Here is a 57,671-nt window from a genome sequence, read left to right as displayed (position 1 = left end):
AAATGGGGTCGCAGCAGCTTTCAGCGCATATTGAAGAGCAAGAAGCTGCAATCCTTCGATCAAAAGGCAGAGCAAAGAGGCTTCATGGTCATTTTGTATATGCGTTTAATGCCCTTTTTTCCTTTTGATGGCATTAGCTACGGGGCGGGACTTTCCAAGATTCGTTTCTGGGACTACACATGGGGTACGCTGATCGGCATTATTCCGGGCGCTGTGGTGTATAATGTGTTTGGCGCATCGTTTCAAGAGATTGGCTCATGGAAGTTTTATGCAGCAATAGCGATGTATGTCCTGTTTGCAGGCGTGCCGCTAATTTTTAAAAAGAGACAGGCTTTTAAAGCACGGGACGGCGCTTAATAAAAATGCTGTCATAAAGTGTGTCTCAAGCCATACACTTTTAGTAAGTATTAAGATCGATGCCATGGATTTTTACGATAAGGGACAATGCCTGTAAGGGTTTGTCCTTTTTCTTTTGTTGGCTGGCCGTTGTATAATCAAGATCAGCAGATGATTCAGAAAGAAGGTATAAATGTGCTGAAGCTAAGTATCCTTGATCAATCACCGGTTTCCTCCGGATTTACACATAGCGATGCCCTGCAACAAACGCTTGCTTTGGCGCAGACGGCGGATCGTCTCGGTTACACACGCTTCTGGGTGTCGGAGCATCACAATTCCAGAGGGCTTGCAGGCTCCTCGCCAGAGGTGCTTATTTCTACGCTCGCTGCACGCACAAGCCGCATTCGGCTTGGCTCCGGCGGTGTGCTGCTGCCCCATTACAGCGCCTACAAGGTCGCTGAGAACTTCCGTATGCTTGAGGCGCTGTATCCGGGCCGCATCGACCTTGGCATCGGGCGTGCGCCCGGAGGCACGCCGCATACAGCCAAAGCGCTGCGCGGCGTCAGCGCGGATCTGTTCGAAGGACTGGAGCGATTCCCGGCGCAAGTCACGGATCTACTCGGGTTCCTCACCGACACGGTGGAGCCCGGTCATGTATTTGAGGGCATTCGCGCCACACCTTTGGTGAGCGGGGTGCCCCAGGTATGGCTGCTCGGCTCCACCGGACAGAGCGGGGTGTACGCCTCGCAGGCAGGCGCAGCGTTCTGCTTCGCGCACTTCATCAACGGAGCGGGAGGGCAGCAAGCGGTGCGCAGCTACCGCAGCTCGTTCCGACCGTCCGCGCTTAATGTCGTGCCTCAGGCGACGGTGTGCATATACGTGCTGTGCGCAGAGACGCAGGCCGAGGCAGAAGGGCTTGCCGCTTCTGTGGATCTGCGCATTCTGCAGATGGAAAAAGGCGAATTCACCGGAGTGAAGTCGCCTGAAGAAGCCGCGCAATATAGTTATTCGGATTGGGATCAAACCAGACTCAAAGATAACCGATCCCGTATGATTGTTGGCGATCCGCAGCAGGTGAGGAAGCAACTGCTGAGCTTAGCTGAAAGCTACCAAGTGGACGAAGTCATGGTCGTTGCCGGCGGTTACACGTGGGAGACGAGAGTGCGGACGATTGAATTATTGGCTGAAGCTTTCAAGCTTCGCTAAGCTTTAGTACCGTTTGTCTCGGGGACGTTTCTCAATTTCCTGTGTGACGATGAAAGCAAGCTCTTCATTGCCGAATAGGGACAAAACGCCAAGCAATGTGTCATCTGGTACTTCGCCGGCTTCCTCTTTGGAGACGGTAAGGGCCAAGGCTTGCTGCAAAGCCTCATTATTAGGCTGGTCGGGATAGGCGCTGTGATAAAGCGCAGCCGGATCCAGATTATGATTAATGCACCACTGGGCAAACACGAGGATCATCATATGTTCCTCACGCTTGTAATTTTCAATCATTTGCTCTTCTAATTGTTTATTATTCATCTAGCAGACAACTCCTTAACAACCTCTTCGTAGGGATGGGTTCATTATAGCGAAAGATTAGGTGTATTCACAATGATTAAAAATGAGAAAATCAAAGCCTCCGAAGTCCACGTCACAGGACTGAACGGAGAGGACCTGGGCATCCTGTCAACGAAGGAAGCATTGACTTTGGCCAAACAGCTGAAGGTGGACTTGATTTGCACGTCTTTGATGAGCAGCCCGCCGCCCTGCAGGCTGATCGGCTCCGGTCAAGCGAAGCAAGAGGCCTTGCAGGAAAAGCAGCAAACCCGCAAACGGGAGCAAGCTCCTAAGATAAAGGAGCTTCGGCTGACGCCTCAGATCGAAGATCATGACCTGGAGACGAAGCGCCAGCAAGCGCAGCGTATCCTGCAAGCAGGGGATGCCGTGCTGCTCGTTGTGAAGATTTCAGGCAAAGAAGGCGCTAAAGCCAAAGAGCTTTTGGAAGATTTGCTCAAGGAGTTGAGCCCTTATGGGCGCAAGCAAACAGGCATTCAGCTTAGCGGAAAGCAGGCTGCCGTACAAGTAAATCCCGTATGAACAAAGCATGGACGAGCTCAGGCTAGCTGAGGGCGTTCATGCTTTTTTTGTGGTAAAGGTAAAGGAACTAGGATACGTTATTTCGTTGAAAATAGATGGAATTCTGGTTAAGGGGGAACTATGGTACGCTTCACCCCTAATTGTTCACTATAATTGCTTGCGAGCCCATCAGTTCCCAAGCGCTTTTGAAATCTGCGATGCCATAGGATTCTCGCTTTCCTGTCATAGGATCGTTCAGATAGGCAGCATCCTCATCCCAGCTGGTTAAAAGCAAAGCATGCTCCGGCTGATACCATTTTACCAGCTGATCATCTTCATCCTGCCACTCCAAGTCGAGATATGGCGTGTCCATATGCTCAGTTGCCCAGACCATTGCGGGCCTGCCACTAGAAATGACAGCCAGCAGCTCCTCAAAGGAAGCTCCTGAGATGTCCTTCACTCGTCCGGGCAGCCATTGCTCCATCATATGGGCTATCGGCTTATGATAGATTCCATAGCCGATGCCAAACGGATCACCGACAAACACGTCCTGCGGGTTGCCTCCTACAAAGGCGCCATCTTCGTTCTCATACGGCATGGGACCTCTGGGAAGGGCAGCAGCGACTTCTTCTTTGGTAACAGGCACTCCAGCCCAATTTAGCAGCATGGTGGCAGCGACAGCTTCACAGCCATTGGGCAATTCAGGGAGTTGAGAGATAGCAGGGACCGACTGCAAGGTAGCCTGCTGATTTTCATTGGATGGTATAGAGGAGGCAAGCGGCGTTAATGTGTTTAAGGCTGAAATAGCTGCTGGTGTTGGTGTTGAAGTTGGTGTTAATGTTGGTATTGAAGTTGGTGAGGATGCAGGCGCGGCTTCAGCCGCTGCGTTAACCGCAGCCTTACTTGCAGACTGCTCGAGAGCAGGCGAACTCTCATTAGCAAAGGCGAAGCCCAAGAATGTGAAAACGACGAGAAAGCTCAAACCTATTTTTTTCATATCCGACTCACTTCCAATTTGAACTGTTTTTTCATTACAACATGGTCATCTTGGAAAAGCAATGCCATCCCTTAAGTTGACGGCAAATCAGTTCCCATGATATAAAATAAATAGGAATAAAGTCCCAGATCAAAATAAGCGAATAATCCGTAAAAGAGATAAAGGCAAACTTGATGAAAGTCAAGGACGCAAAGCTAGAGGGGCTACTCGATCATGTCGAATGCCAGCCAGTTTCCGCTTTTAGGTGATAAGGAAACCTTGAAGCAAGGTTTCTTTTTGTTTATTAAGAGGTACTCAGGATGAGGAGCGGCTCTATGTTAACTTCGTTTATTTCGTTATGGCTGTATGTCATACCGATCGCAGCCTTGATAAGCATGGCCCTGGAAGTGTTCAGGCGGAATCGGTACAGCTCACTCAACCAAATAGCGGCCGTCTGTTTTTTTGTAACGGTCATTCCTTATATGGGGAACTTTATACTCAGCTTTGCACCAGCATCTTATTCAAGGCTAATTGTGCTTTGGATTATGTATTTTCCCTCTTTTATTTTAATGTCTTTGATGCTTCATTTTTGTCTGCGATTAACAGGGAGATTTCGAAAAATGTCGAAATTTTCTATCTTTTTATTGTGTTATGGGCCTTTAGTACCAAGTGTGATGCTTTTAATGCCCTTTTCCTGGATTTCGGTTCAGCTGATACATGTGGGGCCTTGGAAGATAGACAAATGGAGCAATGGTCTGCAAGCTCTTACTCTGGGAACCAGTGTATATGCCTTGATGATTTGCCTAGTTCTTTTGGTGGCTGGTATTCAACATGTGAAACGGTATGATTTACATTTGAAACGCAAGCAAATCCGCATTATGTTTATGGGATATATAACGACGTATATATGGGGTGTATTTTTTTCGCTAACAGATTTCTCGCACGTGTGGGGTGGTCGAATCAATTTTCCGGACCTTTCGATGCTTTCCATGCTTTGCTTTGGATTTTTCTTGCGCTATGCAATGGTGAAGTACGATTTTCTGCCTTCGATCGATCGGACCTATCATACGCTGTATGAGGTTTCCCCGGTGTCTATTATTATTGTTAATCAAGATGGGATGATTATTGATTTCAATCCGCAAGCGGCTAAGCTGCTGGAATGCCAGACAAATGATTTGATGTTTTGTCATATTGGCAAATTTCTGGTTGAGGATGAGCTGGCAGATGAGTGTTTTTTCAGCCATACGATGACGGGTGAGCGTTCGATTATTACGTTGACAGGAGAAGTAAAGCATGTCATTGCTGAGAGCCAGTATTTGAAATCCCGGGAAGATTTGCTTCATTATATGGTATGGAGGGAAGTGCGGCAAGGCGTGGCGGCTGAGCAGAAAGCCCGTTACCTCGTCCAGCATGATAGTTTGACGGGACTCGCTAATCGTGCATCTTTCCAAGCTGATTTGGAGGAGCGTTTGGCTCATCTCAGCTCTCGAACTTTGGCAGTGATCCTACTGAATATCGATCAATTCAAACAAATTGAGGTCGCGCTAGGCTCAGGAGCGGGAGATTCGCTTCTGAGGCATATGGCGGAGCTGCTAAGAAGGACGATCCCGGCAAGCAACAGGATTGCCCGCTTTGGAGATGATAATTTTGCTTTGATTGTGCCGGAAGTGAGTAATCAGAGTGAAATTGAAAATATCGCTGTGGACATCCTGCTTGCTTGCAATCATTGGTTTGCTTTTGAAGGGAAGGGTATGCCTGTCACGATAAGTATGGGATTATGCCTGTCACCAGACCATGGGACGCACAGCGATGAGCTGATTCATTATGCTGAGATGGCTATCTATGAAGCAAGAAAAAGGGGTCCGGGAGGCTTCATCATCTATGAGCCTGCTCTTCAACGAGCGGAGCAGCATCAGTATTTGCATCATCTTGGCATCCAAAAAGGAATCGAAGAAGACGAGTTCGTGCTGCACTACCAGCCTTTGATCGAAATGGAAACAGGCCATATTATCGGTGTAGAAGCGTTGATTCGCTGGATAAGACCAGGCATTGGCTTCTTCCCGCCGGATGCATTTATGGTTGCCGCTGAGGATGATGACAGTATTATCGGTATTGGATATTGGGTATTGCAAACAGTATGTGAACAACTGCGGCGCTGGGAGCAAGAGGGTCTGTCAACGATGCTCGTATCCATGAATTTATCGAAAAAGCAGTTCTTGGAGCCTAATTTTCTCACAAGACTGAAGGAAACCTTGCAACAAACGGGAGTAAATCCAGCCCAGCTTTGTTTAGAAATAAAAGAGCAAACAGCTTTATACGATAAAAGTAAAGCGCACCAGCTTTTTAAGCAGATTCAAAGCCTAGGGGTGAAATTGTCGATTGATGATTTCGGAACGGGTCAAGCGTCCACTTCGCTATTGCATGAACTGCCCTTCGATGCCGTGAAGATGGAACCAACCTTCATCAAAGAGATGCTGAGCAGCGAGAAGAACCAAACTGCGATACATACTTGGATCACTTTATCGCATAGTTTAGGGAAGCGTGTTATTGCCAAAAGGGTAGAAGATTTTGAACAATGGGAGCTGTTAGCCAAAATGGGCTGTGATGAGATTCAAGGGTATTTCTTGAGCAGACCGCTTGAAGCGCATCATATTATTAAATTTATGAATCAAAAATTGGTAGGAGCATAACCCTGTGACGCATAAGCTTATAGATTAGGGTAAAATGGTAAAAAAGACCCGATTACGAATATGAGGGAAGCTTATGAATAAACGTGAAGATGAGAAGAAGGCGATGGAGCTTCCCGCTGTGGATACGAAGAGGCAAGAAGAATGATGTCGCTGTCTGAGCTGACAAGGCCTGTTCCGAATTGCTGGAAACTTTATTAAGGTCATTAATGACCGAATTCGACGAAGGAGCATAAGTTCAAAGACTATTCCCATGATTACCCACGTATGCTGCTTATACGCAATGTCTCGCTTTTATTTGGTATGTCCGATATCTTGGGGATGAAGAATAAACTGGTGCTCCCAAAAAGCTATTTCACGCAAGTAGGGTTGTTATCCCGAGATTTTACACCGGACTGGCTACTGTTCAATTTATCGACTTTGGGTGATGGAGGCAGGGAATGAAGCGTCTGTATGCGGTACTTATCGCTGTTTTTGGTGTGTATGCTTTGGCCTTGATTGTTTATTTTCTAAAAGGGGATCTATTCCACATACCGCTTGCGCTTGTTGGTTCCAAGGCAGATCCGCATACGTTCATGACGGCCCAAGAAATCGGAAATGCGGAATCCTTATCGCGTATTCGTTCATTGGCTTACTTTCTAAGCTCACCGCTGCAAATGGGGCTGCTGCTCGTACTTCTCGGCGTCGGCGTTAAATTTCGCGTGGCAGCGGAGAAGCTGTTTAAAGCTTCTTTTCTCCAAATCGTTGTTTTTGTGCTGTTGTTTACGCTGCTTATGGACGTGCTCTTCCTGCCGGTGGATTATTTCCTGTATAAAATGGATCAGTCATACGGCATATCGACGGAGACTTTATTCACCTTTTGGAGCGATAAAGGGAAAGATTTTGTCCTTAATCTTCTGGGAACGATTGTGACGGTCATTATTTTCAAATGGGTGCTGAAACGGAGCCCCAATCGTTGGTGGCTGTGGTTCTGGCTTATTTCGATCCCGCTTATTTTATTCCTGACGTTCATTCAGCCTGTGGTGCTCGATCCCTTGTATAATGATTTTCAACCGCTGCAGGATCAAGTGCTGAAGGAGCAGATTCTCCAGCTTGCCGCCCAATCGCATATCCCGGCTGATCAAGTTTACCAAGTGAATATGTCGGAGAGGACTTCGGCGATTAATGCTTATGTGAACGGGATCGGAGGCAACGCTCGCATAGTTCTATGGGATACGATACTGAATAAGCTGCAGCCGGATGAGATATTAACGGTTATGGCTCACGAAATGGGTCATTATGTAGAACGGCACATCTATCTGGGCATTGCCTATGGCATCGCACTTAGTTTTATTGGCTTTTGGCTGGCCTTCCATGCGTATCGTTGGTTTCTACGGCGGTGGGGGGCTCGCTGGGGGATTCGAGGAGAACACGATTTAGCGGCGCTTCCTGTTCTGCTGCTCATTGCAATCGTCATGAGCTTCGCTTCGGCGCCTGCCCAGAATGCCTTCTCAAGGGTGATCGAGCATAGAGCTGATGTGTATTCTATGAAAATGACGGGAGATGGCCGCGCGGCGATTCGCGCTTTTCAGCAAATTGCTAAGGTCAATTTAAGCCCAGTTACCCAGCCGAAGCTCGTTCAATGGTTTCGCGGCTCGCATCCTACGATTATGGAGCGTATTTTGTATTTTGAGCATTATGACCGCTAAACGCATGAATCATGAAAAAGCACGAATGCAGCCCTGAACAATCAGGAGCCCATTCGTGCTTTTCTTGATCCCTATGCTAATCATTTCTGCGCGTCATTTGCTGCCAGACGGAGCCTTCCGCCGCATGGCCGCCTTCGATGCGCTCCAGCGCAATTTTCACCTGCATGCGGACTTCAAACTCAGGATCATCGATGGCGGCATGAAGATCATTCAGCACGCTGTTGTCACCGACTTCGTACAAAAAGCGTGCCGCCCGCCAGCGAACTAATTTGTTGCGGTCTTTCAGCGCTTTGGCCATTGCCGGCATGGCGGCAGGGTCGCCGATATCGGACAGGGTATCCCCGGCAGTCCGGCGCACGGAAGGCGTAGCGTCCTCTAAGGCGCGATACAGGAAGGGCAGCACCTCGGGTTCCTTGATATCCCCGAGGTAGACAGTCGCCAGTCGGCGGATCGACGTGTTCTCGTCCTGCAGCGCATGGACGAGGAGAGGAAGCGTCTCCAGCGACGGCTGAATCTTCTGAAGCGCGGCGTAGCGCAGCTTCCAATCGCTGTGGCGCAGCTGCGCGGCGGCTGCGCCTGCGTCTACGGCCTCTGCGGTTTCCTCCGCAGAGGCATCCGGGGTCTCCTGCATCGCCAAGGAGACCAAGCTTTCGACGCGGGCGTCGTCGTAAGAAGCGTCCAGCTCCTGGACGACTTCGCCCGCGATGTCCTTCAGCTCGCCGTAGCGTACGCCGAGCTCCTCGAGCTTCCGCTCCTTGATCAGGTTCGGCGATGCCGTACCTGCGCGGACTGCGGCTTGCGTGAAGCGCTCCGGCATCGCCACGCGCACTTCTTCGGCGCCAGCGCGCACCCTCACCTGGAGCGGAATGCCACGGAACATTTGCACGAGGACTTGTGCTTCTCCGAACGCAGCCTCAGCCTGTGGCTGCACCGGCGTTTGCCCGCCGTCAGCAGAAGGCTGGGCTTCGCCGAAGATCTCACGGGCTCTGGCTAGAATGAACTGCCAGTCCCCTTTGGACGTGCGGTCAGCTGCGATGAAATCCGCTGCGTGGAACACGCTGATAACACCCTGGACCTCGAGCAGCTGCCGGATGCTATCGGGGGCATCGGCATGATTCGTTTTCGTATAGGTTTTCCGAATTCCGGCCGGAAGCGATTCATCCATATTCAGCTTCATCGAATTCGGGCTTGGCGTAGGTTCGATAGAGATAATTTTCAACGGGAACACTCCTTCGAGAAACGTTTCTGATTACGTGAAAAGACCCGAACGAAGTTGCTCCGTCCAGGCCTGATATAGGCAGTTATGCCGGTTAATCTAAATCAACCAAGTTGCGATTCAAATACAAATCTAACGTTTTGGTCAAATCAAAAACAGTGTGGGCCAAATCGACATTCTCGAAAACATGGTCGCACTCATCACGGAAGCTAAGCTCATCTTCGTAATAAGAGAGATACTTGGCGATAATGTCTTCAGGGTCTCCGCTTTCTCGCATCCGCTGTTCAAGCTTATCGCGATCCGCATAGATGAAAATAAGAACAACGCGATCTCCATACAGCTTTCTGAGGGTTTCAGCGCCGAATCGGTTCAAGATCAGATAGATGCTTCCGCTGAGCTCGAACATGCTTTCGATATCTGCACTTTTGATGCCGTACAAATGATCATTTACCGTGCTAACCTCGATAAATTCATCATTTGCTTGCGCCTGAACGAATTCAGCAGGCGAGATGAAGTGGTAGTCTTGACCATCTTCTTCGGTAGCTTTCGGTGGCCGGGTTGTGTAAGAGATGACTTGCTTCATGCCGAGCGTAGATCCTGACATTTCTGCAACCGTCTTACGACCAGCACCGTGAGGACCTGTGAATACAAAAATCATTTCCTTGTCCTTCAATGCGTACATGGAACATACCTCCTTTATTTATGAAGAGTGGGGGGTAAATCCTACGTGCGTGCAACGGTTTGAAACGATTTTTGACCACATAAGAAAGGAGAAAGTGGGTTTCACGTGAGCTGCTTTCTTATTGGCGATAAAAAGATCGTGTGAACCCTACTTATATTTTACATGTTTCGGCTTATTCGGTAAAGACTTGCTGTGAAAGCGCTAATTTAAATCGTCAGGGAACTATGATCCTCTATTATGCCGAAAATAGCTTATTTCAGGGATGAAGCGGAACTGGAGGGACTTATTTCTTGAAAACAGGTCTCCGCAAGGCGGAAATCTTGAAAATAACGTATCACAGTTCCCTTCGTCGCAGGTAATCTGCTAAATAAGCATAATTAGCGTACCTTAGTTCCTCTAATTACTTCTTAATCGCAATATTTGCGGATTAGCGTTTTCCGCCACGCCCGCTGCCGCCGCCGCGCGGGGAGCCGGATCTGTCGCCACGCGGAGCTCCGCTGCGCGTGCCTGTGCTGTCGCCGCGTCCGCGTGCTTGGCCAGCGCTTTGCCCGCCACGCGGTGCTCCGCCGCGAGCGCCAAAGCTATCGCCACGCGGTGCTCCGCCACGAGTGCCAAAGCTATCGCCACGCGGCGCTGCGCCGCGTGCTCCACGCTCCGCGCCATCCCCGCGGGGGGCGCTGTCGCCACGGCCTTTGCCGCCGCGAATCGTGCGCGACGCGCTTGCCGCGTCGTCACGGCCCGTGCCGGCGTACTTGTTGTATGGCGAGTAAGACTTATCGCCATGTGGCGCGGAGCGGCGTACTCCACCGCGCTCAGCTTCGCCGCGACCTGCCGCACGCGGAGCGCGCTCGGCATCGCTGCCCCAGGACTTGGTGACACGTGCTTTGGCAGCATTCATGTTATCACCGCGTCCAGGTCCAGCCTGCGCTGCTGCCGGCTCTTTGCTGACAGCACGTCCCCATGTATTCGGATTACGCTCCGAATTCACTTTGGCCGGACGTGCACCGGAACGTGCAGCTCCGCCAGTTTCACTGCGTGAACCGAATTTATCGCCTCTGGACGATGCGCTTCTGGCTCCGTACTGAACGTTGGCTCTGTCGCCGCGGCTTGCTTCGCTGCGTCCGCCAGATCTTCCGCGTCCACCGCGTTGTTCTGCTGGAGCGCCGCCTCGTTCATTGCGTCCGCCACGCGAAAGAGCATTGCCGCCGCCTCTGCGTGCGGAACCTCTGCCTTCGCTTTCGAAGTTGTCCTCAGAGCTGGAGCGAACGCGTCTTTGCCCTAGTTCACCGCCGCGCAAGGACATCTTGATGCCTTTTTCGATCAATTCAATCGTATCCATATCCCGCGGAGTTGCGAAAGTAATCGCTACGCCTGTTTCTCCAGCACGACCTGTACGGCCAATACGGTGGATATAGCTTTCGGCATCTTGCGGCACATCATAGTTGAAGATGTGTGTCACACCTTCTACGTCTAAGCCGCGAGCTGCAATATCGGTGGCGACCAGTAGCTCAATGCGGCCATCACGGAATCGCTTCATGACCTGCTCGCGTTTCGCTTGAGATAAATCACCATGCAGTTCGTCGGACATCAGGCCGATTTCTTGCAATACTTCATTCAAAGCGATAGCTCTAGCTTTGGTACGGCAAAATATCATAGCTAAATAAGGCTTATGTTGTTTAATAGCAGCAATCAAGGCATCTTGCTTCTGACGATCGGTTGTCGGAACAACCATTTGTTCGATCTCCGTTAAGGTGACTTGTTTGCTTTGAATTTTAATTTCCTTAGCTTCCTTCATGTAAGCCTTGGATAAGTTCATGACCTGCTCCGGCATCGTCGCCGAGAACAGCATCGTTTGGCGATAAGGCGAGCACTGAGCGATAATATCCTTCACTTCATGCAGGAAGCCCATGTGCAGCATTTGATCAGCTTCATCCAAAACGAGCACTTTCAATTTATAGAAGTTGATGGAACCGCGGCGAAGGTGATCGAGCAGTCTTCCCGGAGTTCCTACTACTATATGTATGTTTCCTTGAAGCTTTCTAAGCTGTTTTTCTACATCCTGACCGCCATAAGCCGCTAAAACCTTTGCTCCTGTTACTGGGACAAGGTTTTTCAGCTCATTGCTGATTTGAATAGCCAGCTCGCGCGTAGGCGTAAGAATTAAAGCTTGTACATCAGAGCTCTCTACATCAATCGTTTCTAATATAGGAAGGACAAAAGCAAGGGTTTTCCCTGTACCTGTTTGTGCCTGCGCGATAACATCTGTACCTTTTAATAGAACAGGAATAGCTTCCTTTTGAATGGGGGTCGGTTCGACGACTCCTTGGGCTTGTAAAACTTGAACTAGACGATCTCTGATTCCTAATGAGGCAAATCCATTTGACATGGGTAATTGGCCAGCTCCCTTTTTTCCTACTATTTATAGGGATCTTCGGTCTTGGACCAAAGTCTCTCCTTGTTGTAGACGATTCCCTCATTGTACAGGAATGCTAGACAAATGAAAACAGGAGCCGACCCACAAGCAGTAAATATCTACTTTATATAGAAGCAATTCGCTTAGAGGAACCACTTTTCTATCTATCAGGCAGGACTTGAGCCGTACCAAATACGCGGGCTACAGTTTGATTGAACGGGGTCAATAAAGGCATAAGCGAATTCCCTTTCCAGCTTTCTTGGGCATAGCTATTCATTTGATTAAGGAAATCGCGGTTAGCTGAAATATAGACATCCATGATATTCGGCTGCAAAAGTCGAATCTTCTCCGCCATAGCTTGCTTGAACCGGTGAGAGAGCATATCATGATGGACCGCTGTTTCATAATTGTTATAGCCGTTATTTAGGTCAGTGGAAGGCAAGTAATCGTTAAAGGGCTGAGTGTCGTTATAAAAGCCTTTTTGCGTTCCTTGATTATTCGTTTCCTTGGTCGTTCCCTTGGTGCCGGTAGCGCTGCTGTCAATCATTAAAGCCACATAAGCATTTTTATCCGTTGTCATGACAATAGCTGTATTGACACCATTCATCGCGTTCAGCTGATTAGAAAGAAACTGACTGTACTCCAGCTTGGTGTTATTGTGCGTGACAGGGCCAGACAACTGCTGTGTTTGATAAGCTCTTTCGGTTTCCTCTGTTTTTTCGACAGGAGCACCGAAATTGGTATGATCGGGACTTCTCCCAAACTCTCTTCCTTTCTCTGAACAGCCGTTTAATGCGAGCATGAGGAATATCATTCCACAAATCGGAAAACCTAACTTCCTAAGCATCTGAGATGACCTCCCATATTGAGTGTAATGTCTATAGGATGGGATGTTTCTGTTCTTTTATTCGTCATCTCAAATATAGGCTTTCATGCATAAAGAGATGGGGGTATGGAAATAACCATGAAGGGAAAATATATCGTTACAAAGCGGTTTAAGAACAATTTGTGAACTTCCCTCCAGCGATTGACAAAAACTTTTCACGAATTTATAGTTAATAAAGTGAATTGACATGGGCATGGCCTTCGTGGTAAAAATAATGTTTTAAAAGTGGGGTTGATACAATGAGTCGATTGAAAAAGTTGTGGCGTCTGCTACCCCTAATAGCGGTAATGACGTTCTTGCTAACCGGGTGTGGAGACCCAACCTTGTCTGCTTTACAGCCAAAAGGGCCCGTTGCTTCCGAGCAGCTGTACCTAATGAAATTAAGTCTCTTTATCATGGTTTTTGTCGTAATTGTCGTATTTGCAATTTATGTGTATGTTTTAATTCGCTTCCGCAAACGCAAAGGCGATGAGAGCATACCTAAGCAAGTTGAAGGCAGCCATGTGCTCGAGATTATCTGGACTGTTGTCCCGATTCTCCTACTGTTAGTGCTTGCGGTACCAACGGTATCTTACACATTCAAGCATTCAACCAATTACACGAAGGATAAAGCTGCTGTGCATGTTAAAGTTACTGCACATCAATTCTGGTGGCAGTTTGAATATCCGGATCTTGGTATTGCTACCGCTCAAGAGCTTGTTGTGCCGAAGGATAAAATCATTGCCTTTGAGCTGGTTTCCGCTGACGTATCCCATGCATTCTGGGTACCGTCCTTAGGTGGTAAAATCGATACGAATCCAGGCATCACGAACACCCTGTATTTGCAAGCTGATGAAATCGCAACCTTCCAAGGTAGATGTACAGAGCTTTGCGGAGCTTCACATGCCTTGATGAATTTCACCGTTGCCTCCAAATCCGAAGCTGATTTCGATGCATGGGTAGCTAAAATGAAAGCGCCTGTCACTGTGCCGGCAACTGCACAAAAAGGTGAAGAGCTTTTCAAAGAAAATTGTATGTCTTGTCACGCAGTTAATGCGAACGGTCCTGGTGTTGCTCCGAACCTCAAAGGTTTCGCTGATCGCGATACGCTTGCTGGTATTCTGGAACACACTCCTGAGAACATGGCGTTGTGGATACATAATCCGCAAGAACAAAAACCGGGCAACAAAATGCCGGCTTTTGGTAAAGAAGCTGGCGGAAAGCTTGACGACGCTCAAATTAAAGATATTGTTTCGTACTTACAGACTTTGAAATAAACTTCTCAGGTAAAGGAGGTTAATACGTTGGCTCACGCACATCCAGTAAAAAAACACACCGGTCTGATGGATTGGCTCACAACAGTCGATCATAAGAAAATCGGGATCCTGTACTTACTCGCGGGCGGTTTATTCTTCCTCGTAGGGGGACTTGAAGCCATCCTGATCCGGATACAGCTTGCTTTCCCGGATCAACATATTTTCATCGGAGATTCATTTAACCAATTAACAACGATGCACGGAACAACGATGATTTTCTTTGCGGCTATGCCGATCATCTTCGCTTTCATGAATGCCATCGTACCTCTGCAAATTGGTGCAAGGGACGTTGCGTTCCCATTCGTTAACTCACTTGGGTTCTGGCTGTTCTTCGCGGGCGGCGTGCTTATGAACACAAGCTGGTTCTTGGGCGGCGCGCCAGATGGCGGGTGGACGGGATATGCACCATTATCCTCGATTACCGACGCCGGATGGGGTCAGACGATTGAGAATAACTTGCAAGGAACCGATTTCTACGTTCTTGGTTTGCAAATTGCCGGTATTGGTACCCTAATCGGGGGGATTAACTTCCTTGTTACCATTATCAACATGCGTGCACCAGGTCTTACGTATATGCGTATGCCGATGTTCACATGGACAGCTTTCATCACTTCTGGTTTGATCGTACTTGCGTTCCCTGCGATTACGGTTGCCCTTGTTGAACTTATGTTTGACCGTATCTTTGGCGGTGCTTTCTTCGATGCAGCTAGAGGCGGTAACAACGTACTTTGGGAACATTTATTCTGGATTTTCGGGCACCCCGAAGTTTACATTTTGATTCTTCCAGCCTTCGGTATCATTTCTGAGATCGTATCAACGTTCTCCAAAAAACGTCTTTTCGGATACAGCTCCATGGTATTCGCGACTGTATTGATTGGTTTCCTAGGCTTCATGGTTTGGGTCCATCACATGTTTACATCAGGTCTGGGTCCAGTAGCTAACTCGATCTTCGCGATTGCAACAATGGCGATTGCTGTACCGACTGGTGTGAAAATCTTTAACTGGCTGTTCACGCTGTGGGGCGGACAAATCCGTTTCACGACTGCGAATATTTTCGCAACAGCGTTTATTCCTACCTTCGTAATGGGGGGAACAACAGGGGTTATGCTTGCGATTCCTGCAGCTGACTTCCAATACCATGACACGTATTTCGTAGTTGCTCACTTTCACTATGTTATCGTTGGTGGTCTAGTACTTGGTTTGTTTTCAGGTCTTTACTACTGGTGGCCAAAAATGTTCGGTCGTATGCTGAATGAAGGCATGGGTAAATTACATTTCTGGTTGTTCTTCATTGGTTTCCATTTAACATTCTTCCCTCAGCATTTCTTGGGACTTATGGGAATGCCGCGTCGTGTCTTTACGTACCAGCCTGGACACGATCTTGAAGTAGGTAACTTAGTTTCCACTGTAGGTGCATTCTTGATGGGTATCGGTACATTGGTATTCCTGATCAACATTATTGCAACACAAAGAAAACCAAAAAGGGCTCTTGCAGATCCATGGGATGGCCGTACATTGGAGTGGGCGATTCCTTCACCTGCACCAGAATACAACTTCAAACAAACGCCGCTTGTTCGCGGATTAGATGCACTTTGGAAAGAAAAAATGGCGGGCAACAAAGAGATGACGCCGGCAGAACCAGTAGGTTCGATTCACATGCCATCCTCATCGATTTTACCGCTCGTAATGTCCGTTGGCTTATTCATTGCTGGTTTTGGTTTCATGTACAAAAACTACTATGTAGCAGCCGCGGGTATCTTAGTTACATTTATTGCGATGTTCTTGCGTTCCGTTTATGACGACCATGGTTGGCATATTGAACCGGAAGAGCTTGAAGATGACAAGGGGGTAAAGGCATGAGTACTCATCATACGGGCGCACTGCCTGCTAATCCGGAAACGGCTACCCTCGAAGGGAAAAATAAGGTTCTTGGCTTTTGGTTGTTCTTGGGTGCCGAGGTTGTTTTGTTCGGTTGTTTATTCGCAACGTACATTGCGCTTCGGAACTCTGTTCCGGATGGTCCTACAGCTCAAGAAATATTCAAACTCAAAACAGTGGGCTGGTCCACTTTCATTCTCTTAACAAGTAGTTTAACAAGTGTTTTCGCAATCATTGCGATGCACAGACAGAAGCTTGGCCAATTATTAGGTTGGTTAATTGTTACTGTATTGTTTGGTCTTACGTTCTTGGGTCTTGAGATTTATGAGTTCGTTGAATATGTGCACGAAGGTCACAAATTCACAACAAGCGCGTTCTCCACTTCCTTCTACACGTTAGTTGGCTTCCATGGAGCGCACGTTGCATTCGGTGTTTGCTGGATTACCTTGTTAATCATTCAAGGATTTAAAAAGGGTCTGACCGTCGTTACAGCACCGAAGTTTTATGTTGCAGGATTGTATTGGCACTTTATTGACTTAGTTTGGGTATTTATCTTCACAGTCGTTTATCTGATGGGGAAGGTGGGTCACTAAGATGAGCAGCAACTCTCATGATATATCCGCACCTAAACGCGTTAAGCATGAATCAACTTTGAACCACTACTTGTCTTACATTATTTCGATCTTGCTCACGATGCTTGCATTTGCTGTCGTGTTATACGGAGATTTGGATCGTTCGTTTATCCTAATCTTCATCGTTACTCTGGCTATTGTGCAAGCTGTGATCCAGTTGTTATTCTGGATGCATGCCAAAGAAAGAGGACACTTATTCCCGCTAATTTTCATCGCGGGAGGAGCTTTCGTAGCGCTCACCTGTGTTATTATGGCCGTATATTGGGTTTGGTGGTAAGCAATCAGGAAGAGGCAACTTTGTCTAGACAAAGTGCCTCCTCTTTTTTTACCGCAATAGAGAAATAGACATAACACATTTAGACCTATCGTTGAAAGGAGATTGCGTACAGGTATGAACCAAATTGGCGGATTTTTCGAGTTGTGGAATCCTGTTTTACTGTTGGTGCTCGTTGTTGTCGGATATGTTTATCGTCGCTTTGTCGTCAAGGGGAATGGGAATTCTACAGAGGTCGGGTCCGTTACGGTCGTACAGCAGCTATCTTTTTATACGGGGCTTTTTCTCTTCTATGTGGGCCAAGGAAGTCCGATTAATTACATAGGACATCATTACTTATTCAGCATGCATATGCTGCAGCAAACGATTCTGTATCTCATTGTTCCGATCTGTATCTGGTTGGGGACTCCGGAGTGGTTGCTCAGACCATTCATGAGGAATGTGGTATTCCGCGGTTTATTTTCTTTCTTCTCCCGCCCGCTGATTGCGTTGTTCTTGTTCAATATGCTATTTTCGATCTATCATATGCCGCTTGTTATGGATAACTTAATGAAGAATGACTTAGCATTATTGGGTTATCATACGCTGCTTCTGTTCACAGCATTCATGATGTGGTTTCCAGTTTTTTGTCCAATTCCGGAGTTAAACCGTTTGAACGATCTGAAGAAAATGGCTTATATTTTCGGAAATGGCGTTCTCCTGACACCGGCATGTGCACTTATTATTTTTGCAGATTCCGTTATCTACGATATGTATTCGAATGTAACGGTCCCTTTTGCTCACCTGTCGCCGCTTGATGACCAGCAATTGGGCGGTGTTATTATGAAGATCATCCAAGAAATCGTTTACGGCGCAACGCTTGCTTACATTTTCTTTCGGTGGTACCGTAGAGAGCGTAAGGAAGATGATGAATTGGAAGCACTGGAGAACCAAGAAAGCTTGAATAATCAAGGCGGGAATTGGAATCGCGCTTAGAGAAAGGATTTAAGAGATGCACATTTTACCCACGATTTCTACGATGTTTATCGTCATTAGTGCCATATTTGTCGGCTTCGGCTGGTATCATATTGTAAAAGGGCACCGCGAAACACATCAAAAACTGATGGTTTTTGGTGCGATATTCGCACTAGCGTTCTTTATTATTTATATGTCTAGAACCTTGTTCGAAGGAAACACAGCTTTTGGCGGACCTGAGAGTTTGAAGCTGCCTTATCACCTGTTTTTATTTTTCCATATTACATTGGCAACCATTGGAGGCGTACTTGGCCTCGTCACCCTTTGGTTTGCTTATAAAAACAAATTTCTTAAACATAAGAAAATTGGACGAGTTGCCGCTATTGTATGGCTGCTTACAGCTCCAACGGGTGTATTGGTTTACGTATTATTGTATATCATGTACCCAGGCGGAACGACGAAGCCCGTCATTGATGCGATTTTCGGATTGTAAACTAGAAGCTGAACCTGTGAATTCACAGTGTTTGGCTTTTTTTGTTATTAGATTTTGCTCATGTACCACGAATTCGAACAATATAACGAAAATCATCGAACAAAATGACCCCGGAACCTCGGAGAACGCTCAGCACACAACAAATTGCCTGCCCATGACAAACAACTGTCGGTTCTTCCGCACCACTCCTTTCGATACAATGAAAGCGCATACTGTTTTCGCAAAGGAGACTACTTATGAACTTTGACTTGAACGTTGTACCTTTCAGCCGAAGAGAATCGTTTCTAGCGATTTCGCTTCTGCCTGAAGCCCAAGACCGACAACAAGGCCTGTATCTGCGCACAGTGCGCGGCGGCGATGATAAATTCGGCGAGGCGTTCCATATGGATATGCTGGATGAAAGCGGCCAAGTCGTGCCATTCCAGACTGAAGCTAGCCCTGAGCTGATCAAGCTGCGATCGACGGCTGGCTTAACGGCTGAGATCTGCATCTCCGATCATCGAACCTTTCGGATTCGCACCCAAGGCTGCGGAATCCGCCTAACTTTTCGCACGGCTGCCTATGATTATGCCTATCAAGCAGCGACCAACAGCTGGGAAGTGAACAGCTTCACCCATGCATGCAGGTTCATGCTGACAACGCTGGCTGGCGACTTGAAGATGGAGGTTCCATGGGACAAAATCAAAAGCTCCTACGTCATCGCTGACTTCATGCCAGACCGCAAGTCAGGCATATCCGAGTTTGCTGTTGAGGAGTTCCGCACCGTGTGGGAGCCGCGTGCCGAATGGGACTCTTTCGATGAGGCTGTCAAGCAGGTGAAGGAAGAGTTTAGTCTATGGCTGGGCCGCAGCTTGTCTCTGCCGGAATGCTGGCAGGAAAGCAGGGAACTTGCGGCTTATATCACTTGGTCCTGCCTTGTACCGGCAGAGGGGTGCTTGACTCGTCCAGCCATGTACATGTCCAAAAACTGGATGACGAATATTTGGAGCTGGGACCACTGCTTCAATGCGATGGCACTGGTTCGGCATGATCCGAAGCTGGCTTGGGATCAATTCATGATTTTCTTCGATCGGCAGGATGAGAGCGGTTTGATTCCGGATTTCATCAATGATAAGTATGAGCTTTGGAACTGCAACAAGCCGCCGATCCACGGATGGACGCTAGCTTGGATGATGGCTAGAACCGACTATATCAAGGAAGCGCAGCTTCGGGAAGTGTATGAACCGCTCGCCAAATGGACGAAATGGTGGTTCCGATATCGTGACGGAGATGGAGATGGCATTCCGCAATACAATCACGGCAACGACTCTGGCTGGGATAACAGCACAGCCTTCAACAATGGCATTCCGGTGGAAAGTCCGGACTTAGCAGCCTTTCTCATTCTTCAGGCTGAACTTCTTGCTGAGATTGCGGGACTGCTCGGACATACGCTGGAAGCGGCCGAATGGCGGAGGCTTGCGGAGGGTACACTGGATAAAATGATCCGACATTTCTGGAAGGATGGCCGCTTCGTGGCTTGCCGCTCCGGCACGCACGAGCTGTCCGAAGGGGATAGCCTCTTGCTGTTCGTTCCCATCCTGCTGGGCAAGCGTCTGCCTGAGCCGATCCGCACAGCGTTGCTGGAGGGGCTAAGAGAGGAAGGCCGCTTCTTAACGGACAATGGCTGGGCCACGGAGAGTGTGAGTAGTCCCTTCTATAATCCGGATGGCTATTGGCGAGGACCGATTTGGGCGCCATCCACGATGCTGCTCGTTGAAGGAGCAGCCGCAGCAGGCGATCGTGAGCTGGCCCAAGAAGTTGCGCGCCGGTTCTGCAGCATGCTCGATCGCAGCGGCATGGCCGAGAACTTCGACGCGATGACGGGACAAGGCTTGCGCGATCGCGCTTTTACATGGACATCAAGCGTGTTCTTGATTTTAGGTCATGAGTACACGACCACCTAAGTATAACCGCACTTCTCTCTGCATGAAATTAGCAGACGGGAGGTGCTTTTCCCGTTTTATTCGGCAGAGGGAACCATGACCGGATAGCTGACTTCGGGTCCTCGCTGGAAGGCAGGTTCCATTGTTCGCGGAAAGTGTTCCATGCTACACTTCAAGAGTAGGAAGTACAGAGAAAGCTGGAGAGAGGGTGCGGTCATCAAAGATTATTTGCTTAAGAAGCTCAACATCCGCCTATTGTCCGGCTCTTATCGGAGTATTCGCACGAAGCTGCTTTTTTGTTTTCTCATTGTGACGCTTATTCCGCTGCTTTCCCTTGGTGCCTTGTCCTATTATCAGTCTGCGAAGGTGATTAACTCTCAATTTGGCAAATATGGCGAGAATACGGTGGCGCAGCTGGAGCAGCAGACAAGCTCCTATTTGAATCGGATGAATCAAACGACAGAAACGGTTTATTCCTATCTGCTTGATCCTGCAAGAGTTGATCTGGGTAATCAAGTGCCAACGACGTATAAAGAAATTATGGATAAGGATGATTTTGAAGTTTTGCTGAAAGCGCTTAAAACTGATCGGACAGCTGGCATTTATATCATTACAAATTCCGGCTATTATTATGGTGAAAATAACCTCGATGTATCGAAGCTCAATCGCATTTCGGCTTGGCAAGCGATGTCGGATGCTTATGTGGGGAAGTATTGGCTGGGATTTTACCCTCAGAATCATGGGATGAAGGAAGCCGAAGAATCCGGGATAACGGTGCTGGGCTTGGCTGTGCCAATCAACAATCCTTACGGGGCGCTGCGAGGCAGCAAGATTCTTATCGAGGAGAATGCGGAAGATCTGCTTCATATGTTCAAGCTTTTCGAGAATGATACGAAGGCTCATCTGCGGATAGCTGATCCGCAAGGGCGAATTATTTATGAGACAGCATCGGCCTTCACTTCACAATCCAGTGATATCGTCTGGAACAAAACGCTTGCCGCTAATCAATGGACGATAGAGGCAAGGCTGCCCGCCAAGTCGTTCTATCGTTCTTCGGGCATTATAAGATCGAACACGATTATGGTTGCTGTTGCTTCGTGCTTGCTGGCTTTTGGGATCGCTTATGTATTTTCGTCTCGCTTCACCTCGCGGATTCGCCGTCTGAAGGATGCGATGCAGAAGGTTGGCTTTGGCAAGCTGCATACAAGGACTCAAGTGGAAGCCAAGGATGAGCTGGGGAGCTTGGATACGAGCTTTAACAATATGGTAGGCGGTATTCAGTCGTTGATTGGCGAGGTTGAACGAAGCGAGCGGCTCAAGAAGGAAGCCGAGCTGAAGGCTTTTCATTATCAGATCAACCCGCATTTGCTTTTCAATACACTCAATTCGATTCAGTGGAAAGCCAGACTGCAGGGAGCGGAGGATATCCGCCAAATGCTTTATCATCTTACGATGGTACTAGAAGGCAATTTGGACATCTCGCAGGAGCTGATTCCGCTGAGCCGAGAGCTCTGGATGATCGAACATTTCCTGAAAATCCAAGAGGTTCGCTATGGCCCTGTATTCGACTATGAGCTGGAGTGTGACGAGCCGCTCAAGCGCTATCTGATACCACGCATGACCTTGCAGCCGCTGTTCGAGAATATTTTCTTTCACGGTTTCGAGGACGGCAAGGGAATTATTCGCTTAAGTGTCAAGGAAGAAGGCAGTCATCTGATTCTTACCCTTTCTGATAATGGAGCAGGCATTCCTGCGGATAAGCTGAAGCGTCTGCTTCTGCCAACCGATACGAACCGTAAGGGCAGGGGAGGGCTTGGTGTGCAAAATGCCGATCAGAAATTCAAGCTTCATTTTGGTCAGCAGTATGGGTTGAACGTGCATGCCATCCAAGGTGAAGGGACAACGATCATCATGAAATGGCCTGAGAAGGAGGAGAGTCCACATGGAAGCAAGCAAGACGATTAAGGTGATTATCGCTGATGACGAGAGCATTGTCCGCAAAGGACTTCGTTCTACGGTGCCTTGGGATAAATACGGCATGGAAGTCGTAGCGGACGCCTCGAACGGACGCAAAGCATGGGAAGCTTATCTTGAACATCAGCCTCAAGTGGTCATTACGGACATTGTGATGCCCGAAATGGATGGGATTGAATTGCTGCGCCGCGTTAAGGAAACAGCTCCCGATACCAGAATCATACTGCTTAGCTGTCATCGGGATTTCGAATACGCCCAGCAAGGGATCAAGCTGGGAGCAGCCGGCTATTTGCTCAAAACGGCTTTTGAAGATGACGAGCTGGAAGGTCTGCTTGCGAAGTTTCAACATGAGCTGACAAGAGCAGCATCCATGGCGCCGTCAGTCATTCAGGCAGCTGTCAGCGAAGAGGAAGATGAGCGGCTGGGCAATCTGCTCTATGCGTGGTTGAACGGCCATAATGACAAACTCGTTGATGAGATGAAGAAACGTACCCTGGAGGCATGGTCTTTTCATGGCGAGGCTGTTTATGTCTATTTGATTAAGACTTCCGGGTGTGAGGCATCTTGGCTTGAGCTGTTGAAGGAAACGACCAAGGAGGATCGGCAGCTCTATGAAGGAGCAGTGATCCCATATGGGAATGAGCGCTGCTATTTGATTGTGCCGGAGTCGCGGCTGAATGCTGCAGAGAGCGTGCTTGTTGAGCAGAAAAGCGAAAATGCGAAGCTGCAGTGGGCCAAAAGAGGGCCGCTCACCAGCACGGAGGAACGTCTTGAAGCGCTGCTAGCCTTGCATAAAGCAGCAGAATTGGAGAAAACCTATGGCGTAACGGCAGCGGATTGGCCGGAGCCAATCTGGAAAGCCGTGAAACTGCTGCATGATCATCCAGCAGCGGAGTGGTCTGTGAGTGATGTGGCCGGACAGGTTGGTCTCAGTCGGAGCCACTTCTCCATCTTGTTCAAGAAAGCGCTGGGAGACAGCTTCGTCGCTTTCCAATACAAGCGAAAACTCAAGCTGGCCTACGGATTATTGAAAGATACAACGCTGACGATGCAGGATATCGCTGAGCGTACAGGGCTTGGAGACAGCAAATATTTCAGCAAATGGTTCAAGCGCTGCACAGGCATAACGCCAAGCCACTACCGCGCCGAACAAAAAGACGGTCACCTTCGAACATAAGGGCACCTACCTTGATAAATCGAACAAAAAAGCACAAACATTCGAATAGATATCGGTTTTGAACCGCTTTCATTTTAGTTATGATGAAAGCGGTTCAATTATTATTTACTCACTTACAGATAGGGGAGCTGACGGAATGAACAAGAAACTTTCACTCATTGTTCTTACGACTACAATGGCGATGACTACGCTTACGGCATGTGTCGCTAATAAAGAAGGTACGAGTGGCAAAGCGGCACAACCGACAGCCGGCAGCAGTTCGGCTAACATGAAAACGCTTCGATTCGCTACCTGGGATACCGGAGATGCCCTCAAGATCGAGCAGGACATCGCCAAAAAGTTCGAAGCGAACCATCCGGGAACGAACGTTCAGGTGGAAGCTTACGCTGACGGTTTCGATCAGAAGCTGGCAGCAGGCTTTGGGGCAACGAATCCCCCGGATGTGATGTACATGTGGGATTTTCCAACGTATCATCAGTCCCTTGAACCGCTGAACAGCTATGCTGACGGGGATAAGGACCTCAACAAGGATGACTTCTATAAAGGATTGTTCAATTACGCAACGATCGACAGCAAGCTCTATGGGATTCCAGCCGGCTTCACAACTCGTGTGGTGTATTACAACAAGAAAATGTTTGATGATGCCAAGATTCCTTATCCAAAGGATGGATGGACATGGGATGAATTCCAGGAAATCTCCAAGAAGCTGACGGATAAAGCCAAGAAGCAGTACGGGTTCGGCGTTCGAGCCGAAAATGATACGTACGATCTGCAAGGTTTTGTATGGAGCAACGGAGGCTCTTATATTTCGGATGACGGCAAAACCATTAACGGCTTCATGAACAGCAAAGCTACAGCCGGAGCTATCCAAATGTTCGGGGACATGATCAAGAACGGATCAGCTGTGTTAGCCGGCGGCAAGGGGCAGCAAAGCGGTGAGGATATCTTCAAAGGCGGCAAAATCGCCATGTGGGAAAGCGGCATCTGGCCATTGGAATCATTCAAGGAAGCAGGAATTGATGTAGGCACTGTGGAGATGCCAGCGTTTGCAGGCAAACCAGTTAAAGGGGTAGTCGCTGAATCGGCCCTATCCATTGCCAAGGATTCCAAACAGAAGGATCTGGCTTGGGAATTTATCAAATATTACGTTGGGAGCGAAGCAATCAAGATGCGCGTAGCGGATCTGCCGGTCAGAGTAAGCGTGGTGAATGAGCTTAAGAAGGATCAGGACCCGTTGTTCAAGCCTTTTTACACGATGCTGCAGCGTTCCGACAATTCCCCGGCTTTCTTGCTTAATGCCAAGTGGAATGAGATGAATCGTCAGCTATCTGCCGCCGTAGAAGCTGTCGTGCATGGCAGCAATGCCCAAGATGCGCTGGATCAAGCTGTCAAAGACAGCGAGCGGTATTTGAAATAATAGGATAGCCTCTACAGAAAGAAGGTTAGGAGATGGCTCAGACCTACCCGCAGCAAGCAAACACAGAACAAGCAATGGCCAGCCTCATGCCTAGAAGGAAAAGAAGTTGGGGTGGGGCCATTCCCTACCTCTTCATTTTCCCATGGATCTTCGGATTCCTAGTGTTCACGTTAGGGCCGTTGTTATTCTCGCTCATTATTTCATTTTTTGATTGGCCGATTGTAGGAGAAGTGCACTTTATTGGCTTAGGCAATTATGTGGCTATGTTTACCGATGATCCGCTATTCTGGAAATCGTTCGGCGTGACGATCAAGTTCGCAGCGTTGTTTGTCCCGCTCAATATCGCGGTGGCGCTTGGACTTGCGATTCTTCTGAATCAGAAGATGCGCGGCAGCGCGATATTCCGCACGGCATTCTACCTGCCCTCTGTCATCTCAGGCGTTGCGCTGGCTATGATCTGGTCTTGGGTATACAGCGGAGATTACGGCATTCTGAATTATTTCCTGTCGATTATCGGTGTGCAAGGTCCGGACTGGTTAAATAATACGCACTGGTCGCTGGTAGCAATGGTCGTTGCCAGCCTATGGGGACAAGGCTCGATGATGCTCGTCTTTCTGGCCGGGCTGAAGGGGATACCGAAGGATCTGTACGAATCCGCGTCGATGGATGGTGCTGGGAAGCTCAGACAATTCTTCAGCGTTACGATTCCTATGCTCAGCCCGACCATTATCTTCAATCTCATTACGTCCATTATCGCAGCGTTCCAGCAGTTGACTCTTGCCCTTCTGCTCACGGGAGGCGGGCCGCTGAAATCAACGTATTTCTATGCGATGTATATGTACGAGAATGCTTTTAAGTTTTTTAAAATGGGATATTCCGCAGCAAACGCCTGGTTCATGTTCCTTATTGTGCTCAGTTTGACGTTCCTTGTTTTCAAGTCGTCGGAGGCTTGGGTGTTCTATGAAGGTGAAATGAAAAATAAGCCGCAAAAGAAAATGAAGTCTGGCGGGAGGAGGAAGTCGGCATGAAACGGATCATCGTCTATTCGCTTCTGATTGTCTGTTCGCTGCTATTCATAGCTCCGCTGTTCTGGGCGGTGACAACAGCGCTGAAATCGCAGACCGAACTTTACCTTTTCCCTCCCAAATGGATTCCATCAGTTTGGAAATTCAGTAATTTTGCCGATGCATGGACGATTCAGCCTTTTAATTTATTCTTGAAAAATACCGTCATCGTGACGTTGATGTCAACGCTTGGCCAGCTGATCTCCTGTACACTCGTCGCCTACGGGTTTGCGAGATTCCAGTTCAAAGGGCGCGATCTATTGTTTCTGGTAGTGCTTGCTACCATGATGATCCCTTGGGAAGTCACGATGATTCCGCAGTATATGGAGTTTAATTACCTAGGCTGGATTAATACGCTCAAACCGCTTATTGTTCCATCGTGGTTCGGCTCGGCTTATTTTATCTTCTTGCTCAGACAGTTCATTTTGACGCTTCCCCGTGAGTTAGATGAGGCGGCAACGATTGATGGGGCTAACAAATTTGCCATTCTGGTGCGAATCATCGTTCCTCTTATGGGACCTTCGCTCATCCTAGTCGGCGTGTTTCAAATGATGAGCTGCTGGAACGATTATCTGGGACCGCTCATTTTCCTCAATGATCAATCGAAATACACATTGACGCTGGGATTGTCGCAGTTCAAAGGGATGTTTGGCGTCGATATGCAGTCCATTATGGCGATTACTTGTCTGATTTCCATCCCGCCGCTGGCCGTGTTCTTTTTCGCGCAGCGTTATATTGTCGGTGGGATCGCAAGTACGGGAATTAAAGGGTAGTTTGAAAGTAGTTTAATAGACAGAGAGATAGAGATTCGGGAGGAGAAGCAGCCATGCGTAACGAGAAAGTAACACGCGATTGGGATAACCTTGCAGTACTGGAGCGCAACCGCGCGAAGAGTCGGGCGTATTTTATCCCGCATTCCGATCCAGCCGAAGCTTTGAGCTATGACCGTGGGAGCTCCCCGTGGTTCAGATCATTGAATGGCAGTTGGAAGTTTCATTATGCGAAGGGGCCTGAATGGGCGCCGGAGGATTTCTACGAAGAAAATTATGATCTGTCCGGTTGGGATGAGCTTCAAGTTCCAGGCCACTGGCAGCTGAAGGGTTATGGAAACCCGCATTATACAGATTTATATTATCCGTTCCCGGTTGACCCTCCACATGTGCCAAACGATAATCCGACAGGAAGCTATGTGCGGGATTTTGAGCTTCCGCAGCACTGGGACGGCAGGAAACTGGCTGTGAAATTCGATGGCGTAGACAGTGCGTTCCATGTATGGATGAACGGGACATTCGTGGGGTACAGCCAAGGAAGCCGATTGACATCCGAATTCGATCTGACGCCGTATGTGAAGCAGGGAATCAATCGCATGGCAGTGCGTGTTTATCAATGGTCAGATGGCAGCTATTTGGAAGATCAGGACATGTGGTATATGAGCGGCATTTTCCGGGATGTTTATCTGATTTCGGAGCCGTCTTCTGCCCGTATCACGGACTATCGAATCGTGACCGAATTGGACGCGAACTACAGCGATGCGATGTTATCGGTTCAAATTGAACTGCAAGGCGATGCTCTGCAAGGAGGGCTCCAGCTGCAGCTCTTCGATAACGCAGGTCATCTCGTTGTTTCGGCCGAAGAGCTGATTGCGGCCACTACGACAGCTGAGCGGACGGTTCTGGAGCTCGCAATGCCGGTCGCGAAGCCTGCGCTCTGGAGCGCGGAGGCTCCGGCACTCTATCATTTGACCATATGCCTGCGGGATCAGAATGATAGGTTGATAGAGGCTGTAGCCCAGCGAGTTGGCTTCCGCAAGATTGAAGTGAAGGATGGCCAGTTTCTGGTGAACGGCAAGGCGATCTTGCTGAAAGGCGTCAACCGTCATGATCACCATCCCGACACAGGGCGTACTGTAACGCTGTCAACTATGATACAAGATGTAAAGATGATGAAGCAGTACAACATCAATGCAGTCAGAACTGCTCATTATCCGAATGATCCGCGGTTCTATGATATCTGCGACGAGTATGGCTTGTATGTTATGGAAGAAACCGATCTGGAGACCCACGGCTTCGAGCCTCTGGGCAATATTTCCCGGTTAAGCGATGATCCTGCTTGGCAGGAAGCTTATGTCGACCGCGTACGCCGCATGGTGGAGCGCGATAAGAATCATCCTTCGGTCCTGTTCTGGTCCCTTGGCAACGAGTCCGGCTTCGGCTGCAACTTCCGAGCGATGTCGGCGTGGTGCAAGCAAGCAGATCCAACCCGGCTTATTCATTACGAAGAAGATCGGGAAGCGGAAGTATGTGATGTGGTAAGCACCATGTACTCCTCCGTTGAGAAGATGACCGGTTTCGGTCAGCTGGTTGATCACCCTAAACCGCATATCCTCTGCGAATTCGCTCATGCGATGGGGAATGGTCCAGGCGGACTCAAGCCGTACTTTGACACCTTTGATGCGTATAGAAGGCTGCAAGGCGGTTTCGTCTGGGAATGGATTGACCACGGAATCCGCCGAAAGACGGCGGATGGCCAAGATGATTATGCCTACGGCGGAGATTACGGCGATGTGCCGAACAATAGTAATTTTGTTATTGATGGTCTTGTCCAGCCGGACCGGACACCATCGCCGGGTCTTATTGAATATAAGAAAATTATTGAGCCTGTGAGGGTCGAGTATATCAAAGAGGATCGCATACGCATCGTGAATCGTTATGATTTTCTGACGCTGGATCATCTTCATGCGGCTTGGAGCGTGACGGTAGAAGGGCGGACCGTTCAGAGCGGCGTGCTTGTTCTTCCTCGCATTGGACCTGGTGAACAGGCAGAGCTGCATGTTCCTGTAACAGCAGATTTAATCTTATTGGAGCAGGAAGCGGAGCGCTGGTTGAATATCAGCTTCACGCTTGCCTCCGACTGCACCTGGGGTGCGCAAGGCCATGAGGTAGCTTGGGGCCAGCTTGCTCTAGCCGCTGCTGCGAGCAGTGAACAAATCGGGAATGTCAGCTCCAGCAAAGCTGCTAATAACGCTAGTTCGCCAAGTCCGGCTTTATCCTGTGTAGAGAAACATTATCAGCTTATTCTCGCGGGCGATTCATTCCGAATGGTATTCGATACGCGGCTGGAAAGAATCAGCTCGCTGCGAATGAACGGCCAGGAGCTTATGAACAAAGGGCCGCGTCTTAACTTCTGGCGTGCGCCGATTGATAACGATATGTACGTCCTTCCGGATTGGCGCAAGGCATATCTCGATAAGCTCAGCGAAAGAATAGATCATTGCCGCTGGGAGCGGCTTAACGAAGGGACGATTCGGATAACTTGGTCGTCTCGCCTTGCCCCTCCGGTATTCGACTGGGGCTTCCGATGTGAAACGACTTACACCATAACGGGTTCTGGTCTCATCGTGATCGACGTGCAGGGCGTTCCTGAAGGCAAGCCGCCTGCTATGCTGCCGAAGATTGGACTCCAGATGGAGATGCCAGGTGACATGGATGCAGTGAAATGGTATGGACGTGGCCCTGGAGAGAACTACTCCGATAGCAAGGAAGCCGGACGGTTCGGGGTATACCGGAAATCTGTCGATGAGCTGTTCACACCCTATATTTATCCGCAGGAAAACGGCAACCGCACTGATGTAAGATGGGTATCCATCGCAAATGGCGCCGGAATCGGCCTGCTTGCGGCAGGAGCGCCAACCCTTGAATTCAGCGCAAGACGATATACGGATGCTGACTTAGAAGCAGCCAAGCATGCAAGTGAGCTTGTGCCGCGTGACTTCATTACACTCAATCTGGATTACAGGCAGAATGGTCTAGGAAGCAACAGCTGTGGACCTGCTCAATCCCCTGAGAATATGGTCACCTCGGAAGCATTTCGCTTCCAGCTGCTGCTCAGGCCTTATTTATCCGAAGATGCTTCGCCAGAACGATTGAATCATCAAATGAGACGAGAAATGAAACAGTTACAACAGGAGGGAACAAACCATGCTTAATACACATGACCTATTGAACGTATCGGGAAAAATCGCTGTTGTGACCGGCGGAGCATCAGGCATTGGGCTTGCGACCGCTGAGCTGCTGGCCAGCTTCGGAGCTTATGCCATCTTGCTTGATATTAACGAAGCGCAAGGAGAGTCGGCGGTCGCCGGCATTAAACAGCAGGGGGGCCAAGCGAGCTTCTATCGCTGTGATGTGTCATCCTCCGCTGATTGCCAGCGTGTTGCCGCAGACATAGATGCAGCTCATGGACGAATCGATATTTTGTTCAACAATGCCGGGATTATTCGCCGTAAAACGGTCGTTGAGCTGGAAGAACGCGACTGGGACTTAGTGATTGATGTCTCTTTGAAGGGTGTTTATCTGCTGTCCAAATATATCGTTCCGATTATGGAGCGGCAGGGCGGCGGTAGCATCATCAACTCCGGCTCCGGCTGGGGACTCAAAGGCGGAGATCGCGCTGCCGCCTACTGCGCGGCCAAAGCGGGCGTCGTCAATTTAACGCGGGCGATGGCTATTGATCACGGCGCCGCGAACATCCGTGTGAACTGCGTTTCGCCAGGCGATACCGACACGCCGCTGCTGCGGGATGAAGCCAAGCAGCTTCAGCGCAACGAGGCTGAATTCCTAGTTGCCTCAGCCGGCGGTCGCCCGCTGGAAAGGCTGGGAACACCACGCGATATCGCGAATGCGGTACTTTTTCTGGCGAGCGATATGTCTTCATGGGTAACGGGAAGCGTGCTTGTCGTGGATGGCGGGGGCATTGCCTAAGGGCGATTCAAGTCCAACCGCTGCCCAGCGCCAGCCAGCCAAGCAAGCCAAGAATCTAAGCGTACACAACGATGAATGGAGGCGTTACCTTTGCCTAATAACAGAACTTATGCCCATCCTTATATACCGAATACCGTGCCTGAGGTTCGTGATGCGATGCTGAAGGAGATCGGATTGACCTCGATGGATCAGCTTCATGACGCTATTCCGGACAGCTTGAAGCTCGATCGGGAGATGAACCTCCCGCCAGCCATGACCGAATATGAGCTGCGCCGTCATATTGATGGCCTGCTCGCCAAGAACAAGCACGGGGCCGCTTATCTGAATTTCCTCGGAGCGGGCTGCTGGCAGCATTTTATTCCGGCTGTGTGTGACGAAATTAATCAGCGTTCCGAGTTCGTGACGGCTTATGCGGGTGAACCCTATGAGGATCACGGGCGTTTTCAAACGCTGTTCGAGTATCAAAGTCTAATGGCGGAACTCGTTGACATGGATGTCGTCAATGTCCCGACCTTCGACTGGGCGCAAGCGGCTTCAACCGCGATTCGGATGGCGGGCCGCCTGACAGGCCGCCGTGTTGCGCTGCTTCCCAAGTCTGTCGATCCCGACAAAGTGATGATTATTAACAACTACTGCACACCTGTGATGGAGCTGCGCTTTGTTGAAATCGACGAGACCACCGGCAAGATGGATTTGGCTGATTTGCGCAGCAAGCTGTCGAGCGACATAGCTGCCGTATATTTCGAGAATCCGGGTTATCTGGGCATCATCGAAGACCAAGGCAATGACATCTCCGAGCTGGCGCATTCCGTGGATGCGATCTGCATCGTTGGCGTGGACCCGATCTCACTTGGCGTTCTACAGCCTCCCAGCCAGTACGGCGCAGACATCGTCTGTGGAGATTTGCAGCCGCTGGGAATGCATATGAACTACGGCGGCGGGCAAGCCGGATTTATCGCGACACGAGACGAAGAGGCTTACGTTATGGAATATCCATCACGCTTGTTCGGCATCGTGCCAACGGAGGTTGAAGGCGAATATGGCTTCGGCGATGTCGCCTATGAGCGCACATCGTTCGCGCTTCGTGAGAAAGGGAAGGAGTCTGTCGGTACCCAGACGGCATTATGGGGGATAACCGCAGGTGTTTACCTGTCCTTGCTTGGACCGGCGGGTATGCAGGAGGTCGGCGAGACGATCATGCAGAAGGCGCAATATGCAGCGATGAAACTTTCGGCCATTCCAGGCATTTCCCTGCGCTTCGGAGAGACAGCTTTCTTCAAGGAGTTCGTTGTTGATTTCAACGATACAGGCCTAACCGTCGCACAAGTGAATGCGAGTCTGTCTGAAGCCGGCATATTTGGAGGCAAAGATTTGTCCTCTTCGTTCCCGGCATGGGGGCAATGCGCTCTGTACTGTGTGACGGAAATTCATGCGCAGGCCGATCTAGAGCGTCTGGCAGACACCATTCAAACTATCGTTCGCAAACCGTGATCGACTTATATAGAGAAAGGACGGAACGCCATGAAACGAATTCGCAGAGACCATAAAGTCCGTAATTTTCATCAAGCCAAATGGGATGAGCCCGTCATATTTGAGCTTCACCGTCAAGGGGAGCGGGGGGTTATCCCGCCAGGAACGGAAGCTGGCATTGCAGCTCAGGTAGGAGACGGTATTGGACGGATTCCTGCATCCATGAAGCGAAGCAAAGCCCCTGCTTTGCCTGAGATTGGTCAAGCCAAGGTGCTTCGGCATTATTTGCGCCTATCGCAAGAGACGCTTGGCTCCGATTTGAATGTCGAGATCGGACAAGGGACTTGTACGATGAAGTATATTCCGCGCATCAACGAAATGCTGATCCGTACGCCGCATATGATGGAGCTGCATCCCCTGCAGGAGGCTGATTCTGTGCAGGGTATGCTGGAGATATTTTATAAGCTGGACCTAGCCATGCGTGAAATCAGCGGGATGGACGCCTTCTCGTTCCAGCCAAGCAGCGGCACGCAAGCTTTGCTTGCGATGGCCTCCATTGTTCGCGCATATCATGATTCGCGGGGAGAGGGAGATCAGCGGGATGAGATCATCACGACGATATTCTCCCACCCCTCACAAGCGGCGACTGCTGCGGTCAAGGGGTACAAAATCATTACGCTGCATCCTGACGAGGACGGCTTCCCGGATCTGGAGAAGCTGAAAGCTGTCATCTCGGAGCGAACAGCCGGTTTTGTCGTTGCGAACCCGGAAGACACGGGCATCTATAACCACCGAATCCGCGAGTTTACGGACATTGTTCACGAAGCGGGCGGAGTCTGCTTCTATGATCAAGCTAATGCCAATGGTTTGCTTGGCATCACGAGAGCGAAGGAAGCGGGCTTCGATATGTGCTTCTTCAATTTGCATAAGACGTTTGCGGCTCCACATATGTGCGGTGGTCCGGCTACAGGCGCTCTAGGTGTAAGTGAGGATCTTAAACGCTTCTTGCCTGGACCGCTCGTGGATTACGACGGAAGCCGTTATGTGTTGAAAAATCAGACGTCAGACAGCATTGGCAAAGTCCGCAGCTTCCATGGAGTAGCTCAGACGGTGCTGCGCTCCTATGCTTGGATTATGAGCCTTGGTCCGGGTGGGCTGAAGGATGTCGCGCAAATTGCCGTTCTGAACAACAATTATCTCTATCACAAAATCCTGCAAATTCGCGGAGCGAGCGCACCGTATATCAAAGGACGCCGCCTCGAGCAGGTTCGCTACAGCTGGAAGCAGCTGACCGATGAGACAGGTGTCACGACAGAGGATATTACCCGCCGCATGTGTGATTTCGGCCTGCATTACTGGACGTCTCACCATCCGTATATCGTCAAGCAGCCGTTTACTTTGGAGCCGACAGAGTCGTATTCCAAAGAGGATTTGGACGAATACATTCAGGCGCTGGCGCATATTTCGAATGAAGCCTACACGCAGCCGGATATCGTAAGATCAGCTCCGCATAACAGTACCGTTCACCGGAACGATGAATCGTCTCTGGATGATCCGAAGCAATGGTGCATCACATGGCGGGCCTATTTGAAAAAGACACAACCGATGTAAAAATTCCATCTAGGAAGGGCTCCGTGAGGGGCCTTTTCTGTTTTTCTCAGTTCTCATAGTATAATAGCTCAAACAGCCTATGGCATTCGAGGCGGATGCAGAAAGGAGCCCTTTTATGAACATATTAATCGCCGATGACGAACCCTTCATGCTTAAGATTTTGAAAGCTTATTTCGAAAAAGAGACCTTTACAACCTTTCTGGCCAAAGATGGGGAAGAAGCTCTGCAAATGTTCTATGATCATAAAATAAATCTAGCGGTTCTCGACTGGATGATGCCTAAGCTAAGCGGTATACAGGTGTGCAAGGAAATAAAAAAACTGAGTAAAACCAAAGTATTGTTATTAACCGCCAAAGACGAGGATGAGGACGAGCTGATTGCCCTGCAATCGGGTGCTGATGATTATATAAGCAAGCCTTTTGATCCGCGGATTTTGATGCTGAGAGCCAAAAAAATGCTGCAGCTTGACGCACATGTTAGGATGGGAGATCTGAGCATCGACATGGAAGGACAGCGGATTTTCAGAAATGGGAAAGACCTGCAGGCGACGAATAAAGAGTTTCATTTGATCAAATATTTTATCGAGAACAAAGGGATGATTATCTCCAGAAAAGCTTTGTTGGACGGGATATGGGGCTTCGATTATTTCGGGGAAGAACGAACGGTGGATACGCATATTCGAAGGCTAAGAGAGAAGATTGGCGATCATCGGATAAAGACGCACCGCGGCATGGGCTATAGCTGGGAAGAAACAAATGACTAAGTTAAATAAAAAGTTAATTGCCCGAATTTCACTGGTGTTTATTCTGGTCTCCCTGTTTTCTTATGGGGTGAATACGTTCTTTTTGCCGCAATATCTTTTATACCAAAAAAAGCATGAGCTAGCGGCACTAACCGAGCAAATTCTTAAGATGGATACAAGTCAGGTGCTGCAAGAAGCACAAGGTATTGAAGAAAAGTACGGTGTGACCATCGTATACGCCCCAAGTGCGGAGAACATCGATCATTTAAATCAGATTATCAGTGATAAATTGAGCAAAAAAGGGATTACTCTGAGCAAGTTCTGGATAACGGAAGAAAGTATAGCCAAGCTCAATGAGAATAATATGGTTAGAAAAATATACAATCAAGAAAAATTAAAATCGAGCTTTCTTGTTACTTTTATGAAAAAAGATGCCTATCTTCTCGTCATTGGCGAATCCATATCGCATTCCACAGATACGCTTGCGATCGTTAACCAGTTTAATGTCTATCTCTATATCGGAGGGCTGCTGCTGCTGATTCTATTGTCAGGACTGTTTACGAAACAAATCGTTCGACCCTTGACCCAAATTCAAGAGGCGGCGGAGGGGATATCCAAGCTATCGTTTACGAAGGTGCATATTCATACCGGGGATGAAATTGAGTCCTTAGCGCTCAGTATTAACCAAATGAGCGAGAAATTAGAGCAAGCCCATCGAGAATTGGAACATAAAAATCAAAATTTACGTGACTTTATCGCCAACATTTCCCATGAGCTGAAGACACCGCTTGCGTTAATTAAAGCCTACACTTCCGGAATCAAGGATGGCCTCGATGATGGCACATATCTGGATGTGATTGGACAGCAAACCGATGATATTTCGGGCTTAGTCAGCAAATTGCTGGAACTTTCCAAGCTGCAAACAGACCACTATCAGATGAACTCCTTTGATTTCCAAGCCTTGTTGCATAAAATAAAGGAAAAACATCGCATCTCTGTGCAGCAGCAGCACATTCAAATTTCACTGAATGACAGTTTGCTTACAGATTCATGGGTATTCGCAGATGAGCAGAAGATCGAAATGGTGCTGAACAATTTGATCTCTAATGCTATAAAATATACAACCAATGGGAATATCCGAATGGTTATGGGCAATAGGGAAGGCCAGATGTATTTCTCGATTGCCAATGGTGTTGAGCTTGCCGAGCCCATGAAATGGGATCAAGTATGGGAACCTTTCTACGTTATGGAAAGCTCGCGGAGTAAGCAGCTAAGCGGAACTGGCTTGGGATTGTCGATCGTAAGAACCATTTTGCAAAAACACGGCTCGCAGTTTGGTCTCAACGTTCAGAACGGAGAAATTGAGTTTTATTTTACATTACCGATACATACGAAGGAGCAGTAGGGCATTGCGACAATTCATGTTGCGATGCCTTTTTTTGTTTTGTCATATTGATGTAACATTCGGAACTTATGATTGTTCCTATGATTCGTGCAGCTTTGCTGAGGCAATCACACCAATTAAGGAGAAGGGAGGTAGTATGTGGTCAACTTCAACACGGATTAGTCGTCGGGATTTTCTGAAGATGAGTGTTCAGGGGGCTTTGGCGCTGCTGGGGACAGCCGGTTTGTCCGGTGTATATGCGTACGGGATTGAACCTCATTGGATGGAAATCAAACAGCTGAATATTGCGCTTGCGAAGCTTCCGTCCTCCTTCAACCAGTTTCGAATCGTTCATTTTAGTGACTTGCATCTAGGATTCTACTCGAATCTAGCGCATCTGTCGGAGCTCGTGGAGCAAGTTCGGGAACTTAAGCCGGATTTGATTTGCTTTACCGGAGATCTCGTGGATCGTTCTATCGCCTATATGCCAGAGGCTGTGTCTATCTTATCGCAGCTGCGGGCCCCCTATGGGCAATATGCTGTTTTGGGCAACCATGATGCTTTTGGCAATCGAAGTGCGGTTACCCGCGGGTTGTCACAGGCAGGGTTCCGAGTTTTGCATAACGAGCATATCGTCATACAAAAGGGCATGGATAAGCTTCATATTGCGGGCGTAGATGATCCCTGGGTCGGAAAGCCGGATATCCGCGCTGCACTGCTGCACATACCTGAGGATGCATGCACCATTCTTCTTGCCCATGAGCCTGATTTTGCAGACGAATACAGCCGATTCCCGGTCGCTCTTCAATTGTCAGGACATAGTCATGGCGGCCAAATCCGTCTGCCTTTCTTTGGAGCCTTATACACACCTCCTCATGGGAGTAAATATACAGCTGGTTTGTATCAAGTTCCGAACAGTCTTTTGCAGGTTTACACGACACGAGGCATAGGGATGACTCGTTTTCCTTTAAGGTTTAATTGTCGCCCGGAACTAACGGTGATGACATTACAAACAGAATCCATTGAATAATCAGGAGATGAATAAGTGATGCGAAATAAACTTCGTATGTTGAGTTTCATAAGTGTTATTACGGTGTTGGCAGCAGGAATCTGCCTGTACACGATAGATCGGCAGAAATCCGAAACGATCTCCGGCAAGCCCTCTGCCTCTCCCCAAGCCGCTGACAAAATCATGGATACGGCTAATATAGGGGGTTTGGATACGGCCGATGCTACCCTAATAGAGCCTTTACCGGACGAAAAGCAGGTAGACGGCGCGCAAGTCGATTTAGTAACGAAGGACCTGACTGTTCGAATTGTTCCCAGCACTTGGGAGTTCAAGTTAGGAGCAGCCGACAAGCCTTTGATCACGATTTCTCAAGCGCAGCCTGCGGTCAAAGTTCAGAACTTAAAGTTGGGAAGCTCAAGCGCCAGTTGGGAAGTCCCCTCTAATGGCTTGAAAGTGCTTATCCAAGTTGTTAATAAATCGCTGAAAGTCAAGATAGAGTCGAGTAAAGAAACCTCGATCACGTGGCCGATTCTAGGGAAGCAATTGGACAGCAAAGCTATGATCCTTCCGCTCGCAGAGGGGCGTTACGTGCCAACACAGGACAAAGACTGGTTGCAATATTTGACAAAAAACGGTGAATCGAGCCTGAACGAAGCATTTTCCATGCCGTTTTGGGGAGTGCAAGGGAACGGGTTTTCTTTGACTTATCGCGTGGATAACCCGTTCAATGATACCGTTCATTTTACGAATGACCAGGAACAATTAGGGCTGAGTGTGAAGCATGATTTCACTGCCAAATCCGTGCATCAGCCGTACGGGGTAGCGATTTATTTAGGAACGGAGAACCTGAACGAACCGGCCAAAATTTTTCGTCAAACCTTGCAGGACCGCAAACAATTCGTAACGCTGCAGGATAAAATCCAGAAAAATCCCGGTGTGCAAAAGCTGCTGGGAGCGGCTCATGTGTACATGTGGGGAAGCGGAAATATAGCTCCCGAAGATATAACGGATTGGGGGAAACTTGCCAAATTAATAACCAGCCAAGCCAAATCGACAACCGCTTCGCCAACTAAACAAGTGTGGCAGCTGCTGGATAAAGAGGGGCAGGAGGCACTTTCCGCCATTGCCGCGCAGAATTATGCCGATTCGTTTCAGAAAAATACGGCAGCGAGAAGCCTAGGCAATGTGCTGAGCAAGCAGGAGTTCTATCAGGCAGATGCGTGGAGCGGGGTAAAGCTCGATTCGAAGGTGCAGACATTGCTGAGCAAACCGAATTTAAATGAAACGGAGCTTTATCAACGGAATAACCTGTTGTTAACGGATGCGTTCCCGGGAATATTTACCCCTGTGGAGTCTTGGGGAGACGGGATATCAACAAAAATGCTGAAACAATTCCAAACGGCTGGCTTGGACCGCTTATGGCTGGGGGTATCGGACTGGCAGCTGGCCTACAAACATCCAGAGTTCGTGCAGCAAGCGGAATCCATGGGCTATTTAGCAGGCACCTATGATTCCTACAATACGGTTCTGGACCCGGTGCATCCGGCCGATCCTTCGTTTACGACAGCCATTTTTGACCAATGGCTTTATGACAATGGGGCTGTGGTCCGTGCCGACGGCAAGAAAGAGCCCGGCTTTCAGAAGAAAGGTTATACGATAAGCCCGCTCGTTACGCTGCCTTACATGGAAAAGCGCTTCTCGACCATTATGGCGAATACCCCATTAAATTCATGGTTCGTTGACGCCGATGGCGACGGCCAATTGCACGAAGATTATTCAACCGAGCATCCTGCAACCGAGCAAGACGATATGAATGCCAAAATCAAACGATTAAATTGGTTTGCCAATAAGCAGATGGTCGTTGGCACAGAAAAAGGAGAATGGTACACGGCGCCTTCGGTCGCATTTGCTCATGGCATGACAACGCCGGCGCTTGGCGCTTGGATGGATAAAGACATGGGAGATAAATCATCGAAATACTATCTGGGTTCGTATTGGCCACCGGAGGGCCCAGATTTTTTTATCAAACCAGTGCCTCTGAAGCCAATCTTCGACAAAATTTATGTGGACCCACAGTTTCAATTTCCCTTGTATGAGCTTGTGTATCACGATGCAGTGATTACAACCCATCACTGGGGAATGGGAAGTTTGAAAATTAGCGATAAAGTGAAAACGCGGTCGTTGACCGAATTGCTGTATACAGTTCCTCCTTTATACCATTTGAATCTCAAAGCTTGGGAGCAGGATAAAGAAACGATCAAGAAATATTACGACGTCTTCTCGCCCGTGCATAAACAAGCTGCTGTAATGGAAATGACACGATTTGACTGGCTTTCACCCGATCGTCTCATACAAAAAACAACCTACGGAAACAAGCTGGAAATCGTAGCGAACTATTCATCCCAGAGCTTTTCATATGAAAATGCGAACATTCCTGCTCAAAGTGTGTGGATTCATTGGTTGGAGAAGGGGGAGACGCAGATTTTCACACCTTAGTTTTCATGGTGCAAGAAAATATGGATCGATCCAGTTTGAATCGGTCAGCTCGTCGGCTGCCCACCTAGTCGTTGTGCGGTAGTAGCGGGTTTTCTCCTCCACAAGTTGATTTCGTGGAGCCAGGTCACAGGTCTGCAAGTTGACTTCGCTACATCAGGTTATCCGTCTACGTAGCGGCGGGTTCCCCTCCCAGAGCTCCGCTTAGATCACTCCCTCCGTATATGACGGACGGATCCCACTTGGCGGCTCATACTGCTATACTGTTAGGTGGCTGTTTCACAAGGGTATTAGTGAGATATAATGTGCTAGTGGTGAGTGGTGAGTGGTGAGTGGTGAGTGGTGAGTGGTGAGTGGTGAGTAGTGAGTAGTGAGTAGTGAATGGTGAATGGTGAGTGGTGCTGAGGTGTAGAGGAGTAGTGAGATTCCGTGAGATGCAGCGAACTGCAAGCGGACCAGAATTCCTGCAAAAGTGCAGGAATTTTCGATATTATCGTGTGAAAAGCGGAAAAGCCTGCGATAATGCAGGAATTTTCCACTTTTGCCTCCTGAAATCAAACAAGTGGCGCAAAAGGATGCATAATCGCAGGAATTTCTAGTTTTTGAGCGATATAGAGCGCAAAAGGATGCACAATTGCAGGTTTTCTGAGGTCGAGGGCCCACGAGTTGACTTCGTGGTGGCGGGGTACCTCTTCGCAAGTCGACTTCGTGGCGCCAAGCCACCGATCCGTGAATTGACTTCCCTGCATCAGGTTATCCGCCCACAGAGCGGCGGCTTCCCCCTCCCAGAGTTGATTCTCCACTGAGATTCCTCCCTCCGTATAACGGACGGACGGATCCCACTTGGCAGCTCATCAGCTGAGTAGTAGTCACATCAGCATATTAAACAAGTCGCAAATAACGCACAAAAACGCCTCCAAAACCACTATTCAAGTGGGAATGGAGGCGTTTTTGGATTGGAGGCTTAGGGACAGCCTCATCTTAATCCTTCCCTCTGCGGTTAACGATAAGCAGCAAGGCGAATGAGATGATGGTTATGGTTGCCACCCAGCACCAAGCGAGTGTCTGATTGCCCGATTCGACAGCCAGATAGATGGCGGTTGGCAGCGTCTGTGTTTTGTGCGGGATGTTGCCGGCAATCATAAGCGTAGCGCCAAATTCGCCAAGCCCGCGGGCGAAGCCAAGGATGTAAGCGGCCGCTACGGAACGCCATGCCAAGGGGATGGTGATGTACCGCAGCACTTGCCACTCGCTCGCGCCCATCGATCTGGCTGCGTCCTCCAGCTTGGTGTCCATAGAGGCAAAACCAACTTTCATCGTCTGGTAGACGAGCGGAAAAGCGACCACGATCGAGGCAATGACAGCAGCGCCCCACGTGAAAATGATCGATTGATCAAACAGGTAGGTCATGGCTTGCCCAAACCAGCTTCGCTTGCCGAGAATGATGAGCAAGATGAATCCGACCACTGTCGGAGGTAAAACCAACGGCAGGAGGATGCTGGTTTCCAGGAATATTTTGCCCCTGAATGCTTTGCGAGACATCCACCAAGCACAACAGCCTCCCAATAGCAGAACAAAAATGCTGGAAACGACAGCAACCTTCAGCGAGAGGAGAATGGGGTCAATGAAATCGCTCCAAAGCACCTGATTCATCCTTATTTAGGAATGGAAAAACCGAATTTCACAAACACATCTTGAGCTTCTTTGCTTTGCAAATACGTGTAGAATTCGTTAATTTCCTTGCTATGCTTGGTTGCCTTGACGATGCCAATCGGATACTCAATGGGGGTGTAGGTTTTCGGGTCAACCGAGAACGCAACTTTCACCTGCTTGGAAGTCAGTGCATCGGTTTTGTACACGAAGCCGGCTTCGGCATTGCCAGACTCTACATACGTGAGCACTTGACGAACGTCTTTCCCTTGAACAAGCTTGCTTTGCAGCGAATCCCACAGCTTGGCAGAGGTCAAAGCTTCTTTGGCATAGCTGCCGGCAGGAACCGTCTGAGGTTCGCCAACGGCGACATGCTTGATTTCTGCGCCGGAGAGCTCGTCGATCTTTTGCACAGCGACTTTGCCATCGGCGGGTGTTACAACGACTAATTCATTAATGAGCAGATTTTTTTGCTGCGCGGCATCGATAAGTTGTTTATCTACGAGTGCTTTCATATTTTTCGTCGCTGCGGATAAGAACATGTCCGAGGGAGCGCCTTGCTCGATTTGCTGCTGCAGGGCTCCGGAGGCTCCGAAGTTAAAGTTTAATTTCAATTGTTTATTTTTACTTTCGAAATTGGTCTGAATTTCTTTCAAAGCATCGGTCAAGCTGGCTGCTGCCGAGATGGTGAGCTCAACCTTTTCTACAGAAGCTGAAGCGGTTGGAGTTGCTTGTGCAGAAGGTGAGCTGACTGGTGCAGGTGCTTTTTGACTGGAGCATCCTGTGAAGATGACAGCAGCAAGGGTAAGAGCAGATAACATCGTACTAGCTTTCAATAATTTAGACATGATTTCCCCTCCGATATGATTTATCTATCTATTTACATCTAAATAGTTATATTTAGATATAACCTATTATATAGATTTGCATTTTCTAAGTAAACCATTTGTGCCGAAATCCATCGTTCCTCTAGTTGTGTTACAATATAAGGAATCTGAAGCGCTTTAACGGAGGATGACAATGACAACGGACATATCTTATACAACCGAAGAAATTTCTAAATTATTAAAGATATCCAAGCTTACGGTCTACGATCTCATCAAAAAAGGTGAACTCTCCGCTTATCGTGTCGGGAAGCAAATGCGTGTGGACGCATCCGACCTCGAAGCTTATAAAATACGCGCCAAAGGCGGTAAAGTGTATGCCTCCATGCCGGATATTCCCGTGCAGCAGCTTACTCAGCCGGCTCAATCATCCAAGAAAGACATTGTCATTACGGGTCAAGATGTCAGTTTGGACATTTTAAGTAAACATATTGAACGGAAACTCACGAGTTATAGGCCGCTTCGCTCCTATGTTGGAAGTTTGGATAGTCTTATTTCTATGTACAAAGGCGAGTCCGATATCGTCAGTACGCATTTACTCGATGGCGATACAGGACAGTATAACCTGCCTTATATTCGGAGGCTGCTGACCGGGAATTCCTATGTCGTTATCAATCTCGTTTCACGTATGGCGGGGCTGTATGTGCAGCAAGGCAATCCGAAGCAGCTGCAAGGTTGGGACGACCTCAAACAACCGGGCCTGCGGGTTTCCAATCGGGAGAAGGGATCAGGTGCACGTGTGCTGCTGGATGAGCAGCTTCGGCTTCGCGGCATTTCACCACGGATATTAAGCGGTTATGGGCAGGAAGAATCCAATCATATGGGCGTTGCCGGGAAAGTAGCCTCTGGGGAAGCAGATTTTGGAGTCGGGATAGAGAAGGCGGCAAGTATGGTGGGCGGTGTCACATTCATTCCACTGATCCAGGAGCGGTATGATCTAGTCATGCTAAAAAAACCAGAAAACGCAGAATGGCTTGAGAGCATCATAGCTATTCTGCAATCGGATGTATTTCATAACGAATTGCGTCCCATCCAAGGTTATGATTTATCGCAGACCGGCCAGATTTTATTTGAAAATTAAGGAGTCAGAGTCTATAAATGCTCGATGATAAGGGATCTTTTCGGCACGTTTGGGTAACGTGGTTGAGGGGATTCCTTTCTTTTTGTGTTGACATCCTTGGCGAAAAGCGATATAGTCCTTTTTGTAATAAGTAATAATTACGATTAAACAACGGTACTTATTTTCAGAGTAAAAGTAAAATAATGAACCGCAATGAATGCCTACTTGTTTGCACAAGCTTGACTTAAAATCGTAAAAATTACATTTAATAAATGTGTTTTATAAATAAAAAGCTTAGGAAGGGAGTTAGCGTATGTTAATCGCCTCAATGAAAGAAGTTGAATACGGGTATAGTGATACGCCCTGTATTCAAGATGCGAATGTTGACATTCAATCCGGCGAGTTTGTGGCCGTAACCGGGCCTAATGGCGCATCGAAATCAACCTTATTAAAGCTGCTGCTGGGCTTATTCAAGCCGTGGAAGGGCCGTGTATTTCTTTCGACTACGAATAAAGAAGGGCAACCGCTGAGGGTCGGATATGTCTCCCAGCAAATCGCCGCGTTTAACAGCGGATTCCCAAGCACGATTCTTGAATTCGTGATGTCAGGGAGAGCGACAAGAGGCTCTTGGTTTCGCAAGATAAAGCAAGAAGATCTGGACCAGACCGAGAAAGTACTGCGCCAGATGGGGATGTGGGGACTAAGGGATCGGAAGATCGGTGAATGCTCAGGCGGGCAGAAGCAGCGCATTTGCATCGCACGAGCGCTAGCTCAAGAACCGGACTTACTGGTGCTCGACGAGCCTACGACGGGGATGGATCAAGAGAGTCGGCTTGGGTTTTATGAGCTGATGAATCAGCAAGTGAAGGAACAAGGAAGAACGGTCATCATGGTTACGCACGGCCTATCCGAAGTAGCGCCTTACCTCGATCGTATCATTGAACTGGAGCGGAAGGAGGAGGGGGGATGGAGATGCTGCACTACGACTTCATGCAGCGGGCATTTTGTGCCGGTGGGTTAATTGCGCTTCTGGCTTCTGTGCTAGGCGTATATCTCATGCTGCGCAGGCAGGCGTTGATGGCCGATATGCTGTCGCATGTCTCGCTTGCCGGCGTTGCGGCAGGAGCCTATCTACATATCAATCCGACCTTAACAGGTTTTGTTGTAGCGACCCTTGGGGCTATTGCAGTGGAATATGTCAGAAGGTCCTTCAAAACCTATAGCGAAATTTCGGTAGCCATCATCATGGTGGGAGGCCTTTCTACAGCGGTAGTACTGATGAGCCTCAATCAGAGCATCAATAAAGGCTTCTCGGCTTATCTTTTCGGATCGGTTGTTGCCGTCAATCAAACGGAATTGATCCTGATGTTTGCCGTAGCGTTAATCGGAGGCACCTTCTTCTACGCGCTTCGGCGGCCCTTATATCAAATCACCTTCGACGAGGATACGGCCAAAACAAGCGGCTTGCCAGTGTCCTGGATATCCTTGGGCTTCAGCGTGGTAACTGGGATGATCGTTTCAGCAGCGATGCCGATTGTGGGTGTTTTGCTCGTCTCTGCGCTTGTCGTATTGCCTGCGGCGCTGGCTATTCGAATAGCCCCCAGCTTTTATGCAGCACTCTTTATTGCTATGGGGATTGGGCTGCTTGGGGTATTTTCGGGGCTAACGGTTTCGTTTCAGCTCAGCACGCCTCCGGGCGGAACGATTGCTTTGCTTCTATTAAGCTTCCTTATTGTGGGTCTAAGCTTGAAAAAGGTCATCCTCAAATGGGGCAAATCCAGAAATACTGTCACTGCCGATGCAGATGCTGCTCCAATTAGCAGCATACCGCGATTATCCAAAGAATCATCTTTATAAATTATTTTAGGAGGAACTACGCAATGTACAAAACATGGATTAAACAATCAGCATTACTCACAGCGCTATCCGCTGTTCTGCTCTCAGGGTGCACATCCAACTCGACTTCAACGACGGCGGTCAGCACGCTAAACCCGGAAGTAACCGGCACGAGCAAGCTGAAAGTAGTCACGACCTTTTATCCGATGTATGAATTCACGAAACAGGTCGCAGGCGATTATGCCGATGTGATCGGGCTTATTCCGGCGGGTGCCGAGCCTCACGATTGGGAACCAAGCGCCAAGGACATGGCGCAGCTCAAAACGGCGAATGTATTTGTTTATAACGGCATAGTCGAAGGATGGGCCAAGAAAGCGCTGGAGAGCGCAGCTAACGATAAACGTGTAGTGGTAGAAGCAAGCAAAGGCATTCAACTGATGGAAGGCTTGGCGGAAGAGGAAGAAGGCGAAGCTCATGATCATGAGGAAGCTGACGGCGGTAAAATACTCGATCCGCATGTATGGCTTGATCCTGTTCTTGCGCAGCAGGAAGTGATCGCCATTCAAGCTGGTTTGGCGCAAGCAGATCCGGCGCACAAGGCCGATTACCAGAAGAATGCGGATGCTTTCATCGCCAAGCTGAAGAAGCTGGATGAGGCCTATAAGTCCGAGCTGAAGGATGTGAAGCACAAGGAATTCGTCACTCAGCATGCAGCATTCGGCTATTTGGCGAAAGACTACGGCTTGAAGCAGATTCCGATTGCCGGTTTGTCGCCCGAGGAAGAACCGTCACTGGAAAAGATGGCTAACGTGGTTAAATTTGCGAAAGAGAATCAAGTGAAAACGATCTTTTTTGAAACATTGGTCGATCCCAAAATCGCCACCACCATCGCCAAAGAAATCGGGGCGAAAACAGATGTGCTGAACCCTCTCGAAGGACTCACCGATGAAGATAAGAAAAATAATCTGGACTATATCGGTATTATGGAAAATAACCTGAAAGCTTTGAAGAAAGCTTTAAATGAATAAGAAGTAATTAATGAATAAGAAGTAATTTCGGCAGCTCATTAAATCGTAAAAATTACTATAATGATAGGAGGCAACATGCATGCGCGAAGCGGATAAAAGAATTCCTGTAACCGTACTAAGCGGGTACTTGGGAGCGGGAAAGACGACCTTGCTTAACCATGTTTTGAATAATCGTGATGGTCTAAAGGTTGCTGTCATCGTCAATGATCTGAGTGAAGTCAATATAGATGCAGACCTGATTCGAGAGGGAAGCGGGATTTCACGGACGAATGAGAAGCTTGTGGAAATGTCGAATGGCTGCATCTGTTGCACCTTGCGGGATGATCTGCTCCAGGAGGTAGAGAAGCTGGCCAAAGAGGGCAAGTATGACTACATTTTGATTGAGTCGACAGGTGTAGGCGAGCCATTGCCGGTAGCGCAAACCTTTACTTACATAGATGAGGAGCAGGGCATTGATTTATCGCAATTTTGCCGTCTTGACTGCATGGTGACGGTCGTTGATGCGTACCGTTTCTGGCACGACTATGCCTCCGGCGAGACGCTGCTGGATCGCAGTCAAGCGGTGGATGAGCAGGATACGCGTGACGTGGTCGACTTGCTTATCGATCAGATTGAGTTCTGCGATGTGCTCATCTTGAACAAATGCGATCAGGTGAGCGAGGCTGATCTGGAGGAACTGGAAGGGGTGCTTCGCACCCTTCAGCCAAGAGCCAAGCTGCTTCGCGCGGTGCAGGGGGCTGTGAATCCTGCTGAGATCTTGAATACGCAGCTGTTTAATTTCGATGAAGCCAGCACATCAGCTGGCTGGATGAAAGAAATGGAAAAAGAGGTGCACACGCCGGAAACGGATGAATACGGTATTGCTTCTTTTGCCTATGAGCGTGTGAAGCCCTTTCATCCCGAACGCTTGATGGAATGGATGAAGGAGTGGCCAGCTGAAATCGTCAGAGCGAAGGGGATCATGTGGCTGTCCACTCGGAATGATTTTGCCCAGAATATGAGTCAAGCAGGGCCTTCCATTCGTTTCGGGCCAGCGGGCTACTGGGTCGCGGCACTGCCGGAGGAAGAGAAGGCAGCGGTACTCGAGGAGGATGCAGATCAGATTCGGCATTGGGATGAAGTCTATGGAGATCGTGTAAATAAGGTCGTCTTTATTGGCATGGATATGGACAAAAATGAAATTACAAGCGATCTGGATGCATGCTTGCTGACAGATGCAGAAATGCTGGAAGACTGGACACGGTATGAGGACAATCTCCCCAATGCCATGATGGAAATAGAAGCAGGCTAACGGGCAGCAACCAACCATAGGAGGTGAATCTCATGAGAGTCGTCATTACTTTGGCATGTACCGAAACGGGTGATCGGAATTACACCACGACGAAAAATAAGCGAAATAACCCGGCACGTTTGGAGCTGCGCAAGTATTGTCCGCGTTTGAAGCGCCATACGTTGCATCGTGAGACGCGTTAACGTACTATGAATAAGCAGGAAGGCGGGCGAATTGGCACCGCCTTTTTTCTTGGCTATAGCCGCAGGAAGCAATTTTTCAATGAGTGGGGGAAAGGTCGGCCATGTCCAATGTAAACATAGACGAACCAAATGAAATTATACTTAGCACTCATTCGGAGGCCAGCTGGGGACGTAGACGGCAAGAGCTAAGGGACTGGACGGACAGCCATAAGCTTAGGAAGCAGCCGAAGAGAACGCTGCTGCTGGACGAAGTGTACGTAGACGCGGAGCTGCATAGGACGCTCACACTGCTTCGAGAGAAACATATTCAGACGGAATTTTCCTGTGCAGGCGTAAGCCTGCTGGATGAGCCCGAAGATCATTCCCTCTACGCCTATCTAACCTTGATTGCCTCTAAGGAAGCGGAGAATTTTATCCAAAGTACGATGAAGCTGATGAGACATCGCTTAATGGTCACGTTCGAACCGAATCGCAGCCGATATGATTTATCTTCTTTTTATATAGGCCATAATCGGTCGTTCTGTCGGTTGCTGGAGCGCAGCGCTGAATTATTTGAGGTGTAGCGAGCTTTAGTGAGATGCAGCGGACCAGAATTCCTGCAAAAATGCAGGTATGTTCGATATTATCATGTAAAAAGCGGAAAAGCCTGCGATTATGCAGGAATTATCCGCTTTTGCCTACCGAAATCAAACAAGTGGCTCAAAAAGATGCACAATCGCAGGAATATCTAGTTTAGGAGCTATATGGAGCACAAAAGGATGCATAATCGCAGGCTTTCGCAGGTTACCCGTCCACAATTTGTTTCAAAAAGGAATTAGGAGAAGCAATGTGCTTGTGATGCGAGTTGGCGAGGTGTAGCGAGCTTCGGTGAGATGCAGCGGACCAGAATACCTGCAATAGTGCAGGTATGTTCGATATTATCGTGTAAAAAGCGGAAAAGCCTGCGATTATGCAGGAATTTTCCGCTTTTTCCTCTCAAAATCAAACAAGTGGCTCAAAAAGATGCACAATCGCAGGAATATCTAGTTTAGGAGCTATATAGAGCACAAAAAGATGCATAATCGCAGGCTTTCGCAGGTTACCCGTCCACAATTTGGCTTCGTAGTGGTGTGATCCTCCCTCCGCAAGTTGATTTCGTGGCGTTAGGTCACTGATCCACAAATAACTCGTCCGTACTGGGCACATTGGCCAAAGAATTGGCACAGTTTCGGCAGATCGGAAACTGTGGACTGTGATCTCCTCTGGGGGTGCGGTACAGGAAAGGACGTGCCCTTTGTGGCCCGTCGGTTCACCCATTTTCCCACCAGACTCGCCCGGATCAGGGGGTTGCTTAATGCTCGCTAGCGATGCTTCATGCGCCCGCATCAGGTAGTTGTTCACTGCTCGCTAACAATGTTTCATGGGTCTGGATCAGATGGCAATTAGCTACTCGCTAACCAAACGATTCGTCAGACTGCCTAGTTTTTCAATCGTAATTGTCACGACATCGCCGTCTTGCAAGTACACACGCTGATCAACCGGATCTCCGAGCACGACGCCTTCAGGAGTTCCTGTCAAAATAATGTCACCCGGGTACAGGGTCATATGCTGGGAAATATAACTGACAATTTCGTCGCAGTGGAAAATCATGTCCGAGGTATTCGAGTTCTGACGTACCTTGCCGTTGACGGTGGTGCTGATCTTGAGATCATTCGGATTGCCGACTTCATCTGCCGTGACGAGATAAGGGCCCAGCGGACTGAAGCCGTCGCAGGATTTGCCGAGCAGCCATTGCGAGGTACGCATTTGCAAATCCCGCGCAGAGAGGTCGTTTACGCAGCAGTAGCCGTAGACGTGCTCCAAGGCCTGCTCTTTGGCGACATATTTGGCCTGTTTGCCAATAACGATAACAAGTTCGGCTTCGTAGTCCACTTCTTTGGACACGCGCGGAAGTGCGATATCATGTCCGTGACCCGTGAGTGTGTTGCTAAATTTGTTGAAAAGGATAGGGGTCTGCGGGATCGCGGCATTCGTTTCTTCAGCATGCTTGCGGTAATTGAGCCCTACACAAATGATTTTGCTTGGCTCTGTGACACAGGGACCATAGTCCAGGTCCGTTTCGCTTAGCAGCAAAGACGCGCGGTTGTCGCTTGCCAGAGCTTGCTTGACCAGCTGCAGCAGGGCATCCGTGGCCGAACTTCCTCCTTGGATAGCTTCGTGCACGGTCGTCGGGACTATGTAGTTGGGGGAAAGTTGGTTAACCGCTTGAACGACATCCAGCACACCAAATTCGGTTTGCACACCTAGGTTAAGCTCATCATTTGAACGGAAAGTAAGCAGTTTCATTGTGAAATCCTCCTAATTTATGCTGGGTATGATTAGAATAATAGCTTGACTAGCGCGTTTACGCATTTTTTCCGAAGGTGGCGCCTCCGTCAATATATAAAGGCGAGCCCATCATGAATTTGGAATCGTCGGAAGCAAGGAATAGCGCCGCTTGCGCGACGTCCTCCGGGCGTCCCAGATCGTTGCTGAGCTGTCTGGTTTTGAGGGAAGCGATGGCAACTTCCGGATCATCATAGGAGGTACGGAGGTAATTTTCCACAAAGGGAGTCAAAATAGTTCCCGGCAGCAGCGCATTGACGCGAATGCCGTAGGCCGCGTAATCGACCTGCATCGATTTCGACAAGGCCAGCACGGCACCTTTGGTAGCGGCGTAGGCCGCCCGGCGGGCGAGTCCGATCTCGGCAACACAGGAGGACATATTGATAATGGAGCCGGACTTTCGTTCCATCATGTGAGGGATTACATATTTGGAAGGCAGGAACACGCCTTTGACGTTAATGCTCATGATGCGGTCCCAGAAGTCAGGCTCCAGCTCGTGGAGCGCGCCAACACCGCTGATGCCGGCATTGTTGAAAAGCACATCAATACGGCCGTGCTGTTGGATGATTTGCTCTACCATCTGTTTCACGGAATCTGCGTGTGTCACGTCAGCTTGGATGAATTGGGCTTTGCCGCCTGCATCTGTTATTTCTTGAACCGTCTGAGTCCCTTTGCCTTCATCGAGATCGTTGACGATAACCTGCGCACCTTCTTTCGCAAACAAAAGGGCGCTGCTTCTGCCGATACCTGAGCCTGAGCCTGTGATGAGAATGACTTTGTCTTGTAGTCGCATCTTAATTCTCCTTTTTAATCGGATAATTGGTGAGCCAGCTTACAAACTTCTTCTATACAGGACTGCTTCTTCTGTTCCCATTGCGGCAACATCATGGAGCAGCTGACAGCGGCGATAACTTGACCTTGGGCATTGCGAATAGGTGCGGCTGCGCAGCTAAAGCCAATGACGGCTTCTTCCAGGTCCAAAGCGTAGCCTTGTTCACGGATTTGCTCCAAGCTCAGCTTCAAAGCCTGTACAGTCGTCATGGAATTGACCGTCAAATGAGAAAAGGGCTCTTGGTCCGCTGGATAAAGAGCATCAATGTCGTCATTGCTGAGATCAGCCAGCATAACCTTCCCGAGTGCGGTGGCGTGTGCGGGGAGACGCATGCCAGGCTCCGATGCTAACCGGACTGGTGTAAGCGCTTCCTCTTTGGCGATATAGAGGACTTCTCTGCCGTCTAGTTTGGCAAGCTGGAAGGATTCGCCCAGTCGGAGCTTGGCTAGGGAGGCCTCCTTATGAAAGGTTTCATTTAGGTTGCTCCTCTGAAAGGCAGCATGACCTAGGCGAGACAGCTCGCGTCCCAGACGGTAGGTTTCTCCGGTTTCCTTTTCTACCCATCCCAGATTTTCCAGCGTTAACAGCAAGGAATACATGGAGCTTTTGTTAATGGCAAGGGTGCGGGACAAATCGATGAGCTTCAGCTTTCCTGGGTGCTGCGAGATTTCTTTGAGAATCAGGTGGGCACGTTCGATCGCAGGAACGCGATATTTATCATCCAATCAAGGACCTCCTTGCTTTGCTAACCAAAGGCAGTGTTGATGTTTTCGAAAAATGGTTTTATATACAAAACCAAGTTTACTTTATAAAACCATATTATCATAAATAGGAAAAAAACACGAGAACTTCGCTGAGAAATTCTCGTGTTTTTTTTCTAAGCTTTCGCTCCCAGCTTCTGGACAACCCGATCAACTTTCAAGATGTGCTGCATAACTCGTTCTTCCGCCAGCTTGGCGTCCTGATCTTTGATCGCCTCGTAAATGTCTTTGTGCTCCTGAATGAGCAGCTTGACGGAAGCGCGCTCAGCAAAAAACCAAAGCCGCCGAGATTCCTTCATGCTTTCCTGCAAGCGATCCGTCAACGACTCCATCATGCTTAGAAATAAAGAATTGTGGGACGCTTTGGCAATACTCAAATGGAACCTGATATCGGCTTGTTCGCTCAGAGATTCATTGTCAATCGCGGCTTCCATCTCTTGAATGGCTTGCGCCAGCAGCTGCAGATCCTCCTCAGTGCGCCGCTCAGCGGCTAGAGAAGCGCAGCCAGCCTCAATAAATTTGCGAACCTCGAGTACTTCTTGAAACGACTCTGTTTGGTAGAAGAGGTCTCCTCCGTTGTCGAGCCCATCGCCCGAGGGCAGCGTTTTGCTGACGAAAGTGCCGCCGCCATGGCGAATATCGACCCAGCCCATCGCCTTCAAAGCGCTCATCGCTTCGCGAATCGTGGATCGGCCGACTTCGAAGCTAACGGCCAGCTGATCGACGGTAGGGAGCTTGCTTCCAGGGAGATAGCTGCCTGCTTGAATCTGCTCTTTCATATGCGTCATTACGATCTCAGAGCCTTTTTGCGGTTTGATCCGCTCAAATGTCATGGAAATACCTCCGCAAAATCTTCTCTATACAATGGTTTTATTATACGCTATTATAAGAAAAAAGTCATCAGATGACATGACGACTAGTTGCGTTAAGGAGGACAATGAACATGCTTGAAAATGATGTAAAAATAAAGCTTCGTCAAATCGTTGGCGAATCTCACTTCAAAGATGATATGGAAACGCTTGTTACCCATTCCTATGATGGTACGCCGATGCTGCTGCAGCTTCCGGAGGGTGTCATTTACCCTAAGGATACCGCGCAGGTATCCGCGATAATGAAGGTATTAAGCGAACATCGGATACCGCTGGTCAGCCGGGGATCGGGGACGAACTTGTGCGGCGGCACGGTTCCTGTTCAGGGCGGCATCGTTATGGTCATGCATCGAATGAATGCGATCCTCGAGGTTGATATGCAGAACTTGACTGCGACCGTGCAGCCGGGCATCATTACGAAGACGTTCATTGAGCATATTGAGGGTCTTGGGCTCTTTTACCCGCCGGATCCCAGCAGTATGGCTATTTCCACGATTGGCGGCAATATTGCCGAATGCTCCGGGGGCTTGCGCGGCTTGAAATATGGCACGACCAAAGATTATGTGATCGGTCTGGAGTGCGTGCTGGCTTCGGGAGAGATAATGCGTACGGGCGGCAAATTGATGAAAGACGTAGCGGGCTACGATTTGACGAAGCTGCTGATCGGATCAGAAGGTACCTTGGCCGTCATTACCGAAGCAACGCTCAAGCTTATTCCGCCGCCGAAATATAAGAAAACGATGCTGGCTATGTTCAAAGATATATACGGAGCGGCACGAACGGTGTCGGCGATTATTGAAAATCGCATCATTCCGGCGACACTGGAATTCATGGATAACCCGACGATTCGTGTCGTTAACGATTTCGCGAAGCTGGGGCTTCCTTTGGATATGGCAGCCATTCTGCTCATTGAACAAGATGGCGAGATGGAAACCGTGGAGCGGGATATCGCGCGGATCTCGGAGATTTGTCAGGAAGAGCAAGCTGATCAGATCAGCATCGCCAGCAATCAAGAGGAAGCGCTGAAGCTGCTTACAGCTAGACGCAGTGCTTTTACGGCGCTAGCTAGGCTTCGCCCGACGACCATCTTGGAAGATGCGACTGTGCCGCGTTCGGAAATTGCCGAGATGGTGCTGCAAATTAATCGCATTGCGCTTAAATACAATGTGCAGATCTGCACTTTCGGCCACGCGGGGGATGGCAACCTGCATCCTACGGCGACGACCGATGCGAGGGACCACGATGAAATTGAGCGGGTCGAAGCCGCCTTCGAGGAAATCTTCGAAGAAGCGATTCGACTTGGCGGTACGATAACAGGCGAGCATGGCGTTGGCCTTGTCAAAGCGCCTTTCCTGGAATGGAAAGTTGGCAGCACCGGGATTGCGATTATGAAGAGCATTAAACAGGGCTTTGATCCTTTGAATATTTTGAACCCAGGCAAAATGTTCGCCAAGGAGTCCAGACGCAGGGTGGTGATCGATCGTGTCTAACGCAACAGCGAAATCACTGCAGGAATCTTTGCGTTTGAAGCTCGATTATGATCAGCTAACGAACTGCATGCGCTGCGGCTTCTGCCTGCCGGCTTGTCCAACCTTCAAAGAGACCGGCGTGGAAGCCGAGTCGCCCCGCGGCCGGATTTCTTTGATGAAAGCGACCGTGGACGGACTGATGGAGCCAAACGTTCGTTTCGAAGAGCAGATGGGCCATTGTCTGGGCTGCAGAGCTTGTGAACCGGCCTGTCCGGCAGATGTGAAATACGGTCAGCTTATCGAGCAGGCGCGGGATGCGATCGAAGATCATACGAAGCAGCATCGGGTATGGGTCAAAGGCGTGCGCAAGCTCGTTTTCAGACAGCTTTTCCCGCATCAGAACCGGATGAGACTGCTCGGCAAGGGACTTCGTTTGTATCAGAAGTCAGGCGCTCAAACCATCGTCAGAAAAACTGGCGTGGTTGGCCTGTTCTCCAAACAGATGTCAGCGATGGAACGCATTTTGCCTGACGCTACTGGAAATGGCGTTATTGATCAGCTTGGGACGAGAATTCCTGCCATCGGGGAAAAAGTAGGAACGGTGGGGATGTTCCGTGGTTGCTTAATGGACGTGCTGTTCACCGAAACCAACCGCAAAACTGTACAGCTGCTGGCCAAGGCTGGCTTCGATGTCGTCATCCCCGAAGCGCAAAACTGCTGCGGAGCGCTCCATGCCCACAGCGGAGAGATGGATCAGGCGAGACAGCTTGCCCGTCATAACATTCGCGCCTTTCAAGACGCTGGCGTCGATTACATTGTGTCCAATGCAGGCGGCTGCGGCGCTATATTGGTCGAATATGACCATTTGCTGCATGAGGATGACCAGTGGCATGAGCAGGCGAAATGGTTCGCGAGTCGGGTGAAGGACATCAGCACGATTTTGCTGGAAAAAGGCCGTCCTCTCCCGTTCGCGGAAGGGCCGGGTGTCCGCATTACGTATCAGGATTCCTGCCATCTTCGCAACGTGATGAAAGCAGGAGAGTCCCCGCGGAAGCTCTTGAAGCAGCTGCCGAACACAACCTTTGTGGAGATGAAGGATGCCGGTTCCTGCTGCGGATCCGCAGGGATTTATAACCTGACGGAGCCGGATATGGCGAACACGATCCTTGATCGCAAAATGGATCACGCTAAGTCCACGGAAGCGCATTACATCGTGACCAGCAACCCTGGTTGCTTGCTGCAGATGAAGCTGGGCATTGATAAGCATGCCGCGGGAATGAATATGCAGGCGGTGCATATTGTAGATTTTCTGTATGAGCGCGTATAGATGAGTGAAAAGCGAGAATCCTCTGAAAGCTGAGCTTTCAGGGGATTTTTTGTATGGAAACGGTGGATGATGAGTCAAGTTGGACTATTTCCTTACCTTTTTCATAATGGTAATATTTAGTGGGGGATTACCGGGTAAAGGAGGATACTATGGGATGGTTGCTATGGGGCGGTTTACTTGTGCTGCTCTTGTTGTCGTATGTTAATCAACGCCAAAACATAACGAAGCTAATGTGGCTTACGATTGTTGCCGTTTATTTGGTTTGCAATGTTTACGTGAACTTATTTGGCCTTTTGGTTCCTGTCGGTGTTATCATCGCTTTCGTTTACATGAAAAAAGCTAAAAAGCCGATCTTGACTACTGCGCTGATATTTGGATTAATTTGCGTCATTTCAACTTTTTATGTGCCGAAAATATCATGGAGCCAATTAAAGGCTCACTCGCAGGACATCCAATATTCAGCAGAATTTAACCAAGTTAATGCCGTATATCATTTTTCAGCAGATTCAGAAATTCATGAGCTTTTGTCCAAATCAGCCTTAGCGCTGCAAGACAAAAATCCGCAATCGGAAATTAACATCGAGGATCCACATGTTTTATTTAGTTTGTGGGTTCTCTCTCATCAAGGTCTTCCAATGACGGATTTAGACTGGTTATGGTATAAAGCCCCTTTGGAATTGCATTATTATTGGCAGTCTAGCCGGTTCGATGAATTGACGAATAAGGAATATATCCAGTTTAGGGATGTAGGGTATATGGGGGTATTTACGAAATCCGAGAAAAATAGTCCTTACAAACTGCAAGCTGTTTATGAATATGACAGGCTGAAAATGAATAATCCGATAATTCCCTAGTTCGAGAAGAGAATCAAGAAAATCCCTCTATGATTTGTTCAGTTTTTATTCAGTCCCTTACATTAGGCTTAAGCCTTAGGAAATAAATGTAATTTAATGATCGGAGCGGAATATACATTTCCTGATTACCGTTCCATCTGGCTGAAACAACAGAAAATAGAGGAGGATTATCTTGAAGTCATCATTAAAAAAGTATGCGGCTGAATTGTTAGGAACTTTTATTCTTGTTTTGTTTGGGTGCGGCTCGGCGGCTACGGCAGGTGGGGATTTGGGGTACTTAGGTATTGCTTTTGCCTTCGGACTATCGATTGTGGCGTTAGCTTATGTGATCGGTCCCATATCAGGCTGCCATGTCAACCCTGCTGTTTCATTCGCCATGCTGCTTAGCGGTAAATTATCGGGCAAGGATTTTGTCGGGTATGTCGTTTCGCAAATTATTGGAGGTATCGCTGGAGCCGGGCTCTTATATGGCATCATACATTCTACGGGCAAAGCTGTGACTAGTCTGGGGCAAAATGGTTTTGGCGCCGGATACGGAATCGGCATTTCTGATCTGATGGCAGTGGTTGTGGAAATTGTGTTATCGTTTGTGTTTATTTATACCATTCTAGGTGTTACGTCTTCGGTGAGCACAAGCGCGGTTGCTGGCTTGGTCATTGGCTTGACGCTCGCGTTTGTACATATTCTTGGCATCGGTTTGACTGGGACATCGGTGAATCCAGCGAGAAGCTTGGGGCCAGCTCTGCTTATAGGCGGCAAAGCGCTCACGCAGGTATGGGTCTTTATTATTGCTCCACTGATTGGCGCGGCTTTGGCGGCGTGGATTTATAAATGGTTGAATAGTGGCGTGCGAAGCAGTTGATGCAGAGGGTTAGATGGAGAGTAAGGTGAAGAGTATGGTCAAGAGTAAGTAAGATGAAGAGTAAGGTGAAGAGTGAGTGAGATGGGGAGTAGGGTGAAGAGTAAGTAAGAAGGGAGTAAGGTGAAGAGTAAGTAAGATGGGGAGTATGGAGAAGAGTAAGTAAGATGGGGAGTATGGAGAAGAGTAAGTAGGATGGGGAGTATGGAGAAGAGTAAGTAGGATGGAGAGTAGGGTGAAGAGTAAGTAGGATGGAGAGTATGGTGAAGAGTAAGTAGGATGGAGAGTAGGGTGAAGAGTAAGTAAGATGGAGAGTAGGGTGAAGAGTAAGTAAGATGGAGAGTATGGTGAAGAGTAAGTAAGATGGGGAGTATGGTGAAGAGTAAGTAGGATGATGTGTCCGATGTGAGTGGGTTATAAAGAACCTGAGGTTTTTTACACTGGTACCCATAGTCTGGACACTTTGAAAAAGTGTTCAGACTATGGGTACTTTTTTTTGTATACTAGAGTAAGCACCGGAGGGGATTACACCATGTCTAAGAAAGTCTTTAGCGAAAAAGACCAAATGAGGTTATCAAAGAATAAGTACGTGATCAGAATAAGTGATAAAGCAATAACCTATGCGGATGAATTTAAGCAGTTGTTCATCGATCAATACATGGCAGGTAAACTCCCTAGAGAAATCTTTGAAGCTAACGGGTTTGATGTAAACGTAATTGGAATTCAACGTGTAAAAGATTGTGCCAAGCGTTGGAAAAAAGCATATGGAAAAGACGGAATCATTGGATTAACCGACTCTCGTAAGGAAGCTTCTGGACGTCCTCTAAAGCGTGAACTAACGCAAGATGAAGTCATTGCAAGACAGGAAGCAAGAATTAAACTCCTTGAGTCTCAGGTGGAATTGTTAAAAAAGC

The 57,671-nt window shown here is 48.7% G+C and carries 50 protein-coding genes and 1 riboswitch (1 of these 51 running past the window's edge); of the genes, 37 read left to right on the top strand and 13 right to left on the bottom strand.

Features of this window, described 5'->3' with window-relative positions:
• Both HQN90_RS27855 and HQN90_RS27850 read left to right on the top strand, forming a co-directional pair.
• On the top strand, positions 1-357 hold the 3' portion of the coding sequence (locus tag HQN90_RS27855) for a TVP38/TMEM64 family protein (protein ID WP_173224938.1). It extends 309 nt beyond the left edge of the window; 357 of the gene's 666 nt are visible here — the last part of the coding sequence; the start codon falls outside the window, past its left edge; it ends in the stop codon at positions 355-357.
• A 174-nt stretch (positions 358-531) separates the two neighbouring features.
• Positions 532-1,542 (top strand): LLM class flavin-dependent oxidoreductase, encoded by a 1,011-nt coding sequence (locus tag HQN90_RS27850; RefSeq protein WP_173225050.1) that lies wholly within the window; start codon positions 532-534, stop codon positions 1,540-1,542.
• A gap of 3 nt (positions 1,543-1,545) precedes the next feature.
• On the opposite strand, the gene HQN90_RS27845 is transcribed toward HQN90_RS27850, so the two are convergent.
• On the bottom strand, positions 1,546-1,857 hold the full coding sequence (locus HQN90_RS27845) for a hypothetical protein (RefSeq protein WP_173224935.1): 312 nt from the start codon (positions 1,855-1,857) through the stop codon (positions 1,546-1,548).
• 72 nt (positions 1,858-1,929) lie between these two features.
• Between HQN90_RS27845 and infC the strand changes: the two genes are divergently transcribed.
• Positions 1,930-2,415, top strand: coding sequence for a translation initiation factor IF-3 (gene infC, locus HQN90_RS27840; protein ID WP_173224932.1), 486 nt, complete (start codon positions 1,930-1,932; stop codon positions 2,413-2,415).
• Positions 2,416-2,551: 136 nt separating this feature from the next.
• Here infC and HQN90_RS27835 read toward each other — a convergent pair whose 3' ends face one another.
• A complete protein-coding gene (locus HQN90_RS27835) occupies positions 2,552-3,391 on the bottom strand; it encodes a C39 family peptidase (protein ID WP_173224929.1) in 840 nt (279 codons plus the stop codon).
• Between the two features lie 153 nt (positions 3,392-3,544).
• Positions 3,545-3,630, top strand: a riboswitch (cyclic di-GMP riboswitch).
• A gap of 360 nt (positions 3,631-3,990) precedes the next feature.
• Here HQN90_RS27835 and HQN90_RS27830 point away from each other — a divergent pair.
• Together HQN90_RS27830 and HQN90_RS27825 are read left to right on the top strand one after the other, a co-directional pair.
• Positions 3,991-6,060 (top strand): sensor domain-containing protein, encoded by a 2,070-nt coding sequence (locus tag HQN90_RS27830; RefSeq protein WP_173224926.1) that lies wholly within the window; start codon positions 3,991-3,993, stop codon positions 6,058-6,060.
• 437 nt (positions 6,061-6,497) lie between these two features.
• Positions 6,498-7,745 carry a M48 family metallopeptidase gene (locus HQN90_RS27825; protein WP_173224923.1) on the top strand — a complete coding sequence of 416 codons (1,248 nt, stop codon included), beginning with the start codon at positions 6,498-6,500 and terminating at the stop codon, positions 7,743-7,745.
• 76 nt (positions 7,746-7,821) lie between these two features.
• Here HQN90_RS27825 and HQN90_RS27820 read toward each other — a convergent pair whose 3' ends face one another.
• From HQN90_RS27820 to HQN90_RS27805, 4 genes are all read right to left on the bottom strand, one after another.
• Positions 7,822-8,964, bottom strand: coding sequence for a conserved virulence factor C family protein (locus HQN90_RS27820; RefSeq protein ID WP_173224920.1), 1,143 nt, complete (start codon positions 8,962-8,964; stop codon positions 7,822-7,824).
• Between the two features lie 91 nt (positions 8,965-9,055).
• Complete coding sequence (locus HQN90_RS27815) at positions 9,056-9,643, bottom strand: guanylate kinase (RefSeq protein WP_173224917.1); 588 nt, start codon at positions 9,641-9,643, stop codon at positions 9,056-9,058.
• A gap of 427 nt (positions 9,644-10,070) precedes the next feature.
• Positions 10,071-12,029 (bottom strand): DEAD/DEAH box helicase, encoded by a 1,959-nt coding sequence (locus HQN90_RS27810; protein ID WP_173224914.1) that lies wholly within the window; start codon positions 12,027-12,029, stop codon positions 10,071-10,073.
• Between the two features lie 187 nt (positions 12,030-12,216).
• Positions 12,217-12,903, bottom strand: coding sequence for a YhcN/YlaJ family sporulation lipoprotein (locus HQN90_RS27805; protein WP_173224911.1), 687 nt, complete (start codon positions 12,901-12,903; stop codon positions 12,217-12,219).
• Positions 12,904-13,181: 278 nt separating this feature from the next.
• Here HQN90_RS27805 and coxB point away from each other — a divergent pair, with 278 nt between their 5' ends.
• The 20 genes from coxB to HQN90_RS27705 all read left to right on the top strand — a co-directional run bounded on the left by coxB (position 13,182) and on the right by HQN90_RS27705 (position 39,494).
• On the top strand, positions 13,182-14,198 hold the full coding sequence (gene coxB / locus HQN90_RS27800; protein WP_173224908.1) for a cytochrome c oxidase subunit II: 1,017 nt from the start codon (positions 13,182-13,184) through the stop codon (positions 14,196-14,198).
• Positions 14,199-14,264: 66 nt separating this feature from the next.
• Positions 14,265-16,097 (top strand): cytochrome c oxidase subunit I, encoded by a 1,833-nt coding sequence (gene ctaD / locus HQN90_RS27795; RefSeq protein WP_173225047.1) that lies wholly within the window; start codon positions 14,265-14,267, stop codon positions 16,095-16,097.
• Positions 16,094-16,708, top strand: coding sequence for a cytochrome (ubi)quinol oxidase subunit III (locus HQN90_RS27790; RefSeq protein WP_173224905.1), 615 nt, complete (start codon positions 16,094-16,096; stop codon positions 16,706-16,708). The genes ctaD and HQN90_RS27790 overlap by 4 nt, the downstream gene beginning before the upstream one ends.
• A 1-nt stretch (position 16,709) precedes the next feature.
• Complete coding sequence (locus tag HQN90_RS27785; RefSeq protein ID WP_173224902.1) at positions 16,710-17,024, top strand: cytochrome C oxidase subunit IV family protein; 315 nt, start codon at positions 16,710-16,712, stop codon at positions 17,022-17,024.
• 114 nt (positions 17,025-17,138) lie between these two features.
• Positions 17,139-17,996, top strand: coding sequence for a cytochrome c oxidase assembly protein (locus tag HQN90_RS27780; RefSeq protein ID WP_173224899.1), 858 nt, complete (start codon positions 17,139-17,141; stop codon positions 17,994-17,996).
• A 16-nt stretch (positions 17,997-18,012) separates the two neighbouring features.
• Positions 18,013-18,468, top strand: coding sequence for a DUF420 domain-containing protein (locus HQN90_RS27775; protein WP_173224897.1), 456 nt, complete (start codon positions 18,013-18,015; stop codon positions 18,466-18,468).
• 236 nt (positions 18,469-18,704) lie between these two features.
• A complete protein-coding gene (locus HQN90_RS27770; RefSeq protein ID WP_173224894.1) occupies positions 18,705-20,411 on the top strand; it encodes an amylo-alpha-1,6-glucosidase in 1,707 nt (568 codons plus the stop codon).
• Positions 20,412-20,552: 141 nt separating this feature from the next.
• Positions 20,553-22,355, top strand: coding sequence for a sensor histidine kinase (locus HQN90_RS27765; RefSeq protein ID WP_173224891.1), 1,803 nt, complete (start codon positions 20,553-20,555; stop codon positions 22,353-22,355).
• Positions 22,333-23,541 (top strand): response regulator transcription factor, encoded by a 1,209-nt coding sequence (locus HQN90_RS27760; RefSeq protein WP_173224888.1) that lies wholly within the window; start codon positions 22,333-22,335, stop codon positions 23,539-23,541. The genes HQN90_RS27765 and HQN90_RS27760 overlap by 23 nt, the downstream gene beginning before the upstream one ends.
• Before the next feature lie 136 nt (positions 23,542-23,677).
• Positions 23,678-24,958 carry an ABC transporter substrate-binding protein gene (locus tag HQN90_RS27755; RefSeq protein WP_173224885.1) on the top strand — a complete coding sequence of 427 codons (1,281 nt, stop codon included), beginning with the start codon at positions 23,678-23,680 and terminating at the stop codon, positions 24,956-24,958.
• Between the two features lie 74 nt (positions 24,959-25,032).
• On the top strand, positions 25,033-25,986 hold the full coding sequence (locus HQN90_RS27750) for a carbohydrate ABC transporter permease (protein WP_173225044.1): 954 nt from the start codon (positions 25,033-25,035) through the stop codon (positions 25,984-25,986).
• On the top strand, positions 25,983-26,795 hold the full coding sequence (locus HQN90_RS27745) for a carbohydrate ABC transporter permease (protein WP_173224882.1): 813 nt from the start codon (positions 25,983-25,985) through the stop codon (positions 26,793-26,795). The genes HQN90_RS27750 and HQN90_RS27745 overlap by 4 nt, the downstream gene beginning before the upstream one ends.
• A gap of 53 nt (positions 26,796-26,848) precedes the next feature.
• Positions 26,849-30,007 (top strand): beta-galactosidase, LacZ type, encoded by a 3,159-nt coding sequence (gene lacZ / locus HQN90_RS27740; RefSeq protein ID WP_173224879.1) that lies wholly within the window; start codon positions 26,849-26,851, stop codon positions 30,005-30,007.
• Positions 30,000-30,782: an SDR family NAD(P)-dependent oxidoreductase gene (locus HQN90_RS27735; protein WP_173224876.1), complete on the top strand. Its 783-nt coding sequence runs from the start codon at positions 30,000-30,002 to the stop codon at positions 30,780-30,782. The genes lacZ and HQN90_RS27735 overlap by 8 nt, the downstream gene beginning before the upstream one ends.
• A 90-nt stretch (positions 30,783-30,872) precedes the next feature.
• Positions 30,873-32,273 (top strand): aminomethyl-transferring glycine dehydrogenase subunit GcvPA, encoded by a 1,401-nt coding sequence (gene gcvPA, locus HQN90_RS27730; RefSeq protein WP_275942630.1) that lies wholly within the window; start codon positions 30,873-30,875, stop codon positions 32,271-32,273.
• A 30-nt stretch (positions 32,274-32,303) separates the two neighbouring features.
• Complete coding sequence (gene gcvPB, locus HQN90_RS27725; protein WP_173224869.1) at positions 32,304-33,863, top strand: aminomethyl-transferring glycine dehydrogenase subunit GcvPB; 1,560 nt, start codon at positions 32,304-32,306, stop codon at positions 33,861-33,863.
• A gap of 115 nt (positions 33,864-33,978) precedes the next feature.
• The gene (locus HQN90_RS27720) at positions 33,979-34,626 is read left to right on the top strand and encodes a response regulator transcription factor (RefSeq protein ID WP_173224866.1); all 648 of its coding nucleotides are present in this window, start codon (positions 33,979-33,981) and stop codon (positions 34,624-34,626) included.
• Entirely contained in the window at positions 34,619-36,010 is a 1,392-nt protein-coding gene (locus HQN90_RS27715; protein ID WP_173224864.1) for a sensor histidine kinase, read from the top strand. Before HQN90_RS27720 ends, HQN90_RS27715 begins: the two co-directional genes overlap by 8 nt.
• A 136-nt stretch (positions 36,011-36,146) precedes the next feature.
• A complete protein-coding gene (locus tag HQN90_RS27710) occupies positions 36,147-37,019 on the top strand; it encodes a metallophosphoesterase (RefSeq protein WP_173224862.1) in 873 nt (290 codons plus the stop codon).
• Between the two features lie 18 nt (positions 37,020-37,037).
• A complete protein-coding gene (locus tag HQN90_RS27705) occupies positions 37,038-39,494 on the top strand; it encodes a glycoside hydrolase (protein WP_173224860.1) in 2,457 nt (818 codons plus the stop codon).
• Between the two features lie 551 nt (positions 39,495-40,045).
• On the opposite strand, the gene HQN90_RS27700 is transcribed toward HQN90_RS27705, so the two are convergent.
• From HQN90_RS27700 to modA, 3 genes are all read right to left on the bottom strand, one after another.
• Positions 40,046-40,294, bottom strand: a complete 249-nt coding sequence (locus tag HQN90_RS27700) for a hypothetical protein (RefSeq protein WP_173224858.1) — start codon at positions 40,292-40,294, stop codon at positions 40,046-40,048.
• A gap of 178 nt (positions 40,295-40,472) precedes the next feature.
• The gene (modB, locus tag HQN90_RS27695; RefSeq protein ID WP_173224856.1) at positions 40,473-41,144 is read right to left on the bottom strand and encodes a molybdate ABC transporter permease subunit; all 672 of its coding nucleotides are present in this window, start codon (positions 41,142-41,144) and stop codon (positions 40,473-40,475) included.
• A gap of 2 nt (positions 41,145-41,146) precedes the next feature.
• Positions 41,147-41,989, bottom strand: a complete 843-nt coding sequence (gene modA, locus HQN90_RS27690; protein ID WP_173224854.1) for a molybdate ABC transporter substrate-binding protein — start codon at positions 41,987-41,989, stop codon at positions 41,147-41,149.
• A gap of 172 nt (positions 41,990-42,161) precedes the next feature.
• Here modA and HQN90_RS27685 point away from each other — a divergent pair, with 172 nt between their 5' ends.
• The 7 genes from HQN90_RS27685 (at position 42,162) to HQN90_RS27655 (ending at position 47,985) form a co-directional block, all read left to right on the top strand.
• The gene (locus tag HQN90_RS27685; RefSeq protein WP_173224852.1) at positions 42,162-43,106 is read left to right on the top strand and encodes a helix-turn-helix transcriptional regulator; all 945 of its coding nucleotides are present in this window, start codon (positions 42,162-42,164) and stop codon (positions 43,104-43,106) included.
• A gap of 292 nt (positions 43,107-43,398) precedes the next feature.
• Positions 43,399-44,106 carry a metal ABC transporter ATP-binding protein gene (locus HQN90_RS27680; RefSeq protein ID WP_173224849.1) on the top strand — a complete coding sequence of 236 codons (708 nt, stop codon included), beginning with the start codon at positions 43,399-43,401 and terminating at the stop codon, positions 44,104-44,106.
• Complete coding sequence (locus HQN90_RS27675) at positions 44,052-44,942, top strand: metal ABC transporter permease (protein WP_173224845.1); 891 nt, start codon at positions 44,052-44,054, stop codon at positions 44,940-44,942. The genes HQN90_RS27680 and HQN90_RS27675 overlap by 55 nt, the downstream gene beginning before the upstream one ends.
• A 23-nt stretch (positions 44,943-44,965) precedes the next feature.
• Positions 44,966-45,949: a metal ABC transporter substrate-binding protein gene (locus tag HQN90_RS27670; protein ID WP_173224842.1), complete on the top strand. Its 984-nt coding sequence runs from the start codon at positions 44,966-44,968 to the stop codon at positions 45,947-45,949.
• A gap of 79 nt (positions 45,950-46,028) precedes the next feature.
• Complete coding sequence (locus tag HQN90_RS27665; protein ID WP_173224839.1) at positions 46,029-47,240, top strand: GTP-binding protein; 1,212 nt, start codon at positions 46,029-46,031, stop codon at positions 47,238-47,240.
• A gap of 32 nt (positions 47,241-47,272) precedes the next feature.
• Positions 47,273-47,422: a 50S ribosomal protein L33 gene (rpmG, locus tag HQN90_RS27660; RefSeq protein ID WP_173224836.1), complete on the top strand. Its 150-nt coding sequence runs from the start codon at positions 47,273-47,275 to the stop codon at positions 47,420-47,422.
• Between the two features lie 101 nt (positions 47,423-47,523).
• The gene (locus HQN90_RS27655; RefSeq protein WP_173224833.1) at positions 47,524-47,985 is read left to right on the top strand and encodes a hypothetical protein; all 462 of its coding nucleotides are present in this window, start codon (positions 47,524-47,526) and stop codon (positions 47,983-47,985) included.
• 862 nt (positions 47,986-48,847) lie between these two features.
• Here the strand turns inward: HQN90_RS27655 and HQN90_RS27650 are convergent.
• The 4 genes from HQN90_RS27650 to HQN90_RS27635 all read right to left on the bottom strand — a co-directional run bounded on the left by HQN90_RS27650 (position 48,848) and on the right by HQN90_RS27635 (position 52,212).
• On the bottom strand, positions 48,848-49,747 hold the full coding sequence (locus tag HQN90_RS27650) for a fumarylacetoacetate hydrolase family protein (protein WP_173224830.1): 900 nt from the start codon (positions 49,745-49,747) through the stop codon (positions 48,848-48,850).
• 58 nt (positions 49,748-49,805) lie between these two features.
• Positions 49,806-50,579 (bottom strand): SDR family NAD(P)-dependent oxidoreductase, encoded by a 774-nt coding sequence (locus HQN90_RS27645; protein WP_173224827.1) that lies wholly within the window; start codon positions 50,577-50,579, stop codon positions 49,806-49,808.
• 14 nt (positions 50,580-50,593) lie between these two features.
• Positions 50,594-51,343, bottom strand: coding sequence for an IclR family transcriptional regulator (locus tag HQN90_RS27640; RefSeq protein ID WP_173224824.1), 750 nt, complete (start codon positions 51,341-51,343; stop codon positions 50,594-50,596).
• Positions 51,344-51,495: 152 nt separating this feature from the next.
• Positions 51,496-52,212 carry a FadR/GntR family transcriptional regulator gene (locus HQN90_RS27635; RefSeq protein WP_173224823.1) on the bottom strand — a complete coding sequence of 239 codons (717 nt, stop codon included), beginning with the start codon at positions 52,210-52,212 and terminating at the stop codon, positions 51,496-51,498.
• A gap of 110 nt (positions 52,213-52,322) precedes the next feature.
• Between HQN90_RS27635 and HQN90_RS27630 the strand changes: the two genes are divergently transcribed.
• The 5 genes from HQN90_RS27630 to HQN90_RS27610 form a co-directional block, all read left to right on the top strand.
• Complete coding sequence (locus HQN90_RS27630) at positions 52,323-53,738, top strand: FAD-linked oxidase C-terminal domain-containing protein (protein WP_173224819.1); 1,416 nt, start codon at positions 52,323-52,325, stop codon at positions 53,736-53,738.
• Entirely contained in the window at positions 53,731-55,044 is a 1,314-nt protein-coding gene (locus HQN90_RS27625) for a (Fe-S)-binding protein (protein ID WP_326074602.1), read from the top strand. The genes HQN90_RS27630 and HQN90_RS27625 overlap by 8 nt, the downstream gene beginning before the upstream one ends.
• Before the next feature lie 149 nt (positions 55,045-55,193).
• On the top strand, positions 55,194-55,898 hold the full coding sequence (locus HQN90_RS27620) for a hypothetical protein (RefSeq protein WP_173224816.1): 705 nt from the start codon (positions 55,194-55,196) through the stop codon (positions 55,896-55,898).
• Positions 55,899-56,070: 172 nt separating this feature from the next.
• A complete protein-coding gene (locus HQN90_RS27615) occupies positions 56,071-56,760 on the top strand; it encodes an MIP/aquaporin family protein (RefSeq protein ID WP_173224813.1) in 690 nt (229 codons plus the stop codon).
• A gap of 529 nt (positions 56,761-57,289) precedes the next feature.
• The coding region (locus HQN90_RS27610) for an HTH domain-containing protein (protein ID WP_338042396.1) at positions 57,290-57,671 on the top strand (382 nt) is incomplete at its 3' end.

It is taken from the genome of Paenibacillus alba (assembly GCF_013204855.1).
Classification (GTDB): Bacteria; Bacillota; Bacilli; order Paenibacillales; family NBRC-103111; genus Paenibacillus_E; species Paenibacillus_E alba.
Note: the sequence above shows the minus strand (reverse complement) of the source record. Positions and strands in the feature narration are given on the sequence as shown.

Coding starts and splice junctions, on each gene's coding strand:
- HQN90_RS27845 (WP_173224935.1), bottom strand. CDS start 1,857: ATGAATAATAAACAATTAGAAGAGCAAATGATTGAAAATTACAAGCGT.
- infC (WP_173224932.1), top strand. CDS start 1,930: ATGATTAAAAATGAGAAAATCAAAGCCTCCGAAGTCCACGTCACAGGA.
- HQN90_RS27835 (WP_173224929.1), bottom strand. CDS start 3,391: ATGAAAAAAATAGGTTTGAGCTTTCTCGTCGTTTTCACATTCTTGGGC.
- HQN90_RS27830 (WP_173224926.1), top strand. CDS start 3,991: ATGTCGAAATTTTCTATCTTTTTATTGTGTTATGGGCCTTTAGTACCA.
- HQN90_RS27825 (WP_173224923.1), top strand. CDS start 6,498: ATGAAGCGTCTGTATGCGGTACTTATCGCTGTTTTTGGTGTGTATGCT.
- HQN90_RS27815 (WP_173224917.1), bottom strand. CDS start 9,643: ATGTACGCATTGAAGGACAAGGAAATGATTTTTGTATTCACAGGTCCT.
- HQN90_RS27810 (WP_173224914.1), bottom strand. CDS start 12,029: ATGTCAAATGGATTTGCCTCATTAGGAATCAGAGATCGTCTAGTTCAA.
- HQN90_RS27805 (WP_173224911.1), bottom strand. CDS start 12,903: ATGCTTAGGAAGTTAGGTTTTCCGATTTGTGGAATGATATTCCTCATG.
- coxB (WP_173224908.1), top strand. CDS start 13,182: ATGAGTCGATTGAAAAAGTTGTGGCGTCTGCTACCCCTAATAGCGGTA.
- ctaD (WP_173225047.1), top strand. CDS start 14,265: ATGGATTGGCTCACAACAGTCGATCATAAGAAAATCGGGATCCTGTAC.
- HQN90_RS27790 (WP_173224905.1), top strand. CDS start 16,094: ATGAGTACTCATCATACGGGCGCACTGCCTGCTAATCCGGAAACGGCT.
- HQN90_RS27785 (WP_173224902.1), top strand. CDS start 16,710: ATGAGCAGCAACTCTCATGATATATCCGCACCTAAACGCGTTAAGCAT.
- HQN90_RS27780 (WP_173224899.1), top strand. CDS start 17,139: ATGAACCAAATTGGCGGATTTTTCGAGTTGTGGAATCCTGTTTTACTG.
- HQN90_RS27775 (WP_173224897.1), top strand. CDS start 18,013: ATGCACATTTTACCCACGATTTCTACGATGTTTATCGTCATTAGTGCC.
- HQN90_RS27770 (WP_173224894.1), top strand. CDS start 18,705: ATGAACTTTGACTTGAACGTTGTACCTTTCAGCCGAAGAGAATCGTTT.
- HQN90_RS27765 (WP_173224891.1), top strand. CDS start 20,553: ATGCTACACTTCAAGAGTAGGAAGTACAGAGAAAGCTGGAGAGAGGGT.
- HQN90_RS27760 (WP_173224888.1), top strand. CDS start 22,333: ATGGAAGCAAGCAAGACGATTAAGGTGATTATCGCTGATGACGAGAGC.
- HQN90_RS27755 (WP_173224885.1), top strand. CDS start 23,678: ATGAACAAGAAACTTTCACTCATTGTTCTTACGACTACAATGGCGATG.
- HQN90_RS27750 (WP_173225044.1), top strand. CDS start 25,033: ATGGCCAGCCTCATGCCTAGAAGGAAAAGAAGTTGGGGTGGGGCCATT.
- HQN90_RS27745 (WP_173224882.1), top strand. CDS start 25,983: ATGAAACGGATCATCGTCTATTCGCTTCTGATTGTCTGTTCGCTGCTA.
- lacZ (WP_173224879.1), top strand. CDS start 26,849: ATGCGTAACGAGAAAGTAACACGCGATTGGGATAACCTTGCAGTACTG.
- HQN90_RS27735 (WP_173224876.1), top strand. CDS start 30,000: ATGCTTAATACACATGACCTATTGAACGTATCGGGAAAAATCGCTGTT.
- gcvPB (WP_173224869.1), top strand. CDS start 32,304: ATGAAACGAATTCGCAGAGACCATAAAGTCCGTAATTTTCATCAAGCC.
- HQN90_RS27720 (WP_173224866.1), top strand. CDS start 33,979: ATGAACATATTAATCGCCGATGACGAACCCTTCATGCTTAAGATTTTG.
- HQN90_RS27715 (WP_173224864.1), top strand. CDS start 34,619: ATGACTAAGTTAAATAAAAAGTTAATTGCCCGAATTTCACTGGTGTTT.
- HQN90_RS27710 (WP_173224862.1), top strand. CDS start 36,147: ATGTGGTCAACTTCAACACGGATTAGTCGTCGGGATTTTCTGAAGATG.
- HQN90_RS27705 (WP_173224860.1), top strand. CDS start 37,038: ATGCGAAATAAACTTCGTATGTTGAGTTTCATAAGTGTTATTACGGTG.
- modB (WP_173224856.1), bottom strand. CDS start 41,144: ATGAATCAGGTGCTTTGGAGCGATTTCATTGACCCCATTCTCCTCTCG.
- modA (WP_173224854.1), bottom strand. CDS start 41,989: ATGTCTAAATTATTGAAAGCTAGTACGATGTTATCTGCTCTTACCCTT.
- HQN90_RS27685 (WP_173224852.1), top strand. CDS start 42,162: ATGACAACGGACATATCTTATACAACCGAAGAAATTTCTAAATTATTA.
- HQN90_RS27680 (WP_173224849.1), top strand. CDS start 43,399: ATGTTAATCGCCTCAATGAAAGAAGTTGAATACGGGTATAGTGATACG.
- HQN90_RS27675 (WP_173224845.1), top strand. CDS start 44,052: ATGGAGATGCTGCACTACGACTTCATGCAGCGGGCATTTTGTGCCGGT.
- HQN90_RS27670 (WP_173224842.1), top strand. CDS start 44,966: ATGTACAAAACATGGATTAAACAATCAGCATTACTCACAGCGCTATCC.
- HQN90_RS27665 (WP_173224839.1), top strand. CDS start 46,029: ATGCGCGAAGCGGATAAAAGAATTCCTGTAACCGTACTAAGCGGGTAC.
- rpmG (WP_173224836.1), top strand. CDS start 47,273: ATGAGAGTCGTCATTACTTTGGCATGTACCGAAACGGGTGATCGGAAT.
- HQN90_RS27655 (WP_173224833.1), top strand. CDS start 47,524: ATGTCCAATGTAAACATAGACGAACCAAATGAAATTATACTTAGCACT.
- HQN90_RS27650 (WP_173224830.1), bottom strand. CDS start 49,747: ATGAAACTGCTTACTTTCCGTTCAAATGATGAGCTTAACCTAGGTGTG.
- HQN90_RS27645 (WP_173224827.1), bottom strand. CDS start 50,579: ATGCGACTACAAGACAAAGTCATTCTCATCACAGGCTCAGGCTCAGGT.
- HQN90_RS27635 (WP_173224823.1), bottom strand. CDS start 52,212: ATGACATTTGAGCGGATCAAACCGCAAAAAGGCTCTGAGATCGTAATG.
- HQN90_RS27630 (WP_173224819.1), top strand. CDS start 52,323: ATGCTTGAAAATGATGTAAAAATAAAGCTTCGTCAAATCGTTGGCGAA.
- HQN90_RS27620 (WP_173224816.1), top strand. CDS start 55,194: ATGGGATGGTTGCTATGGGGCGGTTTACTTGTGCTGCTCTTGTTGTCG.